Below are 48,037 nucleotides of genomic sequence, written 5' to 3' on the forward strand. Positions count from 1 at the left end.
CATTTTCCAACCTTTTAGCAAACTTCTCAGCTTCAATGGGCATTGGACCTTCAATAATAATTGGCCTTTGAGCACTACTTTTTTGAACAGAGCTACAACCTACTGCTCCAGTTACCAGTAATGTGCCAACAACCCCTAGCAAACCAAACTTCTTAAACAAATTAGTTTCCCCCTTGATGTTTGATACACTCGATGAATGATAGCCCAACAATTAGTCTACAAATAAAAAATGCCCTCTACACTAGACCCAGACCAGGAGCTAGACTTAGAGAGCAAAAGTATAAAATTAAGCAAAATAAAGCTTTTGCCAAATGAGGCGTTGGTCACAAACCAAATTCCCTATACTTTAACTCGAAGTCCAGTTCATTTTGGGGAACCAGGTAGAGACGCCCAGACCCTATTACCGAGCATATACGAGTTATCCATTTTAATTGTTTATTATGTTAGGAGTATAGCAAAATCATAGAGGAATCTCAAGTTAAAACCGAATAATAATTATAAAAGTTTATGTAATGTTCGTAATTTGGCAAAATTCATAACCCCATCTTAAGCATCATCGGTGGACATAAGGTCGTTTCTTTCTCTAATTCAAAACATAGGAAGACATACTTCCGGCAACCGGTAACTGGTTGCTTGCAGAGTCACTCCAAATAAATCCCAGTTGAACCGTACTGCCAACACTTATGCCGAGCAACGTCTGCGGAATCGCAATTTCAATGACTGTATCATTTGCAGAATAATTAGTTTGACTCACAAAGCCTGTCACTTTCGTCCATGACCAAGTTGATCCATTCCCGCTATAGCGGTAGAGAGTCCCATTCTCCACCATAAAATCTGCGCCGCTTGAACTCCAATTTTTCACAGCAAAACCACTGGTTCCATTGTTATCAGAGTTAATATAGATTTGACTTTTACTTGTTAAACTGCTCCCCTGAACAAGCAAGTACAGATTAGATGTATGATGGAATGCTTTCATTCCCTTGGCTTTCGAACTGCCTGAACTTAGCTCCTCTACTGTGCTCCAGTCAGTCGCATCCCCGTTAACTGTAATAACAGTTGGTGTTGGTGCTGGCGTTACCTCTGTTTGATTATTACTGCCTATGGGAATAAGTGACCCACTGAGTGGTAGTTTATCCGTTTTGGAATCATTCAACATATAACCAACTTGAATAGTTTCACTATTTACTGCTGCCAGATTAGACAAAGGAATAGCCACTTCAAGAATGCCATTTATTGCAATATAAGCTTTCGTATCCTTGTAATTGGCGACCTTCGTCCATGACCACGTAATTCCGTCTGTTCCGCTGTAACGATATAACGTCCCATTCTCCAGCAAATAGTCAGCTCCGCTGGCACTCCAGTTGGGATTCTGAAAACCAGTTGAAACATTTTCATCTGTGTTGAAATAAAATTGGTGCTTCGTCATTGTGCCATTCCATTGTGCATAAAGATTCAAGTTCGCATTTTCAATGTTTGCTTTCAGCACGGTTGCGTTGGAAGTACTTTGACTCAAGATAGGGGTTATTGCCCAATCGGTTGCATTTCCATCTATCGCAATGGAGGAAACAGGATTTACGGGGATAGATGCCGATGTAGACTCATCTGCCCCAATATCAATGGTAACACCCTGAATTCTAGCCGACCCTTCATAATCATCAGCTGCACTAGCAAATGCACTAGCTAAACCCTTATCGATAGCAGGAGAATCTGCCAGTAAGTTAAAATTATTCGCGGCCTTGTTTACAAACCTTGGCTCAGCGAAGAGAGAGTGGGCATCGTTACCTGAGGCAGCTTGATAGGAATCCCACGTTGTATAGGTTTTACCTTGCCACGCCCACACTCCGTTATTCATTCCGCTTGCTGTGTAGTACAAATTGTAATCAAGAATATTGGCCGAACCGCTTGTGTTCTTCTTGCTTATCAATGTTTTTTGGGATTGGCTATAAATAATGTTGTTTTTAAGACTGTTATTTACTAGATTCCATTGTAAGGCGATATTTCCATACCCCTGTACCAACGTATCATTTTCTACAAAGGTGTTATTTACAATTTGATTGTTACTTGCTCCGCCACGTGTTGAAGATGAACCTCCCATAATAAGGCCTGCCCCATAATTATGATGAATCCAATTATTTTGGACTTTAATAGAGCTTGTGGCTTTACCTGCTTTTTCACTTGCCAGTTCAATACCAAAGTCATTTGCATACACATGATTCTTCTCTATTACGATGTTGGTAGCGCCATCTGCATAAATACCTCCCGCCGCATGAACGCCTGTACGGTAAGCAGGGTTCTTGGAGGAATCAATATGGTAAACGGTATTCTCAGCTACTCTTCCATTCCGCGTTTGGTCTACACACGAACTGGAACATGCTCCGTAAAATCCGGCTAGTTCAATACCGATATTGTTATTATCATGGACTTTATTACGTGCAATTTCGAAACCATCAATATTACCACTTAATGTTAGGGACTCGCTCCAACCTGTAACCAGATCGTGGATATCGTTTCCGTTGATTGTAAGATTGGTTATTGCGGTTGCACTGTTTCCTAGTACATGAATACCGTGAGCATTACCGCTGCTGGATGTATTCTTAATATCATGAATATGATTACTCAGAAGTTGGATGTTTGTACTGCCGTTAGTCACACGGATTGCCGCAGGGTCTAATGAACTGCTTGTAGCAACTAAATTAGCAAGTTCAAAACCGCTTACTCTGATGTAATTTACTTTAGAAATATAAAATAAAGACTGATTAGAACTCGTTATGTTTAGACCTGTACCATCAATAACAGGCGTTTCCCCGGAGTAATTAAGGAATTGAATATAGCCTCCGCTCGCTGATCCTGATGACTTGATTGTAACCAATTCGCGGTAAGTTCCACCTCTAACATATACCGTATCTCCAGCGGTGACCACATCCGCCGCTCTCTGAATTGTTTTCCATGGAGCCGCTAACGTTCCAGCGTTACTATCGTTCCCAGATGTAGAGACATAATAAATGTTCCCACCTGCAGCTCGGACAGTGAGCGACGAGAAAGCAGCCACAAATAGGCTCAGAATCAGAAAACTTGCCATGAATGTAATTACAGTTGTGCTTAGATAGCTAATTTCTCGTCTTTTGGTTACATTCATCTCGTAGCACCTCATTCTTTGTGATAAAAAAAGGAATAAGATACCGAAGAGCTACATCCGTATGGTCCACGAATTCGTCTGCTTCGGCAACTGGCGAGCAACTCTTTGTTAGAGGAAGCCCCTATAGCTTTGCGACCCTTGATTTCCCAAGGTTTGCCTTTTCGGTAATATGCATTCAGTTAGACTTTTTCCAAACAGTTCGAACACCTTTCTGGAAACCGTAACCCTTCACTGGTGTAATAATCTGGATTCGTTTCATCGAATAAGAAAGGAGTGCCACATTGCTGACATGCCATGATAATCGGATCACTCGTGCGGATAAGCAATGATTTAGCCCGTTCCCGTTTTAAACGCTCCCATTCCGGATTTTCCAATTCATCCAGCTGCTTCAACAATTCGATTACCTTCCGAATCTCAGCCTGAACTTTCTTGAAATCAATATTTTCCCATTGAGTCAAATAAGGTATGTACTTCTGGTTCCCGGAGCATAAAATTTTGTACAGGAACAAGAAAACCAATTCCCTGTTACGTCCTTTCAAATATTCCATGCTGATCGGAATAATGTTGTTCTCAATCCAACGATCCCATTCCTGTAGAAATTCTTCGGCACGTCGTTCTCTTTCGACTGCCCAGCCGCGCGAAGAGAATACGATCATGGGCAGCTTGCCGCGCATCTCGACTTCTAGAAATCCGGTGTCAATCATCTGATCCACCTTAACCATGATCTGATCCAAGGAAAGGCCGCTGTAGAAACCGTACGAAGGATTTTGATCTAACCCCAGCTCCAACAGTTTTTGCTCTTTCGAGCCTTTCAAAATTTTAGAGAGCAACGTCCGCCCGCCTTCGGCGATGATATCGTCGGCAGCCCTCAGAATTGCCCGCAATTCGAGTTCCAGCAATGGTACATCCCCCCCCTTTCATTGAATCATCAGTTGCACCGACATATCCTTTATAAAAGTGAGCATCTACATACGAGCGGCGTAAGTTCAATCTATTAGCCATACTCATGTCCGTCAAATGATTCAGCATATCCAGATATAATAGAATTAAACGGTCTCAGCTTTGAAAACATTATATCATGGGCATTATGATGTAAAAACAAATAGTATGCTTTCAGCGGACTCCTAACACCCTTCCTGGGTCCGGCCAGCGCGATCGCTTTAGATATAATACAGCGCTAAAACGATGACTACCCTAGCGGTACATTTCAATGCCGTGCTCCTCCGCTTAAGCTTCGGTCCGCGCGGACTGAACCCCTAAGGGGTTCTCCTCCCAATACACGCCATACAAAAGAAAAAAGCACCCTCAAAGGGTGCTTTCTCTTTTTGTATGGAGGTGAGGGGAGTATTGAAATGTCCATCTAACTTGCTAACGAAGCTCACTCACCGATGACTACCCTAGCGGTACATTTCAATGCCGTGCTCCTCCGCTTACGCTCCGGTCCGCGCGGGCGAACCCTAGAGGGGTCAACTCCCTACTCTCACCACCATTAAAACAAAAAAGACACCTCGAAAGGTGTCTTTTTCATGCTTTAATGGAGGTGAGGGGAGTCGAACCCCTGTCCGAAAATATTGCCACACAGGCATCTACGGGTGTAGTCACAGTTTTGATGTCACCCGAGCATCGCCCCGTAACCGGCTATGCGTTGGGTCAGCCTGATTGTCTTCCTACGCAAGGCCCCAGGCGGAGACCAAACGTCGTATCCCACTATAGTTGAGCCCCTATCCCAGTCACATGGGCGATGCTGAGTAGAAGCACGCTAACAGGTTATTAAGCTGCTAAAGCGTAGTTGTTTTGTGTTTTGCCATTTAATAGGCTTTAGCGTTGTTATAGTGGACGCGTCCCCACTACCCGCAACCCGCGCTCAAACTATCCCCGTCGAATCCAAGAACACCCCCGGATTGCCTTCATTTCCGCCGATAAAGCGGAGAAGGTGAAAGACGAACTGTTGAGGCCAAATCGCTTTTTAAAACAATAACCAATCGCCGTAGAGATAGTATAACACAAGCTGTCCAAAAAATAACGCTCAGGTTTGTGGAAGTCAAGGTGCTGCTTACCAATACGGATTATCTAGCAATCTTCTGCTTCTCGCGCAGCGCACGTTGAATATCACGTTGTGCATCTTTTTTCGCTGCCGATTCCCGTTTGTCGTACTGCTTCTTCCCTTTGCCAATGCCGATCAGAAGCTTAGCGTATCCATTGCGGATATACACCTTCAAAGGCACAAGAGTATAACCTTCCTGCTTAGCCTGCCCCAACATCTTAGCAATCTGCGCCTTTTTCAAGAGCAGCTTCCGCGTTCGAGTTGGATCATCTGGATTACTTCGGTTACCCTGATCAAAAGGACTAATATGCATATTATGAACAAAAGCTTCCCCATTGCGTATTGTCGAAAAGCTATCGCCAATGTTCGCTTTAGCCATCCGTAAGGATTTGATCTCCGTGCCGGTCAAGACAAGACCAGCTTCGTACGTTTCCTCAATAAAGTAATCGTGTGAAGCCTTTTTATTCTGGGCAAGCACCTTGCCATCTGCCTTCTTCGTTGCCACGTGAGATCCTCCTCCCGCACGTTCCTATGCAGGTAAATACTTCTACAATGTGCATCCTATTGTAGCAAGATCAAGCCCGAAAAGCAAGAAGCGGCGTTATTTCCGCCGCTTCTTGCTACCGCCACCGTCGCCGTCACTCCGGCGACGACCACCCTTGGCGAGCGCGTTCACGCCGCTCGCCCAATCACTACCGCCGCTGCTGCGCTCTGCAGCGGAACCGCCACCCGCTTGGGCTTCGCCCCCAAGCGCAATGCCTCCGCGGCCGCGCTTGCCTTCGCCGCGCCCAGAGCCGCTATCTGTCCGCCCTGCGCCGACAGATTCAAGTCTCGAGCTCAAGCTACCGCCTTCGCTCAGCTTAGGACTACGCGCCTTCCCGCGACCACCGCTGGCTTTGCCACGGTTTTCGCTCCACGGCGTGTTACCGCCTTTTCCGCGGCGCGATTTGCCCTGCCCAGCGCCTTCGCTTCGCTCTTGACTTGCTCTTGCACCCCCAGCGCCTTCACTTCGCTCTTGACCTGCCCTTGCACGCCCAGCGCCTTCGCTTCGCTCTTGACCTGCCCTTGCACCTCCAGCGCCTTCACCACGCTCTTGACCTGACCTTGCACGCCCAAAGCCCTCGCCACGGTCTTGCCCCTCTTTCACACGTCTAGCGGCACCCTCAATACGATCTTGCCCTGATCTCCTAGATCTAGCTGCGCCTTCTATCCGCTCTTGCCCTTCTCTCACACGTCCGTCAGCACCCTCACGAGACGCTCTTCCTTCTTGCCCTTCTACACGGCTACGCCCCGCTCCTGCACGTCCTGCCGTGCCTTCACCACGCTCTTGACCTGGTCTCGTTCGCCCTGCACCGTAAGCTCCGCTTTCACTACGCCCTTGACCCGCTCCTGAGCGTCCAGCTCCGCCTTCACTACGCCCTTGACTCGCTCCTGCACGTCCTGCTCCGCCTTCACTACGCCCTTGACCCGCTCCTGAGCGTCCAGCTCCGCCTTCACCACGCCCTTGACCCGCTCTTGCGCCTTCTCCGCCACCCTGAGACTTAGCAAAGCCGCCTTTACCTTTGGTATAGCCGCCCTTGCCCTTCTCCGGCTTGCCTTTACCGCCACGGAAGCCCTTAAAGCCAGCCGCCCCTTTGAACGGTTTGCCGCTCCCGCCACCGCGGTTAAAGCTGCCCTCTTTGCGAGGCTTCATGTCCAGCAATTCAAAATCAATCGTATGCTCCTCCATATTCACGCGAGCCACACGAACTTTAATTTCATCCCCGATTCGATAGATCTTGGACGTACGTTCCCCAACGAGAGCAAACTGTCTCTCATGGAAATTGTAATAATCATCTGTCAGATCACTTAACCGGATCAAACCTTCTACAGTATTATCAAGCTCTACGAACATACCGAACCCAGTTACGCTAGAAATAATACCTTCGAACTCTTCGCCGACTTTATCAATCATATACTGAGCTTTCTTGAGTGCCTCTGTTTCACGCTCTGCATCTACAGCAACACGCTCGCGTTCCGATGACTGTTGAGCAATATCGCTCATGCGGGAAGCTAGATATTCATGACGAGTATCCGACAGCGTACCGCTTTCCAGCACTTCGCGAATGACCCTATGAATGATCAGATCGGGATAACGACGAATCGGAGAGGTGAAGTGCGAGTAGAATTCCGCCGCCAAACCAAAATGCCCCAAGCTCTGCGCATCATAACGAGCCTGCTTCATCGAACGCAGCATGACTTTGCTAACGACAGTCTCCTCTGGTGTTCCCTTGATATCTTCCAATAAGCTCTGCAAAGCACGCGGATGTACAGAGTTGCCCTTCCCTTTGACCGCATAACCAAAGTTCGTCACGAACTCCATGAAATTCATCAGCTTCTCAGAATCAGGATCTTCATGGACACGATATAAGAAAGGCACTTTCATCCACGAAAAATGTTCAGCAACGGTTTCATTCGCAGCGAGCATGAACTCTTCAATCATCATTTCCGCGACAGAGCGCTCTCTTTTCACGATATCGGTCGGTTTACCGTCCGCATCTACGATAATTTTAGACTCATCAAAGTCAAAATCAATCGCACCGCGCTTCATCCGTCTGGAACGCAGTCTAGCTGCCAGTTCTTCCATCCTCTTGAAATCTTCCATCAAATAGTCATACCGCTCTACAAGCTCAGGCTCAGCCTCACCCGTTAGCAGCTTACGCACATTCGTATAGGTCATACGTTCACTAGTTTTAATTACACTTGTAAAAATCTCATGATTTACGACTTTGAGGTCCTCATCGAACTCCATTTCGCAAGACATCGTTAAGCGGTCTACTTTCGGGTTAAGTGAACAAATCCCGTTCGATAGACGGTGTGGCAGCATTGGAATAACGCGATCCGTTAAATACACAGAACAGCCGCGGTTATACGCCTCAATATCCAGCGCGGTGCCTTCACGGACATAGTAGCTTACATCAGCGATATGAACGCCTAAGCGGAAGTTACCATTTTCCAATAACTCTACGTTTACCGCATCATCCAAATCCTTGGCATCTTCACCATCAATGGTGACAATCCGTTTCGACCGGAGATCGCGGCGCCCTTGGCCAATGATCTCTTCCTCCGTAATCGAATCCGGTGCAGCCTCCGCTTCTTCCAATACGTCCTCTTTGAAAGCCTCAGGCAGCTGGAACTTGCGCACAATCCCCAGGATATCAACGCCCGGATCATCTTTATGACCAAGGACTTCAATGACTTCCCCTTCAGCCGCAGAGCGACCTTCTGGATAATTCACAATCTTTACAACGACCTTCTGCCCCGTGACAGCACCATTAAAAGCATGCTGAGGAATGAAAATATCTCTCGTCACACGCTTATCATCAGCAATAACGAACGCATACGTATCCTGCGACTGAAACACTCCCACAATCTGCGTATTAGCACGCTTAATCACACGCACGACTTCGCCTTCCAAGCGGCCCCCGCCTTGGCTTCTGGATGTCACTTTCACGAAAACAATGTCACCGTTCATAGCGGTATTCAAATCATGCGCATTAATATAAACATCCGGGTGCTCCCGATCTTCCGGAATTAAGAATGCGAAGCCTTTGGCATGCGCTTGCAGTCTTCCCCTTACCAGGTTCATGCGTTCTGGCACGCCATAACGGTCATTCCCGCCTCGAACGACGTGACCGCTTTCCTCTAATTGATTCAATAGTTTAATAAAATCCTTGAACTCTTCCGCTCCTGTAATCTGGAAATGCTTTTCGAGCTCTTTATAGGACATAGGCTTATAAGCCTCATCTTGCATCAAACTAATAATATCTTGATTTGTTATCATATTGTCTCTTCACCTTCTTGTTGTTGTTGAGCATCGTTCCTACGTCATCGTTCCTACGTCACCGTACCCGTTCCTTTACTCCATAGTATGCCACTTGTAGAGAAAGGATAAACGCTGCAATATCGGCATAAACAAGCTCTCTCTCCTGATCCAGCAGCAAACCGTGCGATGACTTCGCATAATAGCGAAGCTCTTTACTTTGGGAGCGAATGCGTTCATATAGAAACGCTGCGCTTCCCTGATGGACGACACCATCCTTGCCACCCTGCCCGATCCATATCGGCGCTTCCACTTGAGGCAGCAAACTTTTTACATGTTTCAAAAGCTTACGCAAACTAACGACGCAGCGAATCGGCGTTTTGGTATATGCACATGACTCATCTAATAGCGTGGAGAATGTTTTGGGCTTCTTATTTATGTATTTGATAAAATACTGCATAATGACCGCCAGCGCAGATTTTCTTGACGTAAGGAAAATCGGCGTAGCCAGCGAAACCACACCCGCCACTTGACGTTCGACCGCCAGCTTAAGAGCCAAAAGCCCACCCATCGAATGCCCCATTACGACGACATTTTTGCATTTCGCTGCAAGCGCGTCGTAATTCTCCAGCACATGCCCATACCAATCCGTCCATCCGGTCCGTAACATATCTTCCGGTGAAGTCCCATGTCCGGGAAGCCTCACTGCCTGGATGGTGTAGCCCTCATCCCGCAGTTCATACCCGATCCGTCGAAATTCGGACGGGGATCCCGTGAACCCGTGAATCATTAATATGCCTGTCGTTTGCTTCGCACCATTGCCTGTCCAGAAAAAAGGCTCGGTCGATTTATAAACTTTGCTTTCGATGATAAACATCTCCTACCTATAACCCGTTTAAAATGAAAAAACAGCAGGAGTAGATTTCCCCTGCTGTTATCGTTTTATGTGTGTTAGGCCTTCACTACGTATGCTACGACAATGGAAAGAATGAAAAATGCAGCAGCAAGCCCCATCGTGAAACGGGACAAGAAAAGTTCTAAACCTCGTGCCTTTTGTTTACCAAATAAGTGCTCCGCACCACCAGAGATGGCTCCGGACAAACCTGCGCTCTTACCTTTTTGAAGAAGAACAATCGCAATTAATCCGACTGAAGCTATGATCAACAAAATTTTCATAAAGATTACCATGTTTATTAGCACCCCAATTGCCTGTACTTTTGCTTATATAACTAGCATGAGTATTTTAACACAGTTCGTCCTAGATTACAATAACAGAGGTTTTCAGACGTTTTTCTTACGTTCTAGTCACGATAGGAATACGCGGATGACTCGCGATTGGCGCTTCTTGGCCACTTGTTCCGCCCCAGAAAAGCTTGAACCGCTCGCTTCGCGCACCACAACGCAAAGAGCGTAAAGATAATCGCCCACACCATCGTCGGAACCCCCGTATGAAGCGCCAAATTCGTGGCATCTCCAGCTTGGCGTGTATTTCTCGACGCAGCCTGGATCAAATAAATAGGTCCGAACACCGACTCCTCTAGGCATAAGAAAGAGAGCAACAAGTAATAGAAGTTGCGCAGCCATTTCAGAGGAATAGCCATCATAATAATCGTCAAGGCAATAAAACCGATTAAGAACATGATGCCGAAGCCATTGCGAACGAATAAGAGCAAGGAAATGGTGGATATCGCGATCATGACCAGAAAGCCGATCTGCTGCTTCCCTCTAGCAAAGGCTGAGAACAGGAACCAAGCAAATACGGAAGCTGTCGTATACCCCGCCAAAGCCACTGGAATGATCGACCACGACCTAGCCTGAGAAATCGCTGACAGCGTTACTCCGCTATGGTTGGCGTACAGCTCGATGCGCTGCACTTGACCAGACAGCGCCAGTGTCACCACCGCGTGCCCAAACTCATGAACCATGGTATCCAGGTTACGAAAAAAAGAAGAGGGGATCCAATGCGTGAGCAATGCGGAACCTATCAGAAATAAAATAGTCTTCACCCAATTGCTCATTACAATGACCCCCTCGGTCGCTCAGGCAGATGATGACCGAAGTCACCATCCAGCCTCAGCTGTTATTTAGTTATTTATTACGAGCCAACTTATTTAAAGTTTCTCAAGTTGTAAAAAGCTTTTTTGCCTGCATATTGAGCTACGCTGAACAACTCGTCTTCGATACGAAGAAGTTGGTTGTACTTCGCAACGCGGTCTGTACGGGAAGGTGCACCTGTTTTGATTTGACCAGCGTTTGTAGCTACTGCGATATCAGCGATTGTGCTGTCTTCGCTTTCGCCGGAACGGTGGGAAATAACAGCTGTGTAACCAGCGCGTTTAGCCATTTCGATCGCATCAAAAGTCTCTGTAAGCGTACCGATTTGGTTCACTTTTACCAAGATGGAGTTACCGATGTTTTGCTCGATACCAGTGGAAAGACGCTCAGTGTTCGTAACGAACAGATCGTCACCAACGAGTTGAACTTTGTTACCCAATTTCTCAGTAAGCAATTTCCAACCTTCCCAGTCATCTTCAGAACAACCGTCTTCAACTGTGATGATTGGGTATTTATCAACCCATGCAGCAAGGAAGTCAACCCACTCAGCGGATGTGAAGGATTTGCCTTCGCCTTCAAGTACGTATTTACCGTCTTTGAAGAACTCCGTGGAAGCAACGTCCATACCCAAGAATACGTCAACACCTGGTGTGTAACCAGCTTTTTCAATCGCTGTAAGGATGGTTGTGATCGCTTCTTCGTTGGATGTGAAGTTAGGAGCGAATCCGCCTTCGTCGCCAACAGCTGTGTTAAGGCCTTTGTCTTTCAATACGGATTTCAAGCTATGGAAAATCTCTGCGCCAATGCGAAGAGCTTCTTTGAAAGTAGGAGCGCCAACTGGCAGAACCATGAACTCTTGAACGTCAACGTTGTTGTCGGCATGCGCCCCACCGTTGATGATGTTCATCATTGGAACTGGAAGTGTTTTGGCGTTGAATCCACCAAGGTATGTGTACAAAGGAACATCCAAAGCGTCAGCAGCAGCGCGAGCTACAGCCATGGAAACAGCTAGGATTGCGTTAGCGCCTAATTTTGCTTTGTTTGGAGTACCGTCAAGCTCGATCATTTTCGTGTCAATACCAACTTGATCAAGTGCATCCAAACCAATGATTTCAGGAGCGATGATTTCGTTTACGTTCTCAACGGCTTTCAGAACGCCTTTACCAAGGTAACGACCTTTGTCACCATCACGAAGCTCAACAGCCTCGTATGCGCCTGTGGATGCGCCTGATGGAACGATAGCACGGCCGAAAGCGCCGGACTCTAGATAGACTTCAACTTCAACCGTTGGGTTACCGCGGGAATCCAATACTTCGCGTGCATAAACATCAGAAATAATAGTCATTGTAGAAAACACTCCTTTTATATAATTAATTTAGTTACTATTTCTTAAGGATTGTAGTCCCGGTCATTTGTTCCGGTTGTTTAACCTCTAAGAAGTCGAGCATTGTTGGGGCAATATCTGCCAAAATTCCGCCGTCTCTTAGTGTAACAGATTTGTCCGTAACAATAAAAGGGACCGGATTCGTTGTATGTGCCGTGTTGCGTGAACCGTCTGCATTCGTGACGACGTCAGCATTCCCGTGATCAGCCGTGATGCAGACAACTCCGCCTTTGGCGAGAATAGCTTCCACCACTTTGCCCAGACACTCGTCAGTTGCTTCGATCGCTTTCACCGTTGGCTCCAGCAAGCCGGAGTGACCAACCATGTCAGGGTTTGCGAAGTTAAGGATGATCACATCATGACGTTCAGCTTCGACCTCTTTCACAACCGCTTCAGCCAGCTCGTAAGCGCTCATCTCAGGCTGAAGGTCATAGGTAGCAACCTTCGGCGAAGGAATAAGCAAGCGAGTTTCGCCTGGCAGTTCCGCGTCACGACCGCCGCTGAAGAAGAATGTTACGTGCGGATATTTCTCCGTTTCCGCTGCACGAAGCTGTTTCAGACCGTTCTGAGCCAGCACCTCGCCAAGCGTATTGTCGAGATCCTTCGGTTTGTAAGCTACGAAGCCGTCTACGGACTCGCTGAACAATGTCAGACAGACGTAGTACAAGCTCTTAGCCACTTTAGGACCACGATCAAAGCCACGGAAGTCTTCATTCGTGAAGACTTGAGAAAGCTGAATCGCACGGTCCGGACGGAAGTTGAAGAAGATGACCGCATCGCCGGATTCAACAAGGCCTACCGGTTTGCCATCTTCAGTACCAACAATAACCGTTGGCATAACGAACTCGTCGAAGATGGACTTCTCATAGGATTCAACGATAGCTTTCATTGGATCGGTGTAGGCCGGACCTTCACCATAAACCATGGCGCGGTAGGATTTCTCCGTACGCTCCCAACGTTTATCGCGATCCATTGCATAATAGCGTCCTTGAACGGTCGCAATTTTGCCTACTCCTACTTCGGAAATCTTCTTCAGAAGGCTCTCCATGTAGCTTTTCGCAGAATCCGGAGCCACGTCGCGGCCGTCGAGGAATGCGTGGATGTACACTTCATGGAAATCTTCTTTCTTAGCTAGATCGAGCAAAGCGAACAAATGTTGAATGTGGCTATGCACGCCGCCATCGGAAAGCAGACCGTACAAGTGCAGCTTCTTTCCGTTTGCTTTCGCATGACGAACAGCGCCGACAATCGTTTCGTTGTCGTAGAATTCACCGTCACGAATCGATTTGGAAATCCGCGTCAGATCCTGATAAACGGTACGGCCAGCGCCGATATTCAGGTGTCCTACTTCAGAATTCCCCATCTGGCCTTCAGGCAAACCTACAGCTTCACCGCAAGCAATTAAAGTTGTATGTGGATAACTTGACCAGTAACGGTCATAGTTAGGCTTTTTGGCATGAGCAACGGCATTCCCCTGCTCTTCCGAGCGAAGTCCGAAGCCATCGAGAATGATGAGTGCTACCGGTTTCGGTCTGGACATCTTACTTCGCCCCCTGGATGAGTTGGATGTAAGAAGCAGACTCTAAGCTTGCACCACCAACAAGTGCGCCATCGATATCAGGTTGTGCCATGTATTCAGCAATGTTGTTAGGCTTCACGCTGCCGCCGTATTGGATGCGAACTGCATCTGCTACGGATGCGCCGTACAGGCCGCTCACAACTTCACGGATGTAGCCGATAACGTCTTGAGCATCAGCAGCCGTGGAGGACTTGCCAGTACCGATAGCCCAAATTGGCTCGTAAGCGATAACCACTTGTGCTGCTTGCTCTGCGCTAAGACCAGCAAAAGCCGCTTCTGTTTGCACTTTGCAAACATCTTTCGTTTGACCCGCTTCGCGCTCTTCCAGCTTCTCACCTACGCAAAGGATCGGTTTCAAGCCGTGTCTGAAAGCCGAAATGACTTTCTTGTTCACGATTTCGTCTGTTTCAGCGAAATAAGCTCTACGCTCGGAATGACCGATAATGACATATTCCACGCCAAGATCTTTCAGCATTGCGCAGGAGATTTCGCCTGTGAAAGCGCCATTGTCTTCGAAATGCAGGTTTTGTGCGCCTACATGCACGTCCGTGCCTTTCGTAGCTTCAACCAGTGCTGGCAGGCTCGTGAAAGGAGAACAAATTACGCTTTCTACACCTTCAACTGTGCTGCCTTTTACTTCGTTTACAAAGCTAACCGCTTCGGAAACAGTTTTGAACATTTTCCAGTTACCCGCGATAATCGGTTTTCTGCTCATTCGGATATGCTCTCCTTTGAAAATAAATTATTTATCGTTCAAGGCTACAACGCCTGGCAATGCTTTACCTTCCATGAACTCCAAGGAAGCTCCGCCGCCTGTGGACATGTGGTTCATTTGCTCAGCCAAGTGGAATTTCTCCGTTGCTGCAGCAGAATCTCCACCGCCGATTACTGTGTACCCTTCTGTTGTTGCACAAGCTTGTGCTACTGCACGTGTACCATGGGAGAAAGGCTCAATTTCAAATACGCCCATCGGTCCGTTCCAAACAACCAATTTGGATTTCGCGATAACGTCTGCATAAAGTTCACGTGTTTTAGGTCCGATGTCAATGCCTTCCCAATCCGCAGGAATGCTGTCGATATCAACGATACGCGTGTTCGCATCTGCGCTGAATTTATCCGTAACAACGATATCTACTGGAAGCAGGAAGTTAACGCCTTTTTCTTTGGCTTTTGCAATAAAGCTAAGCGCCAAATCAAGTTTCGAATTGTCTAGAAGTGATTTGCCGATTTCATAGCCTTGTGCTTTCAAGAATGTATAGGACAGACCGCCGCCGATCAAGACGTTGTCTGCAATGTTCAGGAGGTTTTCAATGACAGCGATTTTGTCTTTCACTTTGGATCCGCCGACGATCGCTGTGAAAGGACGCTCTGGGTTGTTCAACGCTTTGCCAAGAACATCAAGCTCTTTCTCCATCAAAAGACCGGAAACAGCCGGGATGTAAGCAGCGATGCCTGAAGTGGAAGCATGTGCACGGTGAGCAGCACCGAATGCATCATTCACGAACAGATCAGCTAGATCAGCGAAAGCTTTTGCCAATTCAGGATCATTTTTCTCTTCGCCTTCGTTGAAACGAACGTTTTCAAGCAAGAGAACGTCGCCATTTTCAAGCGCATCCACTTGTGCTTTCACGATTTCACCAACAGATTGATCCGCTTTGATCACGTTTTGACCAAGAAGCTCAGCCAATTTTGCAGCAACAGGTGTTAAACGTAGCTCTTCAACCACTTGTCCGTTTGGACGGCCAAAGTGCGCAGCAAGAATAACTTTAGCGCCTTTTTCTACCAAGAATTTAATCGTAGGGAGCGTTTCTCTGATTCGTGTATCGTCAGTGATTTGACCATTCTCTACAGGTACGTTGAAATCAACGCGGACGAATACTCTTTTACCAGCTACTTCAACATCGCGAACACTTTTCTTACTCATAAGTTAAAGCCTCCTGAACGTGTATGGTTTACTTCCGTACTTCCTGCTACCGATCAACCTTATATAAGCAACAATCGCACATAAAGAGGAGAATCGCTTCTCCTCTTCATGTGGTTGTTAGTGTGTGTTATATGAAATTACAGACCTTTTTTCGCGATGAAAGCTGCCAAGTCAACTACACGGTTGGAGTAGCCCCACTCGTTGTCGTACCAGGAAACTACTTTCAGCATGTTGTCGCCAACTACCATTGTGGACAAAGCATCAACTGTGGAAGATGCTGGGTCACCATTGAAGTCGCTGGATACAAGCGGCTCTTCTGTGTAGTTCAGAATGCCTTTAAGAGGGCCTTCGGAAGCTTGTTTCAGAGCTGCGTTAACTTCGTCAACAGTTACGTTAACTTTAAGTTCAACAACCAAATCAGTTACGGATACGTTAGGTGTAGGAACACGCATAGCCATACCGTTCAATTTGCCTTTAAGTTCTGGAAGAACCAGACCGATTGCTTTTGCTGCACCAGTGCTGGAAGGAATGATGTTCTCAGCTGCTGCACGAGCACGACGAAGGTCTTTGTGAGGAACGTCAAGCACGGATTGGTCATTTGTGTAAGAGTGAACAGTCGTCATCATACCTTTTACGATTCCGAAGCTATCGTTGATAACTTTCGCGAAAGGAGCCAAGCAGTTTGTTGTACAAGACGCGTTGGAGATGATTGTGTGAGCTGCTGGATCGTATTTGTCTTCGTTTACGCCAAGTACGATTGTGATATCTTCGTCGGAAGCAGGAGCGGAAATGATAACTTTCTTAGCTCCACCTTTCAAGTGAAGGGATGCTTTTTCTTTCGCTGTGAAGATACCAGTGGATTCAACAACGATTTCAGCGCCTACAGATGCCCATGGCAGGTTCCCAGGGTCACGCTCAGCAAAAACCTTGATGGAACGACCGTTAACGATCAATTCGCCTTCGCCAGCTTCAACTGTTGCGTCTAGTTTACCGTGAGTTGTGTCATATTTAAGCAAATGTGCCAATGTTTTAACGTCAGTCAAATCATTTACTGCCACGATTTGTACTTCTGTGCTGTTCAAAGCTGCGCGAAACACGTTACGACCAATACGTCCGAAACCGTTAATACCTACTTTTACCATAGCGAATTCCTCCTAAGATTAAAAAAGATTTTATTTATTTCAAAACGCAGCTGGTACAAGCCCACGTTATGATGTCTCATTTACACATGTTTCATAATTTCAATTGCTGCCGCTTCATCCGTTACCAGCACATCTTCTTGCCCATGCCTTAGAACGGAAGCGATCGCTTCGCCCTTGCTTTTACCGCCTGCTACGCCAATCACGACTTCTGTCCGCTGCAGATCCTCGAGCCGAAGCCCGACTGTAGGCATCTTGTGCACGACATTTCCTTGGCGGTCAAAATAGTACCCGAATGCTTCCGCCAGAGCGCCATCGCTTTGCAAGCTCCGAGTTGTATCGGCATCTACCTTACGCCTTCGAGCCATGACCATAGCATCTCCGATACCGTGAACTACGATGCGACAACTGCGAACAGCGTCAACAACTTCCTGAATCTGTGGATCTTGGATAAGGGTCTGGTACGCTTCCTCGCCTAAATGATCCGGCACATGAAGCAGTCTGTATTTCCCGCCTGTCTTCTTAGCCATAATAGATGCGATCGTATTTGCCTGCATATCCACGCTTTCGCCAAGTCCACCGCGAGCCGGTACGAACCAGTTGCCTTTCATGGAAGAGGAAATCGTCAGGTTATTCGCAATCTGCGCCATCGTAGAGCCGCCAGTTACCGCAATAATGTCGCCTTTGGCTACATATTTGCGCAATGCCGCTGCCCCAGCGCGACCAAGCTCCTTCTTCGTAAAGACCGAAGTGTCCGTGTCGCCAGGAACTACAATGACTTGCGAGAGACCGTACGCTTTCGCGATGCTTTCTTCCAAATCCGTCAATCCAAAAGCGATCTTGATGATCGGCAGCATATCTTCGAGCAGTTGACGACCGGACTCACTGATCTTCATTCCCGAAGCATCCGATTCCAAAAGCCCCTGCTCCTTAAGGAAGTCAACTTCTCCGCGGAGCACCCGCTCCGTCATATCGAGCGAAGAAGCTAGCGTTCTGCGTCCGACAACACCAGAGACTAAGATATGATGCAGAATCGAGTAACGCTTCTTCATGATGTCCATGAGATCCGGCAAGAGCTTTTTCTGAATGTCTAGAATTTCTCTCATATAACGACGTTCGACGCTCCTGATCCAGTGATGGACGTTTTATGTCCCGGGTATGCGTTTTGCGTCCCACCCGGGCGAAAAAAAATCGCCTTACACGCTTATTATAACCAATATCCCTTTAACATTCAACAATTGTTCAAACAATTTCAACAAAATGTGCTGTAAGGGCTTACGGTATTGCTTTTTATCCAGAGGTGACATATAATAACCCTTGCTTCGCTTTTTTGAAACATGCGCCCGTGGTCCAATGGATATGACGTAGGCCTCCGAAGCCTGAGATAAAGGTTCGATTCCTTTCGGGCGCGTAAACAACGTGAATAACAGAGAAATATCAGAGAAATCAGTCAGCCGACTGATTTTTTTTAATGTTAGTTTGACCTTCCTTGACCTTCGAAGGTTTTTTCGTTATCATACTTGTAGATACTGTAAATAGTATGTACACGGGAGATCAATTTCATAACTCATAGCATGACATTGGCCCCAGGCATCAATCTTTTCAACCATCTACCCACCCCAAGGAGGTCATTCTCATGAGTTTTATCCCTATGGTCGTCGAACAGGACGCACGCGGTGAAAGAGGATATGACATCTACTCTCGCTTGCTGAAAGACCGCATTATTTTCTTAGGCACGGGTGTCAACGATGTTGTGGCAAACTCCATCATTGCTCAGTTACTTTTCTTGGCCGCACAAGATCCTGATAAAGATATCTCGCTATACATTAACAGCCCTGGCGGTTCCATCACAGCCGGTATGGCGATCTTCGACACGATGCAGTTCATCAAGCCGGATGTCTCCACGATCTGCGTAGGTATGGCTGCTTCGATGGGCGCTTTCCTTCTAACAGCTGGCGCCAAAGGCAAGCGTTACGCGCTTCCGAACAGTGAAGTCATGATTCACCAACCGCTTGGCGGCGCTGAAGGTCAAGCCTCCGACATCGAAATTCGCGCGAAGCGTATTTTGAAAATGAGAGATAACCTGAACAAAATCCTTGCAGAGCGCACAGGACAAACGTTCGAGCGCATCGAAAAAGATACAGACCGCGACAACTTCATGAGCGCTGCAGAAGCAGCCGAGTACGGACTCATCGATAAAGTGATCGAGCGCGTCTAATACAACAAAAATACCAGCTTGCATATCTGCTCTTCTGAGCGGCCGTGCGGCTGGTTTTTTATTGTTTGGCTGGTTCATCCTTCATCTTCATCCTTCATCCTTCCTCATCCTAGGCCTTGCCCCCTTCTTCCTATCCTGCACCCCCTAACGGACATGACAGCCTCTATTTATCACTTTTAGCCTCCAAATCTGATTTATCGGACTCCAGAGCCGTTACTTGCCACAAATAGCTCTATTAACGGATAAAACCTGTTAAATAACGTCCCTACAGTCCGATAGCTCTTCAGTTTCAAGCAAATAGCAATGAATAACAGCTCGCGTGTCCGTTACACTACGAAATCTTCTGCCGCGCACCTCATTTGACTTCCTGCCGCACCTGCAGCAAACAAAAAAGAGCCCCAGAGGCTCCTCTCCGCCGAAAATCTTCCGATTCTCCAAGCGATAAGGGTCTCCAAGGCTCTTAATCATCAATTACTTCTTATCATCCAGTGGATAGAAGATAAGGTCAATCGGGAACGCTGAGCCAGCCGGAGGCGTGAACTCGATATCCAGCGCGTCTTCCGTACCTGTGGTACGAGCCAGCACTTCCATGCCGTCAAACGCTGTAATTACACCGGAATACGGAACTGGAATGATCTCACCGTTAATTTTGAACGGCCCTTTGAACACGCCGCCTCTAGCCATAATCATAACAGCCATTTTGCGCGGCTTATCCGTATGGATTTTATAAACCACACCATAGTTTCCGCCATTCTCTACGTTCTGCTTGCGCATCACGTCATAACCTTTGACGAATGGATCGGTCTTGTTATCGCCTATCGTCAGCACAGATGTTTTGGCAAAGTTCGCCGCATCAATGTCCCACTTGATCTCCGATACCGGGAATGTTCCCCTCACATGACCATTGAAGGCCAACAAAGGAAGTTCTTTCACTGTATTAGACGTTAACTTTTGATCCGTAACCGCGAAAGACATTTGCAACTCGCCATCTGTTTCCACATCATAGAATAAATTCACGCCTTGCCCTGGATAAAAGTCTGGAAGCTTCGCGTACACGTAAGTCTCGTGTGGAGCAACCGTCATTTGATCTGTATACACATTGTTCAATAGGAAGTCTACAGAAGCTTCACTGCCGATCAAATTAGCGTAAACGGAAGGGTAGACCTCACCTTTATTCGTCGTCTTGATTGTTACCGGTTTATCTGTATTATTCGTGGCGAAGATCGCCATCGTCATTTTTTGCTGTGTCCCATTGATATGGTCGGCATATAATCGCGCTTTGCCGTTGATTTTATCCTGATACAGAATCCCTTTTTCCGTAAACTCTTCAGGACTATCGCTCACCAGCAGCGTGCGGCCAGGAACCTCTGTTACTTTCCTTGGAAGCAGCGGAAGATCATTAAAATGAGACCAGATTGTTCCCCAATCCGATTTAATGAAACTGCCCACTGGTGTCATATAGATGGGGTATTCAACTTCACTCAAATAAGATTCATTCACAACTGTTACATAGCTTTTAAATAGCTTACTTTCGTGTCCATGGCCATCTTTCACAGTTAAAGTGACCGGATATTTACCTGGTTTAAAGAACGCTTCTTGTTTGCCAACCCAATCAAAGGACGCAATCCCTTCTGCATCCGGATCGTAGCTCAAGTCCAGATACTTCACAGGCTCTCCAAGACGGTACGTAGGCTTCGCAGTTGCAAACTTGGCTACGGGTCTAGAATTGCTGTCTTGATCAATGTAGATGCCCTCAGGCGTCTTAAAGTGGACAATCTCTACACGGCGCAGTTCATTGTTGTACGTATACTTCGCGCCCATGTAATCGGCAAGCCATGTCAGTTTAACCAGAAGCTTACCATTCACAATCGCAGCAACCGAATTAAAAGGCGTGTCTGTGCCATTTGTTGTAACTGTTTTGTGGTCGGCGTCCAGCACGATATTGTAGCCCGGAGGTGTCATTTGAATCGTCCGGGAATCATTATTCCACTCTACCTTGAACCCCATGGTGTCGCCCAAGAATTTGGCCGGAACGTACGTGCTTCCGTTAATTATAGTAGATGGTGCATCCAAATGAACCTGTTCCTCGTTCACGAATGCTTCTGCCTTATCGATATAAAGTAAAATAAAGGACGAACTCGCCGATACGGCATGCGCTGCAGGTGCAGATATCGCACTAGCTAGAAACACGACCAAAGCGAGCATAACTGTAATCTCTTTCTTTAAAGCATTCCATTTCATTCTCTCTATAACTCCTTTTGCCTTAGTTTGTGAGGTATGCGAGATAGAGGGCAAAGCAAATAGCCCTTTCCTTCATTGACCACGTTCATTAGACGCCGCCAAGAGAAAAAGGTTGCTAATTCTTCTAAATGTTAACAAGATGGACACTTCTTAACCGTGACTACCGGAGCAGCGGTTAATTGCAAAAAAGCCTCCTCGAAAGGAAGCTTTTGAAGGATTATTGGTTTTCCAATTCTTCCTTGCTAACTAACGTGACTAAAGCGTTTACAGCCTGCTCTGCATCCGAACCTTCTGCACTTATGAAGACTTCGGTCCCTGTGCTGATCGCGAGACTCATAATTCCCATGATGCTCTTGGCATTCACTTTCTTCTCATCTTTCTCAACAAAAATCTCAGATGAAAACTTATTCGCCTCTTGAACAAACAATGCCGCAGGTCTGGCATGAAGTCCTGTTCTCAACTTCACAACGACTGGACGTCTGGACATGGAACTAATTCCCCCTAGTGTGGCGCTTATATGAATTACTACTGATAACAGTGCTATTCCTTATGTTATAACATTATACCATTTTTCCCTCAAGTACACTAGAAAAAATGAGAAAAACTTATTTACATCGTGTTCAATCCCATAAAAGCTAGGAATTTCGCTGTTTTTCAGCCAATTCGTCTATTTTTCGCAGACGATGATTGACACCGGATTTACTGACGCTGCCCTTGAGCATATCGCCAACTTCCTTGAGATTCAGATCAGGATGCTGAAGTCTAATTTCGGCAACCTCTCTGAGCTTCTCAGGCAAACTGTCAAGTCCAATCTCTCTTTGCAAAAGACGAATGTTCTCGATCTGTCTTACCGCAGCTCCGATCGTCTTGTTCAGGTTCGCTGTTTCGCAATTGACAATCCGATTCACCGAGTTCCGCATATCCTTCATGATCCGGACGTCCTCAAAGCGCAGTAGCGCTTGATGAGCCCCAATAATGCTAAGAAACTCAATGATCTTCTCACCTTCTTTGATGTACAGCACGAACCCTTTCTTACGCTCGATAAAGCGGGCATTCAAATCGAATTTGTTAGCGAGATTCGCCAGCGCCTTACAATGCTCTTCATAAATCGAGGCAATTTCAAGATGATAAGAGGATCCCTCGGGATTATTCACCGAGCCGCCAGCCATGAAAGCTCCGCGGAGATAAGCACGTTTGCAGCAGTTGCCTTTAATAATCTCTTTGTTGATTCCTGTCGTAAAGATAAACCCTTCAGAAACGATTTTCAGATCACTGAGCAGCTCTTGCACTTGACCAGGTACTCTAACAATATATACATTATTCTTCTTCAAACGCATTTTCTTGCGCACGAGCAGTTCTGTGTGCAGTTTGTACGTCTTCTTGATGAGCGAGTATATACGTCTGGCGATAGCAGCGTTTTCGGTGGAAACATCGAGAACAACGCGTTGGTTCGTTAACTGAACCGATCCATTCATGCGAATCAAAGCAGATAGCTCCGCTTTTTCACAACACGCTTCCGCTTCGGTTATTAAGGTCAATTCTTTTTTGGTTGTTGCCGCAAAGGACATGAGACTCACTTCTTCCTTGACATCCAGCTTTCGACAAGCTGATAAATATGGTCACTCAATTTCTCAGCGTCATGACGAAGGTATGTGCGGAACAGCACAAGTCGGTCAGCAATGACCTGATACCCTCTTTTCGTGACTTCGTCCAAATCCAAGTGAACCGCTTTCGAACCTTTTTCGGCATATCTCGCCTGAACTTGCGGTGGAATTTCGCCATTGTTTACGATGACATAATCAAATAGGTGCTGCTTGAGATGATCATACACCGCATCAAGGTGATCACTGACCGAGTAGTCGTCGGTTTCCCCAGGCTGCGTCATCACATTGCAAATGAACATTTTGACGGCATTCGATTTCGCAATCTCCTCGGCAATACCGGGAACAAGCAGATTAGGCAGCAAGCTGGTGTATAAACTGCCTGGACCGCATAGAATCGCATCCGCATCGCGAATAGCAAGAATTGCGTCCGCAAGCGGCGTCACGTTAGCCGGTTCAATGAACACGCGCTTAATGCGTCCTTGCGCTTTTGGAATTTTGGATTCCCCTATGACTAAAGTACCATCTTCCATGATCGCTTTCAACACGATAGCTTGGTTGGAAGCTGGAATAACCCGTCCCCGAACCGCGAATACTCGGTTCATCTCTTGCACGGCCGTTACGAAATCACCGGTTATGTCAGTGAGAGCCGCTAATATTAGATTTCCCAGACTGTGTCCAGCTAAACCTGTGCCCACCTGAAATCGATACTGCAGCATTAAAGACAGCAGTGGTTCGACATCAGCAAGCGAGGTCAATACATTTCGAATATCACCCGGAGGGGGCATCTGCATCTCATTTCGGAGAATACCAGAGCTTCCTCCATCGTCGGCTACCGTTACGATAGCTGTAATATCAACTGGCTTTTCCTTCAAACCTCTAAGCATTACTGAAAGCCCTGTGCCGCCGCCGATTACGACTATTCTAGGAGTGCGCTGTGATTTTTCATGTTTCATCCTTCATTCACCCTCTTAATCGTTAGGACGCTTATACCCGGTCCCGCTCGGCATCTCGATGACTCAAACGCACAGCTTCCGTTTCACTGTTCCCCAGAACTTTACCCAGGTATTCGGTAATCGCTACGGAACGATGTTTCCCTCCTGTACAGCCTATCCCTACTACGACTTGGCTTTTGCCTTCCTTCTTGTACTGAGGCATTAAGAAGTTCAGCATATCAAGCAGCTTCGTAAGGAACTCTTGCGTCTCGGTCCATTTCATCACGTAGTCGTACACATCGGGGTCTTGACCTGTCTGCGGGCGAAGCTGTTCCACATAGTGGGGATTCGGCAAGAAGCGAACATCGAAGATTAAATCAGCATCAATTGGTACACCATACTTAAATCCGAAAGAGATTACATTTATAGATATGCGATTGGTTTCCAAATTGGTAAACCGGGAAATAATTCTTTCTTTGAGCTGCACCGGCTTAAGCGTACTAGTGTCAATAACTTGAGTAGCAAGACCTTTTAGTTCCTCTAATAGCTTGCGTTCAAGCCCAATGCCTTCAAGTGGAGCACCTTCAGGAGCAAGTGGATGGCGACGCCGGCTTTCTTTGTAACGTTGAACAAGTGTCGCATCGGTAGCATCTAAGAAAAGAATTTCATAACTTAACGTGTAATTCTCGTGGATATATCGTAGCGACTCCTGAAGTGCAGTGAAAAATTCACGCCCCCGCAAATCAATCACCAGTGCGACTTTGCCGATTTTCCCCATCGACTGTACGATCAACTCAGCGAATTTAGGAATAAGGACAGGCGGTAAATTATCGACGCAGAAAAATCCTAGATCTTCGAGACTCTGCACCGCAATTGTCTTTCCAGCACCCGACATTCCTGTAATAATGACCAGTTTCGCTAAAGGGTGGTTCTCTTCCATGAATGACACCTTCCTTTGGAGTGCTTTCGCAGGCTGAAGTCCCCGCCATCAGCCATACGAACCTGATCTTGTCAATCTAGCATTCTAGCGTAAGTTCAAACCGGCAGCGCCTACAACGCCAGCATCATTACCAAGTGTTGCAGCAACAATCTCAACGCCTTCAGCGGCTGCTTCTGGTGTATATTTCTTGAATGTATCACGGATTGGTTGGAATAGAATTTCGCCTGCTTTGGATACGCCACCGCCGATAATGAAACGTTTCGGGTTAACAACGACAGCTAGTGCCGCCATAGAGCGTCCAAGATAGTAAGCAGCACGGTTCACGATGCGCAGAGACACTTCATCTCCGCTTTTTGCAGCGTCGAATACATGCTTAGCTTCAATCTTCTCATGAAGGGCAAGAGAAGTACGCTCACCGCGTTCTACAGCCTCTTTGGCCATACGAACGATACCTGTTGCGGAGGATACCGTCTCTAGACAACCCATTTGTCCGCAACCACATTGAATCGCTTCGATATCAGGGACAACCGACATATGACCAAGCTCGCCAGCCATACCCGCAGAACCTTGATAAATTTTACCGTTAATAATAATACCGCCGCCAACACCAGTTCCGAGCGTATAGCAAACTACATTCGGGATCCCTGCGCCTGCTCCAGCCCATGCTTCGCCTAACGCTGCCACATTGGCATCGTTGTCGATCTTCACGGTTTTGCCTAGAAGTGTTTCCAACATTTTCTTGGCCGGGACATTATGCCAATTCAAATTTGGAGAGAATTTGACGAATCCTTCCGGAATATCCATGAATCCGGCTAGTCCTGCGCCGATACCCGCAACTTGCTCCCACTCATAAGAGGATTCTTCGACAATTTGTCGCACTTGCTGCGCAATTCGTCCAATTACTGACTCAGCGCCGTTCTCTGCGCCTGTTGGTCCTTCTAACGTTTGCAGCAGCTTCCCCTGCTCGTCGCAGATACCGACTTTGATGTTGGTACCGCCTAAATCTACACCGATATAAATCTGATTTGACATTGCAAGGTCACCTCATGAATAATCATTAAAATTTTCGGGCATATGCTCCTGCTTAAACTATAAGACAAGCCTGTATACAGGTCAAGATTCAACTCTTCGCAAGAAGAAATGAGAAAACGTGGAAAGCATAGCCTTCCACGTTTACTGTACCCTCTTACAGCGATTGACTCCAATCGTGCACAATATGGCCCTCAAGGAATTTCTCAGCTTCCAGTGCTGCTGCGCAGCCGCTTCCCGCTGCTGTGATCGCTTGGCGATACTTCGTATCTTGTACGTCACCGCAAGCGAAAACGCCAGGAATATTCGTTTCCGTCGTACCTGGCTTCACAACAATGTAGCCATGCTCGTCGGTATCAATTTGTCCGCCTAGGAATTTCGTATTCGGTGTATGACCGATCGCTACGAAAATACCATCTGTTTCGATAATTTCTTCTTCACCAGTGGTATTGTTTTTCACTTTCAGGCCAGTTACACCTTTCTCACCGGAAACAACTTCAAGTGGTGTATTGTTGAGTGCCCATTTCACTTTTTCGTTGCCGCGTGCGCGATCTTGCATGATTTTGGAGGCGCGAAGCTCATCACGGCGATGAACCAAACGTACCTCGGAAGCAAAGCGAGTCAAGAAGTTCGCTTCTTCCATAGCGGAGTCTCCGCCACCAACGACGATAATCTTTTTGCCGCGGAAAAAGAAGCCGTCACACGTTGCGCAAGTACTTACGCCGCGTCCGATATTTTCTTTTTCATTGCCGATACCAAGCAGTCTTGCGGAAGCGCCCGTGGAGATGATCAAAGTTTCTGTTTCAATCTCGCCCACACCTTCAACTTGCAGCTTAAATGGACGATTGGTTAGTTCAACCGAATTGACCCAGCCTGTTTTGAATTCAGCGCCAAAGCGTTCTGCTTGTTTGCGCATATTTTCCATTAACTCAGGACCCATGATACCTTCAGGGAAACCCGGGAAGTTCTCTACCTCTGTGGTAGTAGTCAATTGCCCGCCCGGCTCTGGTCCCTCGATAACGAGTGGGCTCAGATTAGCACGAGCTAAGTAAATGGCTGCTGTTAGACCGGATGGTCCTGTTCCTACGACGACTGATTTGTACAATTGGTTTCCCTCCTAGTTGCTTTCCACCAAGAAAGCTATCTTTAGTATGCATACATCTATGAATGAAAGCCGGGTCTCCCGACACGGCATAAACCCAGCTATCAAATACTCGTAAATTTGTCGAAAATGGCTTCCATCTTCTCACGCAAGCCGCATGTATCATCAATCAACTTTACGTTGCGACTGACTGTAGAAACGGTCACGCCATAACGCGTAGAAACCTCTTGATACGAAATTGCACGGCGATGCATCTTGGCAATCAAGTATTCTAACGCCGCTGCCCAACCTTCCGATTTCTGGATTTTGGGAACGGACGGATACATCTTCGTCAGAAATTCAACCCACAGTATTTCTAAATCATACTGTTGCACCATATCGTAACGCTTATGCATGTGAGATAGCGCTGTTTCCATCACGCTTTGCCATTTGACATCCCAAATAGGCAAGTGCGGCGAGTAAGGTGACGCTTCGACCATAATCTCTTCATTTTCAAGAAAAGCAGGAATGGACTCTCGAATCCCCATGCTGCGAAGTACAAAAATGGCTACTTTCTTCAAATAGTCATCTTCGTGACGATCCAGAATGAAGTCCTGCAGCGCATCTCTCACTTCTCCGTCGGCAATTAGACCAAAGGCCTGAATAACCTGCAGCTTCGTTTCGATGTCCCCATGACGCAAGGCCCAGAAGAAGGAGGAACGCACGAGCGGATCTTTCTTCAGTTGGTCAGGGATGCCCTGCGTGGATTTCTCCAACACACGGAACTGCTCTTCAAAGGGCAAATGGTAATGGTAGCTCCAAGCTAAGGGGCCTTCCGCCTTCTCTCTTGTACGCAGTTGATCCAAGTAGAATTTAGAGATCTCCGCGCCAGGATCCAGCTTCTGGGTTTGCTTCCAATACCGGTAGGCCTCATCGAATCGACCCAGATGACTTGCAGCTACAGCTGCATAGTGGTACAAGCATGGGTCTGCCGCACCATCTCCAGCTTTCAGCAGACGCTTGAACAGATGGTACGCTTTCTCGTGTTGAGAAAGAATCCCCATCGTCGTGGCAAGCTTAAATACATGATCCTGCTGAAACGGATACGTTTTGCACAAGAGCTCCGTTAACTCGGCCAGCTCTTTCTTATTACCGAAATGCTGGTGGAAGATCGCCATGTTACACAGCGCATGCAAATTCCCAGCATCAATTTCGAGTACACCGCGAATGGTTTCCATCGCCTTTTCGAATTGACCCATATAATAATAAGCGAGGGCCAAGTTGTTCCGTGCTGCAGTGAATTCAGGCTGATTCTTCACCAGCTTCTCCAGCTGCCTCACGGCCTCAGCGAATTTCCCTTCTTCCAGAAGGGCGCGGGCTTTATCATGCTCGAAGAGCCCTTCTCGACTCTTGATGCTAGTGAGAGGGGCGGGCCTTTCAAGCTCATAGCTCAGCATTTCCATCATTTCTTCGGATTCATCCATAAATTGACCCGTAGGGTCAGTTTCCAGATACCGAACTAATGCTTGTTCTGCCTGCTCGAAATTTTCCATATTGGCATAGTTGTTTGCCATATAAAAGTGACATTCCGTCATCTCGGGATCGATCGTTTCAAGGATATGCTGCAAAATTTGGTTCGACTCGTCGTAATTGCCCATTTCGGAGAGAACTCCCGCGAGGTTGCAGTGATTCACAGGGTTATCCTGCTCATACTCCGCAGCCCGCCGGAAATATTTCAATGCCTTATCATAATGAAACCGATCCAAAGATTGAACCGCTCTCTCGAAAAAGAATGCGGCATCCATATTTATTGAGATTACTTTAGGTTTTGGCGCTTCGGACACACGCTTAATCTTTTCCATAGCAAGACACCTCCGGCAATTTGATTACAACTCAAATTATACCATAGATCGCTTGGAAGCCAAAAACATTATCCGAAGGTAAGATCTGGTCTATACAATTGGCTTATACGCCGCCGTATTTAAACAAGGAGGACAAGGATCCACCATCATTAATAATGCGAATCGCATCGGATAACAATGGAGCTACGGAAAGCACATTAAATTTATCGGAATGCCCCTCCGGAATCGCGATGGAATCCGTAATGATAACTTCTTTGATGTTCGGGTGATCCAAGCGCTGCAGAGCTGGTCCTGAGAAAACAGGATGCGTTGCACAAATGTAAACGTCGTGCGCACCTCTTTCCTTCAAGCTTTCCACAACGTTAACGATCGTCGTTCCCGTATCAATCAGATCTTCGATAATAATCGGCGTACGTCCCACTACATCACCAATAACGTGAGTGATCACAGACTCGTTGTGCTCCGGACGCTTCTTGATCATCATCGCGAACGGCGCATCTAGGATATTCGCCATTTTCTCAGCCGTCGTTGCACGACCTGCATCAGGAGATACGATGATTGGGTTATGCAGATTTTTCTTTTTGATGCAATCACTGATGACGTCAAGAGCCGTCAGATGATCGACCGGAATATTGAAAAAGCCTTGAATTGCTGGTGCATGCAGGTCAATCGTAACAACACGGTGTGCGCCTGCCGCACTGAACAAGTCAGCGACTAATTTAGCAGAAATCGGCTCACGCGGAGCAGCTTTGCGTTCTTGACGAGAGTAACCATAATATGGGATGACAAGGTTGATCGTTTTTGCAGAAGCTCTTTTTGCCGCATCCATCATGACCAAGAGTTCCATCATATGTTCATTAATCGGATGGGAGAAGGTTTGTACCAGGAATACGTCACAGTTACGAATCGTTTCTTCGTAGAGACAGTAGATTTCTCCGCTTTTAAAACGGGATAATTTGATTTGTCCAAGCGGCTGGCCGAGCTCTTTACAAATACGTTCCGCAAGCTTCGGATTCGAAGATCCGGAAAAAATTTTAACATTGTCGCTATGCATGGTTAATGGTTACCTCCGAAGGTTCATTAAATAGATTGTTCACGCCCTACTCATTATACATGAAAGCTGTCGAATTTAAAAAGTCACAAGTTGTCGATTTCGTGCATGAAATGTGGCTATTTCGTTAAATCCAATCATTTTGAGCAGCGATCTTGCTTCATCCAAATATTGGGCTACTCGCTCCGGCAGATGAGCATCCGACCCAAGCGTCACTGGGATTCCCACCTTATGGCAATATTCCAGCATGCGGCGGCTCGGAAACATCTCTTTGCACGGATGACGCAGCCCGGATGCATTCAGCTCGATCGCAAGCCCACACTCTTTCACAGTGTCCAGTGCTGCTTTCTCCAGCTCCCATGTATCGCGATCCGGTACATAACCAAATCGCTTGATCATATCAAGATGACCCAGGTAATCATACAGCCCAGTTCGTGCTGCTTTCTTCACTGCCTCGTAGTATTGGGTATAAACCGCATAAATATCCTTACCTTCCCAACCTGCGATCTGACGAAAATCAGAAATATCCCACTCGCCCAGAAAATGGACGGAACCAATCACATAATCCCATGGATACGCTTTAATTATGGCCTCGATTTCTGACTCGTAACCTTCGATATAATCGCCTTCAAGACCAACACGGATATCAATCTGATCCTTGTACTTGTCTTTCAGATGCAGGCACTCCTCAACATAACGGGGAAGCTCCTCCATAGGCATAGCCATCTCGGGCCAATAGGTCTGCGGATTCACATGCAAAAGCGGCATATGATCAGACAGCCCTAATTGCGTGAGCCCGATCTCGATGCCGCGTTTGACGTACTCCTCTAGTTCCCCAGAGGCATGACCGCAGCGCACATGATGTGTATGATAATCAATCAACATCGTGAATTCACTCCAGGTCTTTTTATTTATTTTTTAACATGTCGATTCGCTAGCTCTTTCATAATATCATCCAATGGCAATTTATTATTACGCAAAAGGACCATTAAGTGAAAAATGAGATCGCTCGCTTCATAACGAAGCTCGTCGTTGTCTTTATTCTTGGCAGCAATAATGACTTCAGCCGTTTCTTCGCCAACTTTCTTGAGGATCTTATCGACACCTTTTTCGAAAAGGTAAGTCGTATAAGCGCCCTCTGGACGTTCCGCATCACGTGAAGCAATGACCGCCTCCAGCTCGCCAAGGATGGCAAAACGATCTCCGGAAACCGCAGCCTCCGTTCCTTCTTGCGCTGCCCCTTCGACCGGAATGCTTTCCGTGAAGCAGGTGTAAGTGCCATTGTGGCAAGCAGGCCCCACTTGCTCTACAAGAACCAGCAGCGTATCCGCATCGCAGTCATAGCGCAGTGCTTTAACCTTTTGCGTGTGACCGGAAGTCGCGCCTTTATTCCACAGTTCCTCGCGGGAACGGCTCCAGAACCAAGTGTCGCCTGTTTGAATCGTACGCTGCAAGGATTCGCTGTTCATATAGGCCAGCATAAGCACTTCTTTGCTGACGGCATCCTGTACAATGGCAGGTACTAATCCATGTGCATCATATTTAATCTGTTCCAGTGAAAATGTCATCGAATTTCAACCCCTTTACCTTTCAGGTCAGCCTTGACCCCATGAATCGATAGCTCTTTATAGTGAAAAATAGTTGCTGCTAACCCTGCATCCGCTTTGCCTTCGGTAAATACATCGTAGAAATGTTCCGATTTACCCGCTCCGCCAGAAGCAATGACAGGAATGGTAAGCAGCTCAGAAACAGCGCGCGTCAGCTTCAGGTCGAACCCGTCCTTCGTTCCGTCCGCATCCATGCTCGTCAGCAGAATTTCGCCGGCGCCAAGCTCTTCCATGCGCTTCGCCCACTCTAGCGTCTTAATGCCAGTCGCATTGCGTCCGCCATGCGTGAACACTTCCCACTCGCCCCACGCCGCGTTAAACTTCGCATCAATCGCCACAACGATGCACTGGGAGCCGAACTTGCGCGCCCCATCAGACACAAGCTGCGGATTGCGAACTGCCGCCGTGTTGATGCCGATTTTATCCGCTCCTGCACGAAGCAGGCGCTTCATATCATCCACACTGGAGATGCCTCCACCTACTGTGAAAGGAATCGTGATCTCGCCTGCTGTTTGCCGGACGACCTCCACCATCGTTGCGCGTCCTTCGACGGAAGCCGAAATGTCGAGGAAAACGAGCTCATCCGCACCTTCTTTATCATAAATCGCTGCTAGCTCCACGGGATCGCCCGCATCTCGTAAATTCACAAAATTTACGCCCTTGACCACCCGACCATCCTTGACGTCGAGGCAAGGAATAATTCTTTTGGCTAACATGATGGCACCCCCTTCTTAACTTAAGAGCCCCTGGATTCTATTTTTGCAAAATAGGAGTCTCTGGAGGCTTCTAATTTAGGAAAAATAAGAGACCTTTAGGACCGCTATTCCCTTGCCTATTCCTAGCACATCGCTAGAAAATTTCGCAACAGCTGCATGCCGATATCGCCGCTCTTCTCGGGGTGAAACTGCATGCCGTACACGTTCTCTCTGCCGACAATCGCCGTCACTGGCTGATAGTAATCCGTCACCGCCAGCAGGTCGCTCTCGCGCTCCGGCTTCGCATGATAGGAATGCACGAAGTATACGTGCCCTTCCTCAATGCCTTTAAAGATGGGGCTTTGGCTTTGCTTGTAGCTCAGCTTGTTCCAGCCCATATGCGGCACTTTGTAGTCACCGCGGAAACGCACAACGGATCCGGGCAGAAGGCCCAGCCCCTCATGATTCCCGTGCTCCTCGCTGCTGCTGAACAGCAGCTGCATACCGAGGCAAATACCGAGCAGCGGCTTTCCTGATTCTGCGTAGCGCAGAACGACATCGTTCAGCCCTGACTCACGCAGCTGTTCCATTGCATCGCCGAAAGCGCCTACGCCTGGCAGGATTGCCCCTTCAGCAGCAAGAATCTGCTCCGCATCGCCTGTAACCACAGCTTCATAACCAAGCCTCTCAACGGCTTTGCTGACGCTATGTAGATTTCCCATGCCATAATCAATAATCGCGATCATTCTTACAGCACTCCCTTCGTCGAAGGAACCCCCTGAACGCGAGGATCAATCGAAGTCGCTTCGTCTATTGCGCGGCCTAACGCTTTGAACACCGCTTCAATCATGTGGTGGGTGTTATGCCCGTAATGCACGATCACATGAAGCGTAATGCGAGCTTCCAGCGCCAGCTTCCATAGAAACTCATGAACAAGCTGCGTCTCGAAGCTGCCTACGTTAGCCGTAGGATACTGAGCCCGATACTCGAAATGAGGTCGGTTGCTGATATCAATAACCACCTGTGCGAGCGCCTCATCCATCGGTACAAACACGCTTGCATAGCGTTTGATTCCTCTTTTATCACCTAATGCTTCGCGTAACGTTTGGCCCAAGCAAATCCCGATATCCTCGACCGTGTGATGGTCGTCAATTTCAATATCGCCTTTTGCGTCAACGTTCAGGTCGAAATGTCCGTGCTTCGTGAACAAATCGAGCATATGGTTCAAGAAAGGAACGTCCGTTTGAATTTCCGAAATCCCTGTCCCATCCACCTGGAACGATAGTTTGATATCCGTTTCATTCGTTTTGCGGGCTACACTCGCCGAGCGGGCCCTCCCATTATCCTGTTCAGCCATTTATTTCAACTTCCCTTCCTTCTTGAGTCGTACTTCCACCGCTCTCGCATGACCTTCCAGCCCTTCATTGCGGGCCAAAGTCATAATCATGTCGCCGTTCGCGATCAGTGCTTCCTTGCTATAGTGAATAACGCTTGATTTTTTCAGAAAATCGTCCACATTCAGCGGGGATGAGAAACGGGCTGTGCCGTTCGTCGGCAGCACATGGTTCGGCCCAGCGAAATAATCGCCGACAGGCTCTGTGCTGTACGCGCCCAAGAAGATTGCTCCAGCATTCTCAATGCGCGGCAATAGGTTGAATGGCTCCTGCACCAACAGCTCGCAATGCTCTGGCGCCAAGCGGTTGACCACGTCAACGCCTTCGTCCAGGCTGTTCACGAGGAGGATAGCTCCTCTAGTCGCTGTGGAAACCGCAGCGATCGCTTTCTTCGGCAGCACGTCCAGCTGCCGCCATAACTCTAGCCGAACCGACTCGGCTAGGTCCTGCGACGTTGTCACCAGAATGGCTGGTGACATCTCATCATGCTCGGCTTGCGCCAGCAGATCAGCCGCCACGTATTCAGGGTCGGCGTGTTCATCCGCCAGCACGACGATGTCGGTTGGCCCGGCGATCATGTCGATATCGACGACGCCGAACACGAAGCGCTTCGCCAGCGCGACGTAGATGTTGCCTGGGCCGACGATTTTGTCGACCGGCTGGATCGACTCCGTGCCGTAGGCCAGCGCGGCTACCGCCTGCGCCCCGCCTGCGCGGTAGATCTCTTTCACACCCGCTTCGGCTGCTGCCACGAGAATATGCGGGTTGATGCCCTCTTCCCCAGCGGTGGCCGGAGGCGTCACCATTGCGATCTCTGGCACCCCCGCCACGATTGCGGGGATGGCATTCATAAGCACGGAGGAAGGGTACGCCGCCTTCCCTCCGGGCACGTACAAGCCGACCCGCTTCAGCGGTCGGATGATTTGACCCAGCAGGCTGCCGTCCGGCTGCAGGTCCATCCACGACGTGCGTTTCTGCTTCTCATGAAACGCACGAATGTTGGCGGCTGCTTGACGCAGCGCCGCCAGGAACTCGGCGTCGACCTGTGCGTACGCCGCCTGGATCTCTTCGTCGCTGACGCGAAGCTCAGCGACTTCGACACGGTCGAATTCCTTCGCCATGCGCCGAAGTGCGGCATCGCCGTCCTGACGCACCTCTTCGATGATGCGGCGGACGGTTTCATTCTGCTCTGGTGAGCCGTATTCGACCTCGCGTTTCAATTCAAATTCAGAGGCGGGTAGTATCCGCATATCCATCTCCCTCTCTTTCTAGACCTTCGTCAGCGCAGGAAGCACCGCCTGCAGCATATCACACAACCGCTGAATGGATTCGTTCTTCATGCGGTAGCTAACCCGATTCGCGATTAAGCGGCTCGTAATTTGAAAAATCTCTTCTTGCTCCACGAGTCCGTTCTCTTTGAGCGTCTGTCCCGTCTCAACCATGTCCACAATACGATCAGCAAGACCGATAAGCGGCGCCAGCTCGATAGAGCCGTTCAACTTAATGACCTCTACCTGCTGCCCTTGCTCGCGGAAATACTGCGAAGCTACGTTCGGATACTTCGTCGCTACCCGTGGATTGATCACTTGCTTCCAGTCTGGCAACCCGATCACCGACATGCGGCAGCGTGCAATCCCTAGATCCAGCAACTCGTAAACGTTACGGTTTTCTTCCATCAGCACGTCCTTGCCGACCACGCCGATATCCGCTACCCCGTATTCGACGTACGTCGGAACGTCCACAGGCTTAGCCAAAATGAATTCCATTCTTGCTTCATGCACGGGAATAATTAATCGGCGTCCTTCTTCCAAATCCTCCGGAATCGGCAGCCCCGCTTTATGAAAAAGCTTCGCTGCCTGTTTATAAATACGGCCTTTCGGCATCGCTACTTTAAGTATGTCATCCATCGCTCTAACCTACCTTCTAATCGCCGGGAGGAAAAGCGCTTAATCTGCGCTTACCTGCCTGCTTTGTGTTTGCCTTATTGTGCCAACAGCGTTATAACTTCCTGATACACGATGCTGCACACTTCATAGGAACCGTCTGTCTTGGCCGAACGTGCCTTCGTCCAAGCTTCTGGCTCGCTCACCAGCTGCGTGATCACAACAGCCGTCTCCTCGCTACTCCGCTTAGCTTTGGCTAGTTGGAGTGCTTCTTCACGGTGCTCTGCATCGTAAGCAATCAACACGCGCTTAGGCGTGGCTACAGCTTCTCCACCGGTCACCTCAAGAATGCGGTTCGTCTTGAGCGCAAAACCTGTCGCCGGCGCAGGACGTCCAAACTGGCTCAGCAGATTATCGTATCGGCCTCCACTGCATACAGGGAAACCTAGATCTGCCGCATATCCTTCGAATGTCATACCTGTATAGTAGGAGAAATCTCCAATCATCGTTAAATCTATGACAACATGCTCGCTTACTCCATAAGCTTGCAGGACATCCCAGACTTCACATAGGTGGCGAATTGCATCCTGAGCAATAGGGTGTTGAGAGACCATCCGAGCTTGCTCGCAGATCTCGTCTCCGCCTCTAAGCCTCAACACGCCGATTAACTCCCGCTCCACTTCTGACGTAAGAGCCAGTGACTTAATTGCTTCACGGTAGCCGACATAATCACGACCGAGCAAATGTTCTTTCAAGCTCAACTGCGCATCGCTTCGGCCCTCCAGTGTTTCCTGGAAAAGTCCGTTCAAGAAACCTACATGGCCGAGCGCAATCTTGAATGTTCCAACACCTGCCGCTTGCAGAGAAGCAATCGCCAAGGCTACTACTTCAGCATCAGCTTCTGATGAAGCATCGCCGATGAGTTCCACGCCTGTTTGGTAAAACTCAGAATCCCGTCCTGCTTCCTCTTCTATTGCGCGAAACACGTTCGAATGATAGGATAGACGCAATGGGAACGCATGTTCTTTCAATAATGATGAAGCTACTCGTGCGATCGGAGCGGTCAATTCAGAACGCAAAACTAGCGTTTGACCCTTACGATCTAGCAATTTGAACAGCTTCTTATCTTCTGTGGAGCTTGCCACCCCAACGGTATCGTAATATTCAAGTGTAGGTGTCAGGATCTGGTTATATCCCCAGCGTTCCATACAAGCCAGTACACGGTATTCTATGTTGCGCAGCTTCGTTACCGCTTCAGGTAGGTAATCCTTGACCCCTAACGGCTTTTCAAATACTTTTGGCTTTGACACCGTCTCACCTCAACATCTTGGAATTCAGTTCTATTTTCTCTTACTTTTTATACTTTAGTGCGTTAACGTGCTACCATACTACCAAAATAAAGAATGTAGGGTTATTTTATCACGTAACCTTAGGACCGTCAATTGCCACTTTCACTAATCCCTTACAATTACAAGCTCTTTACCTGCACAAAGAAAAAGAGCTGTACAGCTCAATAGCGCACAACTCTTATTTCTCATTATGTATTTGCCGAATCGTTTGCAGCGGATTTCCAGCGACGAAGCTATGCGGGGCTACATCCTTGTGCACGACCGAACCCGCGCCAATAATCGCGTAGTCGCCAATGGTTACACCTGGGAGAATCGTCGTATTCGCCCCCACCATCACATGGGACCCGATATGAACATCGCCAAGCCTATATTCCTTGGTCAAATATTCATGAGCCAATATCGTCGTGTTGTAGCCGATAATCGTATTATTGCCAATATGTATCTTCTCTGGAAAAAACACATCCACCATCACCATTAGGGCAAATGCGGTGTGTTCCCCAACGGTCATTCCAAGGATATGCCGGTAGATCCAGTTTTTCATCCGCAGCGAAGGCGAGTACCGCGTAATCTGGATGAATACGAAATTGCGTATCGCCTTCCATTTGCTGACGGTATGATAGATCTGCCACAAGGCATTAGGACCCTCAACTGGGTACTTGTCCGTTTTTCTCAATGAGCATCCACATCCGACGTGAGACCCACGATAGGCAGCAAGTCGAACATATCGTCAATCAGATGATCCGGGTTGTACTCTTCCAAGTAAGCGCGGCCTTTCCATGACCATGTAACGCCGACTGACGTAACACCCGCATTTTTCGCAGCCTCAATGTCGTAGTGGCTGTCTCCCACCATCACAGCTTGATCCGGCGTCCCGCCTAATACCTTAAGCGCAGCGATTATGCCTTCTGGGTGCGGTTTCGCTTCCTTGACATCTTCAACAGTAACAATCGTGCTCACGAACTCGTCTAGCCCGCACAATTTGAGGCCCATTAGGGTCGTTTGTCTGATTTTGCTGGTTACGATGCCGATTTTAATCCCGTTTTCATGCAATTTCTGCATGACCACTCGCACGTTAGGGAACTCTTTCACAAGCTCATCATGCTTAGATAGGTTAAATGCCCTATACTTCTTGATTAGCTCTTCCACTTCTTTTTTGCCTGTAAAAAACTCCATTTGCTCCACAAGCGGACGCCCCATATTCGGGATGATTAGCTCCCTGCCTACAGGTTCTGCTGTTTCACCTTCCAAGCTATGCAAAAAGGACTGCACAATCAACTCATTGGTATCTACAATTGTGCCATCCAGGTCAAACAGTACGGTTTGAATCATAATCTGCTCCTTTATCCTGCTGCTCTTGATCTTTCACTACTCTGTTTTTGTCTAATGTTTTTGAGGACTCAATAGGGTCCGCATAACGAACACTGGCATACCCTTTTTTCCTTCTTACGATAATCACAATCGCCATTCCGATGACAAGCAGAAGCGCTAACAGCTGTGAGAATCTCACGTTGCCGCCATAAGTCATGACACCTGGCTCAAAGACGATTTTCATAGGCGACCAAAGGGCATTAATAAACGAAGCTAGCCAAGCTGGGCCTGTGATATCCAGACTATCTGTGCGTACACCTTCGATGAAGAAACGCCCTATCGAGTACCAGATGAAGTAGCCGAAGAAGAGCTCTCCTGCCCGTAAAAATGGTCTACGGCGAAGCCATAGAAGCACACACAATCCTACAATATTCCACAATGATTCATATAGAAACGCTGGGTGATAGAACGTACCCTCAATATTCATTTGATTCACAATAAAATTCGGCAAATGCAACGTGTCACGCAGGAAAGACTCCGAAACAGGACCACCGTGTGCTTCCTGATTCATGAAGTTGCCCCAGCGTCCAATAGCTTGGCCAACGATTAAGCCTGGCGCACAAATATCCGCAATCCGCAAGAAACCGTAGCCTTTCGCTCTTACATAGAAGTATACGCCGATAATGGCTCCGATTAACGCCCCGTAGATGGCGATTCCGCCGTGCCAGATCATGAAAATTTCGGCCAAATTGTTCTTATAATCGGACCACTGGAAGGCCACATAGTATATTCTTGCCCCAATAATCGCTGAAGGCACGCCAATCAGCAACAAATCCATGAAGAAGTCAGGGATAATCTTGAATCGTTTCCCTTCTCGAATCGCCAATAATAGCCCGATTAATGCTGCTGTACCTAAAATAATGCCATACCATCGGACATGAATGGGTCCAAGGGAGAACGCAACACTTTCTAACATAGTTTCACTCCTTCAGATGTAAGCTGTCTCTCTATGTAAACCTCAATCAAAATCTTCATAATCTTCGTTCAGCGATTCCGTCAGTTTATTTGTAAACTGAAGCGCCGCGTTATACCCCATCCGCTTCAAGCGATAGTTCATCGCCGCTACTTCTACGATAACTGCTAAGTTTCGCCCTGGTCGTACTGGAATTGTAACGAGCGGCAGATCCGTGTCAATAATACGTGTAAGCTCCTCATCTAAGCCTAAACGATCATACTGTTTGTCCTGCTGCCAATTCTCCAATTTCACTACAACCGAAATTTTCTTAACATTACGAACTGCTCCGGCACCGAACAAAGTCATCACATTGATAATACCGACACCGCGGATCTCGAGCAAATGCCGGATCAATTCCGGTGCATTCCCTGTCAGCACTTTATCCCCGTTTTGCCGTATTTCAACGGCATCATCTGCGATCAGGCGATGCCCTCGTTTTACAAGCTCGAGAGCCGTTTCGCTTTTCCCGATCCCGCTGCTGCCTGTAATCAGCATACCGATTCCATAAACATCGACGAGTACGCCATGAATTGTCGTGCTTGGCGCTAATTTATTTTCCAGAAACCCCGTTAATCGGCTTGCAAAAATTGTTGTCGACATTTGACTGCGAAGTACGGGAAGATCACGTTTAGTCGCTTCTTCCAACAGTTCGCTCGGAATATCCAGTCCTCTTGTCACGATGATGCAAGGTGTTTCCTCTGGAGCGCATAGCTGCTCTACCCGGTTTCTGCGAACACCTGTCGTTAACATCTCCATGAAGGTGATTTCTGTCTTCCCTAGCATTTGAATTCGTTCTCTCGGATGATAATTGAAATATCCCGCCATCTCAAGACCCGGACGGTACAAATCCCCGGTTGTTATCGCACGTTTGAGCCCAGATTCACCTGCAAGAACCTCCATATGGAGTTGTTCCACTAACTCGGAAACCTTCACCTTTTTGGCCATCGTCCTATCTCCTCTGCGTTTTGCCTGAGCAAAACTGCTTCATCTGCTCATATTCATTTCTTTCCAATAGTTTCATCGTAATGGAATACGATATCGAAATCAACTAATGTGTTCACAAACTTGCTGTTTCTCCTTAAACAGCAAAAAAGCCAGCCGATCACGGCTGGCCTTTCAGTTCCAAACTTATTTAACTAGAATGGACAATGTGGACTCTTTATCGAAGAAATGAACTTTGTTCATATCCAAAGCCAATTTCACGTTTGTGCCTTCTTTGATTCCGGAACGGCCATCTACACGTGCGATAACTGTGTTAGCGCCGATACCGTTCAGGTACAAGTACATTTCGTGACCCAAGTTCTCAGTCAACTCAACGTTTACGTTGAATACTGTGTTCGGGGAAGCTTCCAAGAATACTGGCTCTTCGTGAATATCTTCTGGACGAACTCCCAGAATCACTTCTTTACCAACATATCCTTTGTCTTTCAGTACTTGCGCTTTTCCAGCTGGAACTTCAACGTTAACAGAACCTGCTTTGAAGAAAATTCCGCTTCCTTCTTGTGTCAATGTACCTGTCATGAAGTTCATGGATGGAGATCCAATGAAGCCCGCAACGAAGATGTTAACTGGGAAGTTGTAGATTTCTTCAGGTGTAGCTGCTTGTTGAATGATACCTTTATCCATAACAACGATGCGATCGCCCATTGTCATTGCTTCGATTTGGTCATGCGTTACGTAGATTGTCGTAACACCAAGACGTTTTGTTAATTTAGTGATTTCCGCACGCATTTGTACGCGAAGTTTCGCATCCAAGTTGGAAAGCGGCTCATCCATTAAGAATACTTGTGGCTCACGAACAATCGCACGACCCAAGGCAACACGTTGGCGTTGACCACCGGAAAGAGCTTTTGGTTTGCGGTCCAGCAAGTGAACGATATCCAAGATTTTCGCTGCTTCGCGAACGCGAGCATCGATATCAGCTTTTTTGAATTTACGAAGTTTCAAACCGAATGCCATGTTTTGATAAACAGTCATATGCGGGTAAAGGGCATAAGATTGGAATACCATCGCGATATCGCGGTCTTTAGGAGCGACATCATTAACTAGGCGGTCTCCGATGTAAAGTTCACCCTCAGTGATTTCCTCTAATCCTGCGATCATACGAAGAGTTGTGGATTTTCCGCAACCGGATGCTCCAACCAATACGACGAACTCTTTATCTGCAACTTCAAGATGGAAATCTTTAACTGTAGATTCTTCTGCACCAGAATATCTTTTAACGATATGATTTAAACGTACGCCTGCCATGTGTTCATTCCCCCTACGGTTTATCGATGTACACTACTTGTTCATCAACTTTTGACTATACTCATCTTACCCCACGAAGGCCGGACTGACTATGCACAATACCTACAAAAAAATCACTTTCTTTTCGTTACTTTGTACAATAATAGTGCGAGTCTCACTAATACCGCGTGATTGAACGTCCGGACATCCAGTCCGGTTTCATTTTTGAACTTGTCCAATCGATATAATAGCGTGTTCCTATGAATATAAAGTTTCTTAGCCGTTTCACTAACATTGCAGTCTAATGTAAAGAAATGTTCAAGGGTTGTAACCGTCTCTGCATCCAGAGCATGGTCTGTGCCGCGCAGCACCTGTTCAAGGAATTCTGCCTTCTCCTCTTCCTCAATGAGATGCAGCAGCTTCTCCAAGCGAAGCTCCCAACGAAGATGAATGAAGCTTCCTACATGAAAGGAACGACCTAGCATAATGGTTTCCCTGAGCTTGAGAATGGTAGCAAACAGTGATTTCGCGGGTTTCACCGGATAATCAATTGCAAGATGACACTCTCCCACCCATTCATTGGCGAGCATTTCATATAAACCTGAACCTAAGGCATCTAGAATTTGTTCTACACTTTCTTCTTCGTCGCCCTCGCGTTCCTCGCTGCCGCTCGTTAGCAAGCCTTCTGGTGCTAGAATCAGCCACTCTTTGTCCATTAGAGGAATCAGTATAATCTCCGATTCAAAGAAAGACTCCAACAGCTTCTTCAGCTCCGCGTAAGAAACGCTTTGGCTTTGGGAGTAATCTCCGTATAAGAGCAGCGGAATTTTCGTTGAGTACAGAGAGGATTGTGAGGCAAGGGCATCCGGAAGCTCCGCATAAGTGGAACCGAGTTCCATTTGCTGAAGCAGCCAGTCCCTTAACTGATGAGCTTTTCTTTCATCCTCAGATAGGTAAGTGCCGCGCTGTTTCTTTTCCTGTGTTTGCTTAGACTCAACTGTCATTTCCACGAGTTTGCGTTCAGATGCTGTCAGTTTTGCCCCAGCTACCTGTAGAACGCGTATATCCTTGTGTTCTTTAGCTAAATAAAACAAAATGTCTTGCCCACGTTCAATACTTCGACAAAAGCTTGCCGGATATTCGGCCTGTTCTTCGGATAAGTGCAACCAATCTGCTTCAGAGATCAAACTAACGTGCATAGGTGTCTGTAAAACCGCTTCCAAACGTTCTTTTATGCGCTCCCAATCCATCTGCGTCTCTCCTTACTCCTAGCTTTTTCTATGTCTATCTCCCTATTGTACCATATATGGCAGGTTTCATGGAAAAGAACCCTCCTGCCGCTAGGCTGCACAAGGGTTCTCTTTCATTTTTGCTATTTTCCTAGTCTAAAACCCGACGTGCCGTCACGTAATGATCCGCCCACCACTCTTTGTTAATCGAGGTAAATTTCACGCCGCCTTCACCATACGTATGGATCATCATGCCATCACCTACATAAATACCGACATGCCCAATATTTTTCCCTGAATCCACAGTTGTAAAGAAAACTAAATCGCCCGTCTGCAAATTACTTTTGCTCACTAACTTACCTTCTTTGGCTTGATCGCGAGATACCCGCGGCAGCGTAATGTCATACTGAGCAAACACAGTCTTCACAAATGACGAACAATCCATCGTTTTGGTTTGTCCATATGGCGCTCCAAAGACGTACGGTGTTCCCAAATACTTCTGAGCCGTTAAGATAAGCTCTGCTTTCAAACGATCCTTGGAGGAAAGAATGCTTTTCCCGCCAATAAAACTACTCTTATACTCGCTTACACTGCGAATGACCACTTCATCTTTGCTCTGGGAAGACATGACCAGTTTACCTTGACCGACGTAGATCCCAGCAAATGACGGCTTATCGCCGCTGCCAAAGAACAAGACGTCACCTGGTTCCGCTTTGGAAATATCCGTAATTTTCTTTTTATTCATTTTAAATTGATCAGCAAGCGTTCTCGGAATTGTGTAATCCAATGTTTGGTAGACATAATAAATCAAACCCGAGGAATCAAACCCCGCACCTGGTGTTTCGTTACTTTTGGAATAATCGACTCCTACCATCTTCTTCGCCAGTGAAACTGCGTCCATATCATCGTTAGCGGCGTATGCGGAAATAGCTGTTGTTGCTGACAGAGCAATCGTTACCGCTGCCGTAATCCCAAATGTGCGTCTCGCAAGAATCTTTATCATCTTAAATCCTCCAGTACGTATTTGTTAGAAGATATGGAAAAGTCCAATCAATCTAGTACAAGATTACCATGGCAATGAAAAGTCTTTCATTCCTAAAATGTTTCCTATCCCGCACATGTTTGGTAATGCTAACAAATCTTTCATCCCGGCATCATTACAGGCGGCGCACTCATAAACTTCGTAATTTTGGAAATAATTGTACAAGGGATATTCGTCCTATAGGAGGTACTACATATGGTTTGGACGCAATGGTCTTTGGACCGTGTCATCATTCTCTTGGTTGGAGTCGCCTATCTCCTCTTATGGATGCAAGTGACTTTATCGCACTATCGTCAAAACTTTCACAAAAAAATAATGTGGAGTCCAGTTATCATTTCTCTGCTTATCAGTCTTGTCTCCCTCTTGTGCACGCTGATAAATCGTCATGGCTGGTATACGGCTTCACAACTCATCTTCTGGCTTGGTGTTCTTCAAGGGTTGATCGGCTTTGGTTTTCACCTAAATGGTGTACGTAAAAGAGTAGGCGGTTTGGCTTTACGAAACTTTCTCACAGGACCGCCAGTACTAATGCCTCTACTATTTTCATTTCTAAGTATTCTTGGTCTTACTGCCATTTATGGAGGTTGATTAACGATGACAACTCATAGCTATTATCCGACTTATAATGTCATGGATGAGCAAAAGGAATGGGATGCCAATACGCGGAATATCGTAAATGCTCGCTTGCATCGTGAAACTATGTATCAGTTCCTTACACATATGGAGGCAGAAACACTGCGGGCTTGGTGTACGCTGCTTATGGATGATAATCGAGGCGATATCATTCAATATGTCCTCTGTCACATTGACGAGGTTCTCACACAAGACAAAGGCGAGGGGCAGCGGAAGGCGAATGTCCCCCCTATTCGTACACTTTTGCGTCAAGGTCTCAAAGCCATTGATGAGACTGGCTGGATAGCTAGCAGTCAACCTTTTTTCCAACTAGATGAACCTTCTCAGCGGCAGATCATGCTGCAAATCAGCAGCGACAGCTATCCTCCCACCGTAAATTGGGACGGCATCCCGCAGAAGGCTTTATTCCAAAAACTATTAAAGCTCAGTGTAGAGGCTTATTACTCTCATCCTTTGGTATGGTCAGAAATTGGATTTGGCGGTCCTGCCTACCCGCGTGGTTATGTTCGCGCTGAGGCGGGCCAGCTTGACCCCTGGGAGGCTGTGAAAGAGCAATGAAGAGGAGATTCGAGCAAGATGCCGTTGATATCTTAATCGTTGGAGCTGGCGCAGCTGGCGGAGTTCTCGCCAAAGAACTGAGTGAGGCCGGGCTGAGTGTCGTTGTGTTGGATGCTGGCCCTTGGCGGGATCCTCAGAAAAACTTTGCCAGTGACGAATTGAGTATGCGGCAGTTGGGCTGGGAAGACACACGTCTTGTGGATGGGACAGCCCCGTTAGGCATGGGGTACTCTAATTCGGGTCGCGGGGTTGGCGGAGGAACGCAAAACTTCACTGGCGTATTCTTACGATTTCATGAATCTGATTTCAAAACGAAATCCATCGATGGCGTCGGAGAAGATTGGCCTATTCATTACAAAGACCTTGAACCTTACTATAATCGGATCGAGAAAGAAATTGCCGTTTCTGGTCCTAAACATTTTCCATGGGGTAACTTTCAGGGACCTTATCCCTATCCAGAACGAGACCCCTTAAGTCCCAATGCATATCTGTTTCAAAAAGGCTGCGACGCACTTGGTATCCAATCTGCCGTTACACCGCTAGCCATTTTATCTGCTCCCTTTGATGGTCGTCCTCCTTGTATCAATCGTGGTTTCTGCATCCAAGGCTGCATACCGAATGCCAAATTCAGTACCTTGACCGTACATATCCCCAAAGCGGTGAAAGCTGGGGCAGAGATTCTCGCCGATTGCATGGTCACCCAAATCGAAGTGGATGCTAACGGTCATGTTAGTGGTGTGCTCTTCATCCATCAAGGCACTGAGTACCGGCAGCGTGCCAAAACCGTTATTTTATGCGCGCATGCTGTCGAGACGCCTCGTCTGCTGCTTCACTCCGCATCGCCACAATTTCCTGACGGTCTTGCCAATTCCAGCGGATGGGTTGGCCGTGCGATCATGACTCATAGCAGCAACGATGTTTATGCCAAATTTGAGCAGGAGGTTCGTTTGTACAAAGGAACCCCTGTACTGGCTTCTACCCAGGATTTCTATGAAACGGATCCTCGGCGCGGCTATGCTCGCGGCTATACGATTCACTCTCACGGTTCTAGACCTATCGATATGGCTGATGGAATAAGCAAAGCCACACAAGAACCTCTGTGGGGATCAGGTCTCAGGCAAGCTATGCTTAATTACAATCACTACGGACGGCTAACGATGGTGGGAGAGGTACTTCCACAGTGGGATAATCACATCTCTTTATCTGACGAAAAAGATAGCTATGGCATGCCGCGTGCTGCTGTCACCTTTAATTATGGAGATAATGACCGCAAGCTCATTGATCATGCCGTGGACAATATGCAGCTTATCCTCAAAGCTGCTGGAGGCGAAATTGCCTTCGTCGTTCCGGATACGCAGCACTTCATGGGAGGATGCCGCATGGGAAATAATCCAGCTACTTCTGTCGTTAACACGTACGGTCAGAGCCACGATATACCGAACCTGTTCATCTGCGATGCGAGTCTATTCGTGACCTCTAGCGGGTGCAATCCCACTAATACAGTTATGGCCTTAGCAGCAAGGACCGCAGATTATATAATCGAACTCGCTAGCATCTAACGCGGCTGATCTTTCTAAAGATTAGTTGCGCCTCTTGCATCTCGTGTATCCCAACATCTACAATAGAGCTTAACAGACAAGATGAGAGGAGTACCGGCACTTACATGGCTATCGCAGAATTTACGATTATCCCTATTGGCACAGCAACGACCAGCCTTAGCGGTTATGTCGCTGATCTCCACAAAGAACTAGAAAAGCACGCCGATATTACCTTCGAAATGACTCCTATGGGTACTATTCTAGAAGGCTCCTTAGATCGAATTCTAGAGGTCATCCGCGCTGTGCATGAAGTTCCCTTCACGAATGGTGCGCAGCGCGTCTCCACTTCGATCAAAATTGACGATCGCCGGGATAAAGCAGCTTCCATGTCACAAAAAATGCAGTCGGTTGCAGAGAAGTTGAAATAAAAAAAGCATCCCTCGTTGGGATGCTCTTTTTGTGTGAGCGAAAAATAACATAATAAAAACAAAAAAAGACCCTCTCGGTCTTGAATGTTTACTTATAAAAGTGAGCCATGTAGGATTCGAACCTACGACACCCTGATTAAAAGTCAGGTGCTCTACCAACTGAGCTAATGGCTCATAGGAAAATGGAGGCTGATGGATTCGAACCACCGAACTCGGAGAGAGCAGATTTACAGTCTGCCGTGTTTAGCCACTTCACTAAGCCTCCATATTGCGAGATAACCGTGCTGCTTAGTAGCAGCACAACCATCTCAATGGCTCGGGACGGAATCGAACCGCCGACACGAGGATTTTCAGTCCTCTGCTCTACCGACTGAGCTACCGAGCCTTATGTATTTGTACTTCATTTAGTTTGTCCCATTCAATGAAAAACATGAATGGCGGAGCCGACGGGATTCGAACCCGCGGTCTCCTGCGTGACAGGCAGGCATGTTAGGCCTCTACACCACGGCTCCATGACAATTCAAGTTGCACCAAATGAATGGTGCCGTCGAGAGGACTTGAACCCCCAACCTACTGATTACAAGTCAGTTGCTCTACCAGTTGAGCTACAACGGCATGTGAAGAAAGATGGTGGAGGCTGACGGGATCGAACCGCCGACCCTCTGCTTGTAAGGCAGATGCTCTCCCAGCTGAGCTAAGCCTCCATCTGGATTGGTTTTATGGTAGCGGCAGAGGGGCTCGAACCCCCGACCTTACGGGTATGAACCGTACGCTCTAGCCAGCTGAGCTACGCCGCCACATAAAATTTGTTATATATGTTTGGAACTGGCGGAGAGAGAGGGATTCGAACCCTCGCACCACTTACGCAGTCTAACCCCTTAGCAGAGGGTCCCCTTATAGCCACTTGGGTATCTCTCCAAGACATATATACACTCAGGAAATATTATTCCCTGAAAACTAGATACGAAACTTGCGTAAAGTACAACTATAGGTTTCAAGCAGAGAGACTTTTGACTTCGTCAAAAGATCCCTATATTAGGTTAAGCCCTCGACCGATTAGTATTCGTCAGCTGCATACGTTACCGCACTTCCACCTCGAACCTATCAA

General features: G+C 47.4%; 43 protein-coding genes, 9 tRNA genes, 1 other RNA gene and 2 riboswitches (1 of these 55 cut by a window edge). Of the genes, 6 read left to right on the forward strand and 47 right to left on the reverse strand.

Annotation, left to right across the window (positions count from 1 at the left end):
• The 15 genes from GQF01_RS10960 to GQF01_RS11030 form a co-directional block, all read right to left on the reverse strand.
• Nucleotides 1–118, reverse strand: the start of a protein-coding gene (locus GQF01_RS10960; protein ID WP_235959426.1) for a 5'-methylthioadenosine/S-adenosylhomocysteine nucleosidase. Its footprint begins 695 nt before the window's first position; only the first 118 of its 813 coding nucleotides appear in the window; the start codon lies at nucleotides 116–118; its stop codon lies beyond the left edge, outside the window.
• A gap of 216 nt (nucleotides 119–334) precedes the next feature.
• A riboswitch (purine riboswitch) is annotated at nucleotides 335–437 on the reverse strand.
• Nucleotides 438–583: 146 nt separating this feature from the next.
• Nucleotides 584–3,136, reverse strand: a complete 2,553-nt coding sequence (locus tag GQF01_RS10965) for a right-handed parallel beta-helix repeat-containing protein (protein ID WP_161406815.1) — start codon at nucleotides 3,134–3,136, stop codon at nucleotides 584–586.
• 82 nt (nucleotides 3,137–3,218) lie between these two features.
• Nucleotides 3,219–3,304: riboswitch (cyclic di-GMP riboswitch) on the reverse strand.
• Between the two features lie 11 nt (nucleotides 3,305–3,315).
• On the reverse strand, nucleotides 3,316–4,035 hold the full coding sequence (locus GQF01_RS10970) for an RQC-minor-1 family DNA-binding protein (protein ID WP_161406816.1): 720 nt from the start codon (nucleotides 4,033–4,035) through the stop codon (nucleotides 3,316–3,318).
• Nucleotides 4,036–4,668: 633 nt separating this feature from the next.
• Nucleotides 4,669–5,034, reverse strand: a transfer-messenger RNA (tmRNA) gene (ssrA, locus tag GQF01_RS10975).
• Between the two features lie 168 nt (nucleotides 5,035–5,202).
• Complete coding sequence (smpB, locus tag GQF01_RS10980) at nucleotides 5,203–5,685, reverse strand: SsrA-binding protein SmpB (protein ID WP_161406817.1); 483 nt, start codon at nucleotides 5,683–5,685, stop codon at nucleotides 5,203–5,205.
• 96 nt (nucleotides 5,686–5,781) lie between these two features.
• Nucleotides 5,782–9,003: a ribonuclease R gene (rnr, locus tag GQF01_RS10985; protein WP_161406818.1), complete on the reverse strand. Its 3,222-nt coding sequence runs from the start codon at nucleotides 9,001–9,003 to the stop codon at nucleotides 5,782–5,784.
• 58 nt (nucleotides 9,004–9,061) lie between these two features.
• Nucleotides 9,062–9,859 carry an alpha/beta hydrolase gene (locus tag GQF01_RS10990; protein ID WP_161406819.1) on the reverse strand — a complete coding sequence of 266 codons (798 nt, stop codon included), beginning with the start codon at nucleotides 9,857–9,859 and terminating at the stop codon, nucleotides 9,062–9,064.
• A gap of 74 nt (nucleotides 9,860–9,933) precedes the next feature.
• Nucleotides 9,934–10,170, reverse strand: coding sequence for a preprotein translocase subunit SecG (gene secG, locus GQF01_RS10995; protein WP_029196004.1), 237 nt, complete (start codon nucleotides 10,168–10,170; stop codon nucleotides 9,934–9,936).
• A gap of 113 nt (nucleotides 10,171–10,283) precedes the next feature.
• Nucleotides 10,284–11,000 (reverse strand): M50 family metallopeptidase, encoded by a 717-nt coding sequence (locus tag GQF01_RS11000; protein WP_161406820.1) that lies wholly within the window; start codon nucleotides 10,998–11,000, stop codon nucleotides 10,284–10,286.
• Nucleotides 11,001–11,089: 89 nt separating this feature from the next.
• Nucleotides 11,090–12,382 carry a phosphopyruvate hydratase gene (eno, locus tag GQF01_RS11005; RefSeq protein WP_161406821.1) on the reverse strand — a complete coding sequence of 431 codons (1,293 nt, stop codon included), beginning with the start codon at nucleotides 12,380–12,382 and terminating at the stop codon, nucleotides 11,090–11,092.
• A gap of 37 nt (nucleotides 12,383–12,419) precedes the next feature.
• Entirely contained in the window at nucleotides 12,420–13,961 is a 1,542-nt protein-coding gene (gene gpmI / locus GQF01_RS11010; protein WP_161406822.1) for a 2,3-bisphosphoglycerate-independent phosphoglycerate mutase, read from the reverse strand.
• Nucleotide 13,962: 1 nt separating this feature from the next.
• Nucleotides 13,963–14,715 (reverse strand): triose-phosphate isomerase, encoded by a 753-nt coding sequence (gene tpiA, locus GQF01_RS11015; protein ID WP_161406823.1) that lies wholly within the window; start codon nucleotides 14,713–14,715, stop codon nucleotides 13,963–13,965.
• Between the two features lie 27 nt (nucleotides 14,716–14,742).
• Nucleotides 14,743–15,924 carry a phosphoglycerate kinase gene (locus tag GQF01_RS11020; RefSeq protein WP_161406824.1) on the reverse strand — a complete coding sequence of 394 codons (1,182 nt, stop codon included), beginning with the start codon at nucleotides 15,922–15,924 and terminating at the stop codon, nucleotides 14,743–14,745.
• 137 nt (nucleotides 15,925–16,061) lie between these two features.
• Entirely contained in the window at nucleotides 16,062–17,066 is a 1,005-nt protein-coding gene (gene gap, locus GQF01_RS11025; RefSeq protein ID WP_145668129.1) for a type I glyceraldehyde-3-phosphate dehydrogenase, read from the reverse strand.
• 80 nt (nucleotides 17,067–17,146) lie between these two features.
• On the reverse strand, nucleotides 17,147–18,169 hold the full coding sequence (locus GQF01_RS11030) for a sugar-binding transcriptional regulator (RefSeq protein ID WP_161406825.1): 1,023 nt from the start codon (nucleotides 18,167–18,169) through the stop codon (nucleotides 17,147–17,149).
• Between the two features lie 233 nt (nucleotides 18,170–18,402).
• Between GQF01_RS11030 and GQF01_RS11035 the strand changes: the two genes are divergently transcribed.
• Nucleotides 18,403–18,474: transfer RNA gene (locus GQF01_RS11035), tRNA-Arg, on the forward strand.
• A gap of 225 nt (nucleotides 18,475–18,699) precedes the next feature.
• Entirely contained in the window at nucleotides 18,700–19,281 is a 582-nt protein-coding gene (gene clpP / locus GQF01_RS11040; RefSeq protein ID WP_029195996.1) for an ATP-dependent Clp endopeptidase proteolytic subunit ClpP, read from the forward strand.
• Between the two features lie 471 nt (nucleotides 19,282–19,752).
• On the opposite strand, the gene GQF01_RS11045 is transcribed toward clpP, so the two are convergent.
• The 24 genes from GQF01_RS11045 to GQF01_RS11160 form a co-directional block, all read right to left on the reverse strand.
• On the reverse strand, nucleotides 19,753–21,522 hold the full coding sequence (locus GQF01_RS11045) for a stalk domain-containing protein (RefSeq protein ID WP_161406826.1): 1,770 nt from the start codon (nucleotides 21,520–21,522) through the stop codon (nucleotides 19,753–19,755).
• A 217-nt stretch (nucleotides 21,523–21,739) separates the two neighbouring features.
• Complete coding sequence (locus GQF01_RS11050) at nucleotides 21,740–22,009, reverse strand: HPr family phosphocarrier protein (RefSeq protein ID WP_028555561.1); 270 nt, start codon at nucleotides 22,007–22,009, stop codon at nucleotides 21,740–21,742.
• Between the two features lie 148 nt (nucleotides 22,010–22,157).
• Nucleotides 22,158–23,090 carry a DNA-binding protein WhiA gene (gene whiA, locus GQF01_RS11055; protein WP_161406827.1) on the reverse strand — a complete coding sequence of 311 codons (933 nt, stop codon included), beginning with the start codon at nucleotides 23,088–23,090 and terminating at the stop codon, nucleotides 22,158–22,160.
• Nucleotides 23,091–23,095: 5 nt separating this feature from the next.
• Nucleotides 23,096–24,079, reverse strand: a complete 984-nt coding sequence (locus tag GQF01_RS11060; protein ID WP_161406828.1) for a gluconeogenesis factor YvcK family protein — start codon at nucleotides 24,077–24,079, stop codon at nucleotides 23,096–23,098.
• 31 nt (nucleotides 24,080–24,110) lie between these two features.
• Nucleotides 24,111–24,998: an RNase adapter RapZ gene (gene rapZ, locus GQF01_RS11065; protein ID WP_127458363.1), complete on the reverse strand. Its 888-nt coding sequence runs from the start codon at nucleotides 24,996–24,998 to the stop codon at nucleotides 24,111–24,113.
• Between the two features lie 84 nt (nucleotides 24,999–25,082).
• Complete coding sequence (locus GQF01_RS11070; RefSeq protein ID WP_161406829.1) at nucleotides 25,083–26,030, reverse strand: ROK family glucokinase; 948 nt, start codon at nucleotides 26,028–26,030, stop codon at nucleotides 25,083–25,085.
• A 154-nt stretch (nucleotides 26,031–26,184) separates the two neighbouring features.
• Nucleotides 26,185–27,132: a thioredoxin-disulfide reductase gene (trxB, locus tag GQF01_RS11075; protein ID WP_161406830.1), complete on the reverse strand. Its 948-nt coding sequence runs from the start codon at nucleotides 27,130–27,132 to the stop codon at nucleotides 26,185–26,187.
• A gap of 101 nt (nucleotides 27,133–27,233) precedes the next feature.
• Nucleotides 27,234–28,970: a tetratricopeptide repeat protein gene (locus GQF01_RS11080; protein WP_161406831.1), complete on the reverse strand. Its 1,737-nt coding sequence runs from the start codon at nucleotides 28,968–28,970 to the stop codon at nucleotides 27,234–27,236.
• 103 nt (nucleotides 28,971–29,073) lie between these two features.
• Entirely contained in the window at nucleotides 29,074–30,024 is a 951-nt protein-coding gene (locus tag GQF01_RS11085) for a ribose-phosphate diphosphokinase (protein WP_127458367.1), read from the reverse strand.
• Between the two features lie 75 nt (nucleotides 30,025–30,099).
• Nucleotides 30,100–30,906 carry a histidinol-phosphatase HisJ gene (gene hisJ / locus GQF01_RS11090; protein WP_161406832.1) on the reverse strand — a complete coding sequence of 269 codons (807 nt, stop codon included), beginning with the start codon at nucleotides 30,904–30,906 and terminating at the stop codon, nucleotides 30,100–30,102.
• 26 nt (nucleotides 30,907–30,932) lie between these two features.
• Nucleotides 30,933–31,589 (reverse strand): bifunctional phosphoribosyl-AMP cyclohydrolase/phosphoribosyl-ATP diphosphatase HisIE, encoded by a 657-nt coding sequence (gene hisIE / locus GQF01_RS11095; RefSeq protein ID WP_161406833.1) that lies wholly within the window; start codon nucleotides 31,587–31,589, stop codon nucleotides 30,933–30,935.
• Nucleotides 31,586–32,344, reverse strand: a complete 759-nt coding sequence (gene hisF, locus GQF01_RS11100; RefSeq protein WP_161406834.1) for an imidazole glycerol phosphate synthase subunit HisF — start codon at nucleotides 32,342–32,344, stop codon at nucleotides 31,586–31,588. Before hisF ends, hisIE begins: the two co-directional genes overlap by 4 nt.
• Before the next feature lie 122 nt (nucleotides 32,345–32,466).
• On the reverse strand, nucleotides 32,467–33,069 hold the full coding sequence (gene hisH, locus GQF01_RS11105; protein WP_161406835.1) for an imidazole glycerol phosphate synthase subunit HisH: 603 nt from the start codon (nucleotides 33,067–33,069) through the stop codon (nucleotides 32,467–32,469).
• 2 nt (nucleotides 33,070–33,071) lie between these two features.
• Complete coding sequence (gene hisB / locus GQF01_RS11110; RefSeq protein ID WP_161406836.1) at nucleotides 33,072–33,680, reverse strand: imidazoleglycerol-phosphate dehydratase HisB; 609 nt, start codon at nucleotides 33,678–33,680, stop codon at nucleotides 33,072–33,074.
• A complete protein-coding gene (gene hisD / locus GQF01_RS11115) occupies nucleotides 33,681–34,967 on the reverse strand; it encodes a histidinol dehydrogenase (protein ID WP_161406864.1) in 1,287 nt (428 codons plus the stop codon).
• Nucleotides 34,968–34,985: 18 nt separating this feature from the next.
• The gene (gene hisG / locus GQF01_RS11120) at nucleotides 34,986–35,624 is read right to left on the reverse strand and encodes an ATP phosphoribosyltransferase (RefSeq protein WP_161406837.1); all 639 of its coding nucleotides are present in this window, start codon (nucleotides 35,622–35,624) and stop codon (nucleotides 34,986–34,988) included.
• 74 nt (nucleotides 35,625–35,698) lie between these two features.
• Nucleotides 35,699–36,910 carry an ATP phosphoribosyltransferase regulatory subunit gene (locus GQF01_RS11125; RefSeq protein WP_161406838.1) on the reverse strand — a complete coding sequence of 404 codons (1,212 nt, stop codon included), beginning with the start codon at nucleotides 36,908–36,910 and terminating at the stop codon, nucleotides 35,699–35,701.
• A 217-nt stretch (nucleotides 36,911–37,127) separates the two neighbouring features.
• The gene (locus GQF01_RS11130; RefSeq protein WP_161406839.1) at nucleotides 37,128–37,622 is read right to left on the reverse strand and encodes an acyltransferase; all 495 of its coding nucleotides are present in this window, start codon (nucleotides 37,620–37,622) and stop codon (nucleotides 37,128–37,130) included.
• On the reverse strand, nucleotides 37,619–38,278 hold the full coding sequence (gene ppaX, locus GQF01_RS11135; protein ID WP_161406840.1) for a pyrophosphatase PpaX: 660 nt from the start codon (nucleotides 38,276–38,278) through the stop codon (nucleotides 37,619–37,621). Before ppaX ends, GQF01_RS11130 begins: the two co-directional genes overlap by 4 nt.
• Nucleotides 38,256–39,233 carry a prolipoprotein diacylglyceryl transferase gene (gene lgt / locus GQF01_RS11140; RefSeq protein ID WP_161406841.1) on the reverse strand — a complete coding sequence of 326 codons (978 nt, stop codon included), beginning with the start codon at nucleotides 39,231–39,233 and terminating at the stop codon, nucleotides 38,256–38,258. The genes ppaX and lgt overlap by 23 nt, the downstream gene beginning before the upstream one ends.
• 42 nt (nucleotides 39,234–39,275) lie before the next feature.
• Nucleotides 39,276–40,217: an HPr(Ser) kinase/phosphatase gene (gene hprK / locus GQF01_RS11145; protein WP_161406842.1), complete on the reverse strand. Its 942-nt coding sequence runs from the start codon at nucleotides 40,215–40,217 to the stop codon at nucleotides 39,276–39,278.
• Nucleotides 40,218–40,400: 183 nt separating this feature from the next.
• Nucleotides 40,401–41,522, reverse strand: coding sequence for an ABC transporter ATP-binding protein (locus GQF01_RS11150; RefSeq protein WP_161406843.1), 1,122 nt, complete (start codon nucleotides 41,520–41,522; stop codon nucleotides 40,401–40,403).
• Nucleotides 41,523–41,635: 113 nt separating this feature from the next.
• Nucleotides 41,636–42,751, reverse strand: a complete 1,116-nt coding sequence (locus GQF01_RS11155) for a PucR family transcriptional regulator (RefSeq protein WP_161406844.1) — start codon at nucleotides 42,749–42,751, stop codon at nucleotides 41,636–41,638.
• Between the two features lie 130 nt (nucleotides 42,752–42,881).
• Nucleotides 42,882–43,733 (reverse strand): NlpC/P60 family protein, encoded by an 852-nt coding sequence (locus GQF01_RS11160; RefSeq protein WP_161406845.1) that lies wholly within the window; start codon nucleotides 43,731–43,733, stop codon nucleotides 42,882–42,884.
• Nucleotides 43,734–43,967: 234 nt separating this feature from the next.
• Between GQF01_RS11160 and GQF01_RS11165 the strand changes: the two genes are divergently transcribed.
• The 4 genes from GQF01_RS11165 (at nucleotide 43,968) to GQF01_RS11180 (ending at nucleotide 46,929) form a co-directional block, all read left to right on the forward strand.
• The gene (locus GQF01_RS11165) at nucleotides 43,968–44,360 is read left to right on the forward strand and encodes a hypothetical protein (RefSeq protein ID WP_161406846.1); all 393 of its coding nucleotides are present in this window, start codon (nucleotides 43,968–43,970) and stop codon (nucleotides 44,358–44,360) included.
• Between the two features lie 6 nt (nucleotides 44,361–44,366).
• Nucleotides 44,367–44,963, forward strand: coding sequence for a gluconate 2-dehydrogenase subunit 3 family protein (locus GQF01_RS11170; RefSeq protein ID WP_161406847.1), 597 nt, complete (start codon nucleotides 44,367–44,369; stop codon nucleotides 44,961–44,963).
• A complete protein-coding gene (locus GQF01_RS11175; protein ID WP_161406848.1) occupies nucleotides 44,960–46,522 on the forward strand; it encodes a GMC family oxidoreductase in 1,563 nt (520 codons plus the stop codon). Before GQF01_RS11170 ends, GQF01_RS11175 begins: the two co-directional genes overlap by 4 nt.
• Before the next feature lie 104 nt (nucleotides 46,523–46,626).
• The gene (locus GQF01_RS11180; RefSeq protein ID WP_127458386.1) at nucleotides 46,627–46,929 is read left to right on the forward strand and encodes an MTH1187 family thiamine-binding protein; all 303 of its coding nucleotides are present in this window, start codon (nucleotides 46,627–46,629) and stop codon (nucleotides 46,927–46,929) included.
• A 101-nt stretch (nucleotides 46,930–47,030) separates the two neighbouring features.
• Here the strand turns inward: GQF01_RS11180 and GQF01_RS11185 are convergent.
• From GQF01_RS11185 to GQF01_RS11220, 8 genes are all read right to left on the reverse strand, one after another.
• Nucleotides 47,031–47,103, reverse strand: a tRNA-Lys gene (locus tag GQF01_RS11185).
• Nucleotides 47,104–47,112: 9 nt separating this feature from the next.
• A tRNA-Tyr gene (locus tag GQF01_RS11190) sits at nucleotides 47,113–47,194 on the reverse strand.
• 47 nt (nucleotides 47,195–47,241) lie between these two features.
• Nucleotides 47,242–47,314, reverse strand: a tRNA-Phe gene (locus tag GQF01_RS11195).
• Nucleotides 47,315–47,364: 50 nt separating this feature from the next.
• Nucleotides 47,365–47,441: transfer RNA gene (locus GQF01_RS11200), tRNA-Asp, on the reverse strand.
• Nucleotides 47,442–47,468: 27 nt separating this feature from the next.
• Nucleotides 47,469–47,544, reverse strand: a tRNA-Thr gene (locus GQF01_RS11205).
• A 13-nt stretch (nucleotides 47,545–47,557) separates the two neighbouring features.
• Nucleotides 47,558–47,633, reverse strand: a tRNA-Val gene (locus GQF01_RS11210).
• A 16-nt stretch (nucleotides 47,634–47,649) separates the two neighbouring features.
• Nucleotides 47,650–47,726: transfer RNA gene (locus GQF01_RS11215), tRNA-Met, on the reverse strand.
• Nucleotides 47,727–47,755: 29 nt separating this feature from the next.
• A tRNA-Ser gene (locus tag GQF01_RS11220) sits at nucleotides 47,756–47,847 on the reverse strand.
• Between the last annotated feature and the right edge of the window lie 190 nt (nucleotides 47,848–48,037).

Source organism: Paenibacillus silvestris, from assembly GCF_009882985.1.
Lineage (GTDB): Bacteria > Bacillota > Bacilli > Paenibacillales > NBRC-103111 > Paenibacillus_E > Paenibacillus_E silvestris.

Bases quoted from the DNA above. Each gene is read 5' to 3' on its own strand.
- lgt (WP_161406841.1), bottom strand. From the start codon at position 39,233: ATGTTAGAAAGTGTTGCGTTCTCCCTTGGACCCATTCATGTCCGATGG.
- GQF01_RS11085 (WP_127458367.1), bottom strand. From the start codon at position 30,024: ATGCATAGCGACAATGTTAAAATTTTTTCCGGATCTTCGAATCCGAAG.
- GQF01_RS11180 (WP_127458386.1), top strand. From the start codon at position 46,627: ATGGCTATCGCAGAATTTACGATTATCCCTATTGGCACAGCAACGACC.
- hisJ (WP_161406832.1), bottom strand. From the start codon at position 30,906: ATGTTGATTGATTATCATACACATCATGTGCGCTGCGGTCATGCCTCT.
- GQF01_RS11045 (WP_161406826.1), bottom strand. From the start codon at position 21,522: ATGAAATGGAATGCTTTAAAGAAAGAGATTACAGTTATGCTCGCTTTG.
- rapZ (WP_127458363.1), bottom strand. From the start codon at position 24,998: ATGGAAGAGAACCACCCTTTAGCGAAACTGGTCATTATTACAGGAATG.
- secG (WP_029196004.1), bottom strand. From the start codon at position 10,170: ATGGTAATCTTTATGAAAATTTTGTTGATCATAGCTTCAGTCGGATTA.
- hisH (WP_161406835.1), bottom strand. From the start codon at position 33,069: ATGATCGCGATTATTGATTATGGCATGGGAAATCTACATAGCGTCAGC.
- GQF01_RS11165 (WP_161406846.1), top strand. From the start codon at position 43,968: ATGGTTTGGACGCAATGGTCTTTGGACCGTGTCATCATTCTCTTGGTT.
- gap (WP_145668129.1), bottom strand. From the start codon at position 17,066: ATGGTAAAAGTAGGTATTAACGGTTTCGGACGTATTGGTCGTAACGTG.
- hisD (WP_161406864.1), bottom strand. From the start codon at position 34,967: ATGCGGATACTACCCGCCTCTGAATTTGAATTGAAACGCGAGGTCGAA.
- hisF (WP_161406834.1), bottom strand. From the start codon at position 32,344: ATGTTAGCCAAAAGAATTATTCCTTGCCTCGACGTCAAGGATGGTCGG.
- GQF01_RS11020 (WP_161406824.1), bottom strand. From the start codon at position 15,924: ATGAGTAAGAAAAGTGTTCGCGATGTTGAAGTAGCTGGTAAAAGAGTA.
- gpmI (WP_161406822.1), bottom strand. From the start codon at position 13,961: ATGTCCAGACCGAAACCGGTAGCACTCATCATTCTCGATGGCTTCGGA.
- hisG (WP_161406837.1), bottom strand. From the start codon at position 35,624: ATGGATGACATACTTAAAGTAGCGATGCCGAAAGGCCGTATTTATAAA.
- GQF01_RS11060 (WP_161406828.1), bottom strand. From the start codon at position 24,079: ATGAAACATGAAAAATCACAGCGCACTCCTAGAATAGTCGTAATCGGC.
- GQF01_RS10965 (WP_161406815.1), bottom strand. From the start codon at position 3,136: ATGAATGTAACCAAAAGACGAGAAATTAGCTATCTAAGCACAACTGTA.
- GQF01_RS11030 (WP_161406825.1), bottom strand. From the start codon at position 18,169: ATGAGAGAAATTCTAGACATTCAGAAAAAGCTCTTGCCGGATCTCATG.
- GQF01_RS11175 (WP_161406848.1), top strand. From the start codon at position 44,960: ATGAAGAGGAGATTCGAGCAAGATGCCGTTGATATCTTAATCGTTGGA.
- whiA (WP_161406827.1), bottom strand. From the start codon at position 23,090: ATGTCCTTTGCGGCAACAACCAAAAAAGAATTGACCTTAATAACCGAA.
- clpP (WP_029195996.1), top strand. From the start codon at position 18,700: ATGAGTTTTATCCCTATGGTCGTCGAACAGGACGCACGCGGTGAAAGA.
- hisIE (WP_161406833.1), bottom strand. From the start codon at position 31,589: ATGACATTTTCACTGGAACAGATTAAATATGATGCACATGGATTAGTA.
- GQF01_RS11150 (WP_161406843.1), bottom strand. From the start codon at position 41,522: ATGGCAGGCGTACGTTTAAATCATATCGTTAAAAGATATTCTGGTGCA.
- GQF01_RS11170 (WP_161406847.1), top strand. From the start codon at position 44,367: ATGACAACTCATAGCTATTATCCGACTTATAATGTCATGGATGAGCAA.
- ppaX (WP_161406840.1), bottom strand. From the start codon at position 38,278: ATGATTCAAACCGTACTGTTTGACCTGGATGGCACAATTGTAGATACC.
- GQF01_RS11070 (WP_161406829.1), bottom strand. From the start codon at position 26,030: ATGTCAAATCAGATTTATATCGGTGTAGATTTAGGCGGTACCAACATC.
- GQF01_RS11155 (WP_161406844.1), bottom strand. From the start codon at position 42,751: ATGGATTGGGAGCGCATAAAAGAACGTTTGGAAGCGGTTTTACAGACA.
- eno (WP_161406821.1), bottom strand. From the start codon at position 12,382: ATGACTATTATTTCTGATGTTTATGCACGCGAAGTATTGGATTCCCGC.
- GQF01_RS11000 (WP_161406820.1), bottom strand. From the start codon at position 11,000: ATGAGCAATTGGGTGAAGACTATTTTATTTCTGATAGGTTCCGCATTG.
- rnr (WP_161406818.1), bottom strand. From the start codon at position 9,003: ATGATAACAAATCAAGATATTATTAGTTTGATGCAAGATGAGGCTTAT.
- hisB (WP_161406836.1), bottom strand. From the start codon at position 33,680: ATGGCTGAACAGGATAATGGGAGGGCCCGCTCGGCGAGTGTAGCCCGC.
- tpiA (WP_161406823.1), bottom strand. From the start codon at position 14,715: ATGAGCAGAAAACCGATTATCGCGGGTAACTGGAAAATGTTCAAAACT.
- GQF01_RS11050 (WP_028555561.1), bottom strand. From the start codon at position 22,009: ATGTCCAGACGTCCAGTCGTTGTGAAGTTGAGAACAGGACTTCATGCC.
- hprK (WP_161406842.1), bottom strand. From the start codon at position 40,217: ATGGCCAAAAAGGTGAAGGTTTCCGAGTTAGTGGAACAACTCCATATG.
- GQF01_RS11160 (WP_161406845.1), bottom strand. From the start codon at position 43,733: ATGATAAAGATTCTTGCGAGACGCACATTTGGGATTACGGCAGCGGTA.
- GQF01_RS10990 (WP_161406819.1), bottom strand. From the start codon at position 9,859: ATGTTTATCATCGAAAGCAAAGTTTATAAATCGACCGAGCCTTTTTTC.
- GQF01_RS11080 (WP_161406831.1), bottom strand. From the start codon at position 28,970: ATGGAAAAGATTAAGCGTGTGTCCGAAGCGCCAAAACCTAAAGTAATC.